The 55,812-nt window shown below is 66.4% G+C and carries 55 protein-coding genes, 8 pseudogenes and 1 other annotated feature; of the genes and pseudogenes, 28 read left to right on the top strand and 35 right to left on the bottom strand.

Going from position 1 to position 55,812, the window contains the following annotated elements:
• Positions 1 to 780 precede the first annotated feature (780 nt).
• From ROP_RS38185 to gvpJ, 4 genes and pseudogenes are all read right to left on the bottom strand, one after another.
• A complete protein-coding gene (locus tag ROP_RS38185) occupies positions 781 to 1,062 on the bottom strand; it encodes a helix-turn-helix domain-containing protein (protein ID WP_007297086.1) in 282 nt (93 codons plus the stop codon).
• Positions 1,062 to 1,406, bottom strand: coding sequence for a type II toxin-antitoxin system RelE/ParE family toxin (locus tag ROP_RS44660; protein WP_231869116.1), 345 nt, complete (start codon positions 1,404 to 1,406; stop codon positions 1,062 to 1,064). Before ROP_RS44660 ends, ROP_RS38185 begins: the two co-directional genes overlap by 1 nt.
• Before the next feature lie 482 nt (positions 1,407 to 1,888).
• A pseudogene (locus ROP_RS44655) lies at positions 1,889 to 2,428 on the bottom strand (GvpL/GvpF family gas vesicle protein); the annotation flags it as partial.
• Positions 2,425 to 2,790, bottom strand: a complete 366-nt coding sequence (gene gvpJ / locus ROP_RS38175; protein ID WP_005241554.1) for a gas vesicle protein GvpJ — start codon at positions 2,788 to 2,790, stop codon at positions 2,425 to 2,427. The gene gvpJ and the pseudogene ROP_RS44655, both read right to left, overlap by 4 nt.
• Positions 2,791 to 3,088: 298 nt before the next feature.
• Here gvpJ and ROP_RS38170 point away from each other — a divergent pair.
• Together ROP_RS38170 and ROP_RS38160 are read left to right on the top strand one after the other, a co-directional pair.
• Positions 3,089 to 3,898, top strand: a pseudogene (locus ROP_RS38170) (ferritin-like domain-containing protein); the annotation flags it as partial.
• 241 nt (positions 3,899 to 4,139) lie between these two features.
• Positions 4,140 to 4,574: a hypothetical protein gene (locus ROP_RS38160; protein ID WP_007297091.1), complete on the top strand. Its 435-nt coding sequence runs from the start codon at positions 4,140 to 4,142 to the stop codon at positions 4,572 to 4,574.
• A 550-nt stretch (positions 4,575 to 5,124) separates the two neighbouring features.
• On the opposite strand, the gene ROP_RS38155 is transcribed toward ROP_RS38160, so the two are convergent.
• Positions 5,125 to 5,343, bottom strand: coding sequence for a hypothetical protein (locus ROP_RS38155; RefSeq protein ID WP_148222655.1), 219 nt, complete (start codon positions 5,341 to 5,343; stop codon positions 5,125 to 5,127).
• A 409-nt stretch (positions 5,344 to 5,752) separates the two neighbouring features.
• Entirely contained in the window at positions 5,753 to 6,448 is a 696-nt protein-coding gene (locus ROP_RS38150; RefSeq protein WP_007297093.1) for a winged helix-turn-helix domain-containing protein, read from the bottom strand.
• 746 nt (positions 6,449 to 7,194) lie between these two features.
• Here ROP_RS38150 and ROP_RS44645 point away from each other — a divergent pair.
• The 3 genes from ROP_RS44645 to ROP_RS42085 are packed head-to-tail and all read left to right on the top strand — an operon-like array spanning position 7,195 to position 10,390.
• Complete coding sequence (locus ROP_RS44645) at positions 7,195 to 7,617, top strand: site-specific integrase (RefSeq protein ID WP_007297094.1); 423 nt, start codon at positions 7,195 to 7,197, stop codon at positions 7,615 to 7,617.
• The gene (locus ROP_RS44640) at positions 7,532 to 8,284 is read left to right on the top strand and encodes a tyrosine-type recombinase/integrase (protein ID WP_039951104.1); all 753 of its coding nucleotides are present in this window, start codon (positions 7,532 to 7,534) and stop codon (positions 8,282 to 8,284) included. Before ROP_RS44645 ends, ROP_RS44640 begins: the two co-directional genes overlap by 86 nt.
• A gap of 30 nt (positions 8,285 to 8,314) precedes the next feature.
• A complete protein-coding gene (locus ROP_RS42085; protein ID WP_148222654.1) occupies positions 8,315 to 10,390 on the top strand; it encodes a tyrosine-type recombinase/integrase in 2,076 nt (691 codons plus the stop codon).
• A 3-nt stretch (positions 10,391 to 10,393) separates the two neighbouring features.
• Here ROP_RS42085 and ROP_RS38130 read toward each other — a convergent pair whose 3' ends face one another.
• Positions 10,394 to 11,356: a recombinase family protein gene (locus ROP_RS38130; protein WP_012686958.1), complete on the bottom strand. Its 963-nt coding sequence runs from the start codon at positions 11,354 to 11,356 to the stop codon at positions 10,394 to 10,396.
• 233 nt (positions 11,357 to 11,589) lie between these two features.
• Here ROP_RS38130 and ROP_RS38125 point away from each other — a divergent pair, with 233 nt between their 5' ends.
• Positions 11,590 to 11,850: a ribbon-helix-helix domain-containing protein gene (locus tag ROP_RS38125; protein WP_007297099.1), complete on the top strand. Its 261-nt coding sequence runs from the start codon at positions 11,590 to 11,592 to the stop codon at positions 11,848 to 11,850.
• Complete coding sequence (locus ROP_RS38120; protein WP_007297100.1) at positions 11,847 to 12,083, top strand: hypothetical protein; 237 nt, start codon at positions 11,847 to 11,849, stop codon at positions 12,081 to 12,083. Before ROP_RS38125 ends, ROP_RS38120 begins: the two co-directional genes overlap by 4 nt.
• Here ROP_RS38120 and ROP_RS42080 read toward each other — a convergent pair.
• From ROP_RS42080 to ROP_RS38110, 3 genes are all read right to left on the bottom strand, one after another.
• On the bottom strand, positions 12,037 to 12,330 hold the full coding sequence (locus ROP_RS42080; protein WP_007297101.1) for a recombinase family protein: 294 nt from the start codon (positions 12,328 to 12,330) through the stop codon (positions 12,037 to 12,039). The genes ROP_RS38120 and ROP_RS42080 overlap by 47 nt on opposite strands.
• A gap of 231 nt (positions 12,331 to 12,561) precedes the next feature.
• Positions 12,562 to 12,969 (bottom strand): hypothetical protein, encoded by a 408-nt coding sequence (locus ROP_RS38115; RefSeq protein ID WP_007297102.1) that lies wholly within the window; start codon positions 12,967 to 12,969, stop codon positions 12,562 to 12,564.
• 15 nt (positions 12,970 to 12,984) lie between these two features.
• Entirely contained in the window at positions 12,985 to 14,727 is a 1,743-nt protein-coding gene (locus tag ROP_RS38110; protein WP_012686956.1) for a tyrosine-type recombinase/integrase, read from the bottom strand.
• Positions 14,728 to 14,747: 20 nt separating this feature from the next.
• On the opposite strand from ROP_RS38110, the gene ROP_RS38100 reads away from it, so the two are divergent.
• Positions 14,748 to 16,030 (top strand): IS3 family transposase gene (locus ROP_RS38100; protein ID WP_148222641.1). Its coding sequence is split into 2 segments (ribosomal slippage): positions 14,748 to 15,036 and positions 15,036 to 16,030, totalling 1,284 coding nucleotides; the frame shifts between segments, so codons are not numbered across the junction.
• Positions 15,026 to 15,154, top strand: a sequence feature (AL1L pseudoknot). It overlaps the preceding gene by 129 nt.
• Here ROP_RS38100 and ROP_RS38095 read toward each other — a convergent pair.
• From ROP_RS38095 to ROP_RS38075, 6 genes and pseudogenes are all read right to left on the bottom strand, one after another.
• Positions 15,988 to 16,674, bottom strand: a complete 687-nt coding sequence (locus tag ROP_RS38095; RefSeq protein WP_231869115.1) for an integrase/recombinase — start codon at positions 16,672 to 16,674, stop codon at positions 15,988 to 15,990. The two genes, ROP_RS38100 and ROP_RS38095, sit on opposite strands and share 43 nt — an antisense overlap.
• Positions 16,675 to 16,814: 140 nt before the next feature.
• Positions 16,815 to 18,044 carry a tyrosine-type recombinase/integrase gene (locus ROP_RS38090; RefSeq protein ID WP_012686954.1) on the bottom strand — a complete coding sequence of 410 codons (1,230 nt, stop codon included), beginning with the start codon at positions 18,042 to 18,044 and terminating at the stop codon, positions 16,815 to 16,817.
• Between the two features lie 204 nt (positions 18,045 to 18,248).
• The gene (locus ROP_RS42075) at positions 18,249 to 18,536 is read right to left on the bottom strand and encodes a hypothetical protein (protein ID WP_012686953.1); all 288 of its coding nucleotides are present in this window, start codon (positions 18,534 to 18,536) and stop codon (positions 18,249 to 18,251) included.
• Positions 18,533 to 19,435, bottom strand: coding sequence for a hypothetical protein (locus ROP_RS43445; RefSeq protein ID WP_012686952.1), 903 nt, complete (start codon positions 19,433 to 19,435; stop codon positions 18,533 to 18,535). The genes ROP_RS42075 and ROP_RS43445 overlap by 4 nt, the downstream gene beginning before the upstream one ends.
• Positions 19,432 to 20,604 (bottom strand): tyrosine-type recombinase/integrase, encoded by a 1,173-nt coding sequence (locus tag ROP_RS38080; protein ID WP_012686951.1) that lies wholly within the window; start codon positions 20,602 to 20,604, stop codon positions 19,432 to 19,434. The genes ROP_RS43445 and ROP_RS38080 overlap by 4 nt, the downstream gene beginning before the upstream one ends.
• Before the next feature lie 177 nt (positions 20,605 to 20,781).
• Positions 20,782 to 21,850: pseudogene (locus tag ROP_RS38075) on the bottom strand (potassium channel family protein).
• A 319-nt stretch (positions 21,851 to 22,169) separates the two neighbouring features.
• On the opposite strand from ROP_RS38075, the gene ROP_RS38070 reads away from it, so the two are divergent.
• The 7 genes from ROP_RS38070 to ROP_RS38040 all read left to right on the top strand — a co-directional run bounded on the left by ROP_RS38070 (position 22,170) and on the right by ROP_RS38040 (position 28,647).
• A complete protein-coding gene (locus tag ROP_RS38070; protein ID WP_012686949.1) occupies positions 22,170 to 22,418 on the top strand; it encodes a hypothetical protein in 249 nt (82 codons plus the stop codon).
• A gap of 421 nt (positions 22,419 to 22,839) precedes the next feature.
• Complete coding sequence (locus ROP_RS38065; RefSeq protein ID WP_007297994.1) at positions 22,840 to 23,808, top strand: PstS family phosphate ABC transporter substrate-binding protein; 969 nt, start codon at positions 22,840 to 22,842, stop codon at positions 23,806 to 23,808.
• Positions 23,789 to 24,790, top strand: coding sequence for a phosphate ABC transporter permease subunit PstC (gene pstC / locus ROP_RS38060; RefSeq protein WP_419789318.1), 1,002 nt, complete (start codon positions 23,789 to 23,791; stop codon positions 24,788 to 24,790). The genes ROP_RS38065 and pstC overlap by 20 nt, the downstream gene beginning before the upstream one ends.
• Entirely contained in the window at positions 24,790 to 25,701 is a 912-nt protein-coding gene (gene pstA / locus ROP_RS38055) for a phosphate ABC transporter permease PstA (RefSeq protein ID WP_007297992.1), read from the top strand. Before pstC ends, pstA begins: the two co-directional genes overlap by 1 nt.
• Before the next feature lie 46 nt (positions 25,702 to 25,747).
• Entirely contained in the window at positions 25,748 to 26,632 is an 885-nt protein-coding gene (pstB, locus tag ROP_RS38050) for a phosphate ABC transporter ATP-binding protein PstB (protein ID WP_007297991.1), read from the top strand.
• 120 nt (positions 26,633 to 26,752) lie between these two features.
• A complete protein-coding gene (locus tag ROP_RS38045) occupies positions 26,753 to 27,493 on the top strand; it encodes a winged helix-turn-helix transcriptional regulator (RefSeq protein ID WP_007297990.1) in 741 nt (246 codons plus the stop codon).
• Complete coding sequence (locus ROP_RS38040; RefSeq protein ID WP_007297989.1) at positions 27,490 to 28,647, top strand: helicase associated domain-containing protein; 1,158 nt, start codon at positions 27,490 to 27,492, stop codon at positions 28,645 to 28,647. Before ROP_RS38045 ends, ROP_RS38040 begins: the two co-directional genes overlap by 4 nt.
• Positions 28,648 to 28,957: 310 nt before the next feature.
• On the opposite strand, the gene ROP_RS38035 is transcribed toward ROP_RS38040, so the two are convergent.
• The gene (locus ROP_RS38035; protein WP_007297988.1) at positions 28,958 to 29,278 is read right to left on the bottom strand and encodes a DUF3349 domain-containing protein; all 321 of its coding nucleotides are present in this window, start codon (positions 29,276 to 29,278) and stop codon (positions 28,958 to 28,960) included.
• 92 nt (positions 29,279 to 29,370) lie between these two features.
• Positions 29,371 to 30,018, bottom strand: a complete 648-nt coding sequence (phoU, locus tag ROP_RS38030) for a phosphate signaling complex protein PhoU (protein ID WP_007297987.1) — start codon at positions 30,016 to 30,018, stop codon at positions 29,371 to 29,373.
• Positions 30,019 to 30,152: 134 nt separating this feature from the next.
• On the opposite strand from phoU, the gene ROP_RS38025 reads away from it, so the two are divergent.
• Positions 30,153 to 30,356 carry a hypothetical protein gene (locus ROP_RS38025; RefSeq protein ID WP_012686946.1) on the top strand — a complete coding sequence of 68 codons (204 nt, stop codon included), beginning with the start codon at positions 30,153 to 30,155 and terminating at the stop codon, positions 30,354 to 30,356.
• Positions 30,357 to 30,378: 22 nt separating this feature from the next.
• On the opposite strand, the gene ROP_RS38020 is transcribed toward ROP_RS38025, so the two are convergent.
• The gene (locus tag ROP_RS38020; RefSeq protein ID WP_007297985.1) at positions 30,379 to 30,846 is read right to left on the bottom strand and encodes a SixA phosphatase family protein; all 468 of its coding nucleotides are present in this window, start codon (positions 30,844 to 30,846) and stop codon (positions 30,379 to 30,381) included.
• A gap of 232 nt (positions 30,847 to 31,078) precedes the next feature.
• On the opposite strand from ROP_RS38020, the gene ROP_RS38015 reads away from it, so the two are divergent.
• Positions 31,079 to 31,282 carry a three-helix bundle dimerization domain-containing protein gene (locus tag ROP_RS38015; protein WP_007297984.1) on the top strand — a complete coding sequence of 68 codons (204 nt, stop codon included), beginning with the start codon at positions 31,079 to 31,081 and terminating at the stop codon, positions 31,280 to 31,282.
• Positions 31,283 to 31,306: 24 nt separating this feature from the next.
• Here the strand turns inward: ROP_RS38015 and ROP_RS44635 are convergent, their stop codons facing one another.
• The 4 genes from ROP_RS44635 to ROP_RS37995 form a co-directional block, all read right to left on the bottom strand.
• Entirely contained in the window at positions 31,307 to 31,471 is a 165-nt protein-coding gene (locus ROP_RS44635) for a hypothetical protein (RefSeq protein ID WP_007297983.1), read from the bottom strand.
• Positions 31,472 to 31,748: 277 nt separating this feature from the next.
• Positions 31,749 to 35,627 (bottom strand): Pls/PosA family non-ribosomal peptide synthetase, encoded by a 3,879-nt coding sequence (locus ROP_RS38005; protein ID WP_007297982.1) that lies wholly within the window; start codon positions 35,625 to 35,627, stop codon positions 31,749 to 31,751.
• A 103-nt stretch (positions 35,628 to 35,730) separates the two neighbouring features.
• The gene (locus tag ROP_RS38000) at positions 35,731 to 36,195 is read right to left on the bottom strand and encodes a MarR family winged helix-turn-helix transcriptional regulator (RefSeq protein ID WP_012686944.1); all 465 of its coding nucleotides are present in this window, start codon (positions 36,193 to 36,195) and stop codon (positions 35,731 to 35,733) included.
• A gap of 73 nt (positions 36,196 to 36,268) precedes the next feature.
• A complete protein-coding gene (locus tag ROP_RS37995) occupies positions 36,269 to 36,964 on the bottom strand; it encodes a response regulator transcription factor (RefSeq protein ID WP_007297980.1) in 696 nt (231 codons plus the stop codon).
• Between the two features lie 462 nt (positions 36,965 to 37,426).
• Here ROP_RS37995 and ROP_RS43305 point away from each other — a divergent pair, with 462 nt between their 5' ends.
• A complete protein-coding gene (locus tag ROP_RS43305; RefSeq protein ID WP_157234259.1) occupies positions 37,427 to 37,573 on the top strand; it encodes a hypothetical protein in 147 nt (48 codons plus the stop codon).
• A 95-nt stretch (positions 37,574 to 37,668) separates the two neighbouring features.
• Here ROP_RS43305 and ROP_RS37990 read toward each other — a convergent pair whose 3' ends face one another.
• Both ROP_RS37990 and ROP_RS37985 read right to left on the bottom strand, forming a co-directional pair.
• Positions 37,669 to 39,132, bottom strand: a complete 1,464-nt coding sequence (locus ROP_RS37990; protein WP_007297979.1) for a CYTH and CHAD domain-containing protein — start codon at positions 39,130 to 39,132, stop codon at positions 37,669 to 37,671.
• Positions 39,133 to 39,262: 130 nt separating this feature from the next.
• Positions 39,263 to 39,787: a DUF6328 family protein gene (locus ROP_RS37985; protein ID WP_007297978.1), complete on the bottom strand. Its 525-nt coding sequence runs from the start codon at positions 39,785 to 39,787 to the stop codon at positions 39,263 to 39,265.
• A 376-nt stretch (positions 39,788 to 40,163) separates the two neighbouring features.
• Between ROP_RS37985 and ROP_RS37980 the strand changes: the two genes are divergently transcribed.
• Both ROP_RS37980 and ROP_RS37975 read left to right on the top strand, forming a co-directional pair.
• The gene (locus ROP_RS37980; RefSeq protein ID WP_007297977.1) at positions 40,164 to 40,367 is read left to right on the top strand and encodes a three-helix bundle dimerization domain-containing protein; all 204 of its coding nucleotides are present in this window, start codon (positions 40,164 to 40,166) and stop codon (positions 40,365 to 40,367) included.
• Entirely contained in the window at positions 40,364 to 40,642 is a 279-nt protein-coding gene (locus ROP_RS37975) for a hypothetical protein (RefSeq protein WP_007297976.1), read from the top strand. The genes ROP_RS37980 and ROP_RS37975 overlap by 4 nt, the downstream gene beginning before the upstream one ends.
• Before the next feature lie 255 nt (positions 40,643 to 40,897).
• Here ROP_RS37975 and ROP_RS42070 read toward each other — a convergent pair.
• The 6 genes and pseudogenes from ROP_RS42070 to ROP_RS37955 all read right to left on the bottom strand — a co-directional run.
• A pseudogene (locus tag ROP_RS42070) lies at positions 40,898 to 41,037 on the bottom strand (IS6 family transposase); the annotation flags it as partial.
• A gap of 143 nt (positions 41,038 to 41,180) precedes the next feature.
• On the bottom strand, positions 41,181 to 41,834 hold the full coding sequence (locus ROP_RS37970) for a TetR/AcrR family transcriptional regulator (RefSeq protein WP_050785266.1): 654 nt from the start codon (positions 41,832 to 41,834) through the stop codon (positions 41,181 to 41,183).
• Entirely contained in the window at positions 41,827 to 43,080 is a 1,254-nt protein-coding gene (locus ROP_RS37965; RefSeq protein WP_050785278.1) for an NAD(P)/FAD-dependent oxidoreductase, read from the bottom strand. Before ROP_RS37965 ends, ROP_RS37970 begins: the two co-directional genes overlap by 8 nt.
• A gap of 5 nt (positions 43,081 to 43,085) precedes the next feature.
• Complete coding sequence (locus ROP_RS37960) at positions 43,086 to 43,271, bottom strand: rubredoxin (RefSeq protein WP_007297973.1); 186 nt, start codon at positions 43,269 to 43,271, stop codon at positions 43,086 to 43,088.
• 1 nt (position 43,272) lies between these two features.
• Positions 43,273 to 43,458 (bottom strand): rubredoxin, encoded by a 186-nt coding sequence (locus ROP_RS42065; protein ID WP_007297972.1) that lies wholly within the window; start codon positions 43,456 to 43,458, stop codon positions 43,273 to 43,275.
• Positions 43,458 to 44,678 (bottom strand): alkane 1-monooxygenase, encoded by a 1,221-nt coding sequence (locus ROP_RS37955; protein WP_007297971.1) that lies wholly within the window; start codon positions 44,676 to 44,678, stop codon positions 43,458 to 43,460. Before ROP_RS37955 ends, ROP_RS42065 begins: the two co-directional genes overlap by 1 nt.
• Before the next feature lie 531 nt (positions 44,679 to 45,209).
• Here ROP_RS37955 and ROP_RS44630 point away from each other — a divergent pair.
• The 5 genes and pseudogenes from ROP_RS44630 to ROP_RS42050 form a co-directional block, all read left to right on the top strand.
• A pseudogene (locus ROP_RS44630) lies at positions 45,210 to 45,428 on the top strand (alcohol dehydrogenase catalytic domain-containing protein); the annotation flags it as partial.
• A gap of 303 nt (positions 45,429 to 45,731) precedes the next feature.
• On the top strand, positions 45,732 to 45,965 hold the full coding sequence (locus ROP_RS37950) for a hypothetical protein (RefSeq protein WP_007297969.1): 234 nt from the start codon (positions 45,732 to 45,734) through the stop codon (positions 45,963 to 45,965).
• Positions 45,966 to 46,257: 292 nt separating this feature from the next.
• A protein-coding gene (locus ROP_RS37940) for an IS3 family transposase (RefSeq protein WP_085990379.1) occupies positions 46,258 to 47,489 on the top strand; the annotation gives its coding sequence in 2 pieces (ribosomal slippage) (positions 46,258 to 46,579 and positions 46,579 to 47,489; 1,233 coding nt in all).
• Between the two features lie 1,889 nt (positions 47,490 to 49,378).
• A complete protein-coding gene (locus tag ROP_RS37935) occupies positions 49,379 to 49,642 on the top strand; it encodes an ANTAR domain-containing protein (protein WP_007297966.1) in 264 nt (87 codons plus the stop codon).
• 370 nt (positions 49,643 to 50,012) lie between these two features.
• Positions 50,013 to 50,283, top strand: a pseudogene (locus ROP_RS42050) (transposase); the annotation flags it as partial.
• 82 nt (positions 50,284 to 50,365) lie between these two features.
• Here the strand turns inward: ROP_RS42050 and ROP_RS44625 are convergent.
• The 3 genes and pseudogenes from ROP_RS44625 to ROP_RS37920 form a co-directional block, all read right to left on the bottom strand.
• Positions 50,366 to 50,629: an adenylate/guanylate cyclase domain-containing protein gene (locus tag ROP_RS44625; protein WP_231869137.1), complete on the bottom strand. Its 264-nt coding sequence runs from the start codon at positions 50,627 to 50,629 to the stop codon at positions 50,366 to 50,368.
• Positions 50,630 to 51,002: 373 nt separating this feature from the next.
• Positions 51,003 to 51,298: pseudogene (locus tag ROP_RS37925) on the bottom strand (PaaI family thioesterase); the annotation flags it as partial.
• A 25-nt stretch (positions 51,299 to 51,323) separates the two neighbouring features.
• Positions 51,324 to 52,922, bottom strand: coding sequence for an MFS transporter (locus ROP_RS37920; RefSeq protein ID WP_007297962.1), 1,599 nt, complete (start codon positions 52,920 to 52,922; stop codon positions 51,324 to 51,326).
• Positions 52,923 to 53,043: 121 nt separating this feature from the next.
• Between ROP_RS37920 and ROP_RS37915 the strand changes: the two genes are divergently transcribed.
• A complete protein-coding gene (locus tag ROP_RS37915) occupies positions 53,044 to 53,709 on the top strand; it encodes a helix-turn-helix domain-containing protein (protein WP_039951559.1) in 666 nt (221 codons plus the stop codon).
• A 192-nt stretch (positions 53,710 to 53,901) separates the two neighbouring features.
• Here ROP_RS37915 and ROP_RS44620 read toward each other — a convergent pair.
• Positions 53,902 to 54,851, bottom strand: a pseudogene (locus ROP_RS44620) (flavin-containing monooxygenase); the annotation flags it as partial.
• A 144-nt stretch (positions 54,852 to 54,995) separates the two neighbouring features.
• Here ROP_RS44620 and ROP_RS37905 point away from each other — a divergent pair.
• Together ROP_RS37905 and ROP_RS37900 are read left to right on the top strand one after the other, a co-directional pair.
• A complete protein-coding gene (locus tag ROP_RS37905) occupies positions 54,996 to 55,388 on the top strand; it encodes a hypothetical protein (protein ID WP_050785265.1) in 393 nt (130 codons plus the stop codon).
• A 178-nt stretch (positions 55,389 to 55,566) separates the two neighbouring features.
• Positions 55,567 to 55,773: a hypothetical protein gene (locus ROP_RS37900; RefSeq protein ID WP_007297957.1), complete on the top strand. Its 207-nt coding sequence runs from the start codon at positions 55,567 to 55,569 to the stop codon at positions 55,771 to 55,773.
• The last annotated feature ends 39 nt before the right edge of the window (positions 55,774 to 55,812 follow it).

Genomic DNA, 55,812 nt, shown 5'->3' with positions numbered 1-55,812 from the left:
GGCATCCTCCGACCCGCAACCGACTCTTCGCGAGTCCGGGATCCCGGGCCCTGCCGAAGCTACGCGAGGCTGCACCCGGCACCACAGCGGACGGACACGGCCGCCCCCGATCACGTTATCGCGGCGTCGCCTGGCATAGGTCCCGTCGCCCTCATCGCGCTACGACGAACACACAGCCACAATAGATTCGCAGATCGACGCTCCTTTCGTCGAACTATCCCCGATACCTGAGTTCTGTTCATCGCAAACAGCTGAAAGCCGGAGCCAGATACAACAAACCGGAAACCTCACCACCCGATGTCGAATCTACTCAAACAGTCAACTCTTCCCCGCCCACTCACCGAATTATGGGAACGGCAGTGCCGCGCAGGCTGTCGCAATCAAGATCCCGACATCTTCTTTGCTTCAGATGACGAAACCAGAGCCACGCGGCGGCATCGTGAAGAGACGGCAAAGCGGAATATGGGAGTGAACCACCAATCCGTGGCACTGTCTGCCGGACGTTCAGGGCGGGACAGGCCAACAATGCCCCAGCCTCTTCCTGGGTATCAAATGTGAAACAGCGATGTGTCGAGGGGTCATGTCGCACAACACTTCCCGGACTGAAACGCAAAGGTGCGCGCCCGGTCCGACTCCGTACCCTCCAAGGAGACCATGCCAACCCACGCCCCCATCGATTCCGATCATGAACCACGCCGCCATCGGCACGCGCCCAGCCGGTGTCACCTCGTCCACACTGCCCGACCCGAAGAAATCTCCATACAGCCTCGGACGAGGGCCCTACGCGGCAGCGCTCACCGTCATATCGACATGAAGTCCGGCGGCCGAAACCATGTTGACCAAAGCATCAAGGCTGAACAGGTCGATCTTTCCTCGAATCAGATCCGACACCCGCGGCTGAGTCACACCAAGCCGGGCGGCCGCATCCTTCTGGGTCCATCCCTCGGTCTCGATGCGCCGAGACAGCGCAATCAACAGAGTCGACCGCAGCCGCATGTTCTCCGCCTCCTGCGGAGTGTCCTCGATCGCATCCCACACGCTGCCATAGATTTCATCGCTCATCACTGCTCACCCTTCCCGTCATCCGCTATCACCTGCTGGTACCGCTTCTTCGCGGTAGCCACGTCCGCCGCCGACGTTTTCTGAGACTTCTTCTGGAAGCAATGCAGCACAACTACCCGGTCCGCGAACTTCGCCACGTAGATGACACGGAACGCTCCCGACCCATCACGTACCCGGATCTCCCGCACACCAGAACCCACACCCACCATCGGCTTCCAGTCCGTCGGCTCGACCCCCTGCTGAACACGGTCCAGCTGATAACCACACCGACGACGAACCGCATCGGGGAAACCCCGAAGATCCTCCAGCGCGGTCCCATGAACTGGATCTTCTTCACACCACAAGTATACAAAATTTTGTATGGCTTGGTACTCGCCCCCCACGCAGCAGAGGACGACGCCAAGATCCGGCGCGCGGTCGGCATCACCCGGGGCGGGAAAGCACACCGAACGACGCCAACACACGGGCACGGGCTGCTCAGGATCGGTGCCGTCGTCGCGACCCGGCGAACGTGTTGGGTGAGGGCGGCCCGCAGCGAGCGCACCGATTTGTTGCGGGTGATCTCGGCGCGGTCGACGGCAATCGAGGTCACCTGTCGCCAGCGCAGTCCGTCGCACAGCACCCGCAGTTGCGCATCGGTGATCTTCGCCCCGCCTGCGCATCGAGTCGCCGGGGCCGGCTCGTCGGGCAGCTCCATCGCAGTCGCGATGTCCTCAGGGCTCATCCCCAGCCGGGACAGGCGCGTGAAACACCGATGGCATACCGCAATGCCCGAGTGAACGGTGTTGTGGCACCGCTGGACTCGGCATACCGTTCTGCCCAACAACCGATGCTGGGCCTCGGGCTGGTCGCGGATCGTTTCGAGCAGGGCGGTGGCCTTCGGGCTCTCGTCGACGATCTCCCGAACGATGGTCTCCTCGACGTAACGGCCCTTCACCATGTACTGGGCGAAGCCCTCGAGCTCATTGAGGGCGGCAGCGAACTCGTCCTCGTGTTCGGCGAGCAACTCGTTGATCACCGCGTCACGGTCGGACACGACGGCACCGAACCGCAGCGGCAGCACCGGAGCGACGTGCGAGGTGCCGTCGAGGATGTGGGCGTGGGCCTGCAGGTCCGCGGGGGTGCCCAGTCGTTGGTCCGGGTCGATCTCGCTGACCAACGCCGCGATGTCGCCGTGTTCGACGATCTCGATCGGGGCGTCGTGGACGCCGGTGGCGTCGTCCTCGGGTTGCACGTCCGCGGGCACGATGCCATACACATAGATCACGGCCGCCGAAGCACCCTCGTCGTTGTCGTTGTCGTTGTCGTTGTCGTAGTCGTAGTCGTAGTCGTTGTCGTTGTCGTCGGCGTCGTCGGCGGAGGTCATTTCCGCCTCCGCCGGGGTGCCGGTTCGCGTTCGCTTCCGGATCCGCTGAGCAGCTCACCGAGCGTCTCCCCCACGCCCTCGAGGACACCCTTGGTCTTGGACTTCGTGCTGCCACTGCCCTTGACATCGGACACGAGGTCGGACAGGCCCTTCGGTTCACTGCCGATCGCGAGCCGGTTCGCCGCCTCGGCGAAGCGCAGGTAGGTGTCGACGCTAGCGACCACGATGCGGGCGTCGATGGTGAGCAGTTCGATACCGACCAGTGACACCCGCACGTAGGCGTCGATGACCAGGCCCTTGTCCAAGATGGTGTCGATGACGTCCGCCAGGCTGCTCGAGCTCGGACCACCCGCTGTGGTCATTGCTTCGCTCCTCGCTCCCCGGCCCCCAGGTGTTTTCGCCTGGGCGCGCCGATCCCGACCGACCGCGAGTACCCCACCGGCCGTCCGCCTGAACAGGGCCCCGACCACGGGCTTTCGCGGGGGCGTTTGCCGATGCCGCCGACGAGTGCGCACCGAGAACCCAGGCAAACGCCCCCGGTCATTGAGGTAAACAGCGGCTGAACACTGTCAGGACCGCGGTGAGCTCGGCGTACACGGGGTACGTGGACAGGGGTGCAACCGCCAGTCCATGCCGTCAACGCAGAAGGGGCGAACCCGCATGAGCACCACTGACACCACCACCCTGCTCGCGCAGTTGCGCGCAGTTCTCGATCTCACCCACACCGAAATGCAGGTCGCCGAAACCCGCATCGTTCAGGCCCGCACCGACGCGGTGCGCCGCGAATTGTCGGAGAACGCCGCCAACGGCCGCTCCCGCGCCGAGGCCATCGACGCCGCGATCCGCCAACTCGGCGGTGTCCCCGAGCTGATCGGCCCGTTCCTCGGCCGCGCCGTCGCCGCGGTCAAGGCCCTGACCGAGCAGGCCCAACCGTTCGACGAGGCGCTGTTCGGCGATCTGGCGCTCGAACACCAGCTTCTCGACCACGCCCGCTATATCAAGGCCCTCGCCGTCGCCGCCGGGGAACGCGACATCGAAAACCTCGCGTTCCGGTTGATCGCCGCACACTCGGCCACGGTGGATTGGCTGACCACCGTCCTCGCCGAAGACGCTCTTGGGGGCCCGGCGGCGCTCCGCCGCACCCCGTTGCAGGCCGCCGCCGGCGCCGCGGTGAGACTGGTCAACGTGCCCGTCACCTGGTCCGCGCGCAGCCTGGACCGCGCCCTCGACACCGTCCGCACCACCCCACCCGCCTTGAACGAGCTCCTCAGCCGCGGGGCCCGGGCCGGGGACGTCGCGGTCAAGACCCTGACCGCATCCGCGACGCGGCGCTCGAGACCGCCGAACAGGTCACCCGTCAGCAAGGCGCCGACGGCGTCGCCAACGTGATCGATTCCGCGCGCACCGCCACCGGTGTCCTCGAACCCGGGGAGCTGCCCATCGACGACTACGACGAGCTCAACGTTGGAATCCCGCTGAGCGGGCGGCGGACGTCGTCGACACCGCCCGCCACCCCCACCGGTCGGGCCGCCGATCTGCTGCGCCGGAACGACAGTCCGCACTCGCAGTGCCGTCGAACAACCCACCCGCCCGATCGCCGCCCGCAGGCACCGCTCGAGAGGTTTGCGGGTACGTGACCCGCGTGTCGTCGAATACGGCAGGATGAGAAACCGGGGTCGGAGTTGTCCGCGGTTGAACGGCGTGGTGGGTTATGAAGCGGATCGCTACAGCACTGCTCGTGATCCTGGCCGTGGGCGCAGCGGTGTACTTCCTGACACGTAACCCGCCGCAACAGCCGTCGCCTCGCCCGCTCGAGGACAGATCCTTCATCATCAACGGCCGTCCGACGACGTGCGGCGAACTGATCCGCCAGCCCTGCGGGTTCGGTCTCCAAACTGAATACAACCGGTTCGGTGACCGCCTGGAGAACTTCGTGAACTCCAGCGATCTGGGCCCCTTCGCGACGGACATCGGATTCGCCGCAACGGCGAAGCTGAGCCTTCAGGCCTGCCGACTCTCGCACACAGTAGGAAAGACGATTCTGGAATTCGTCGAGCTCGGTCGACTCGATCACTCGGATGCCGGTAGCCCGCAACTCTTTCCGTTCTGGAACAGGGCGCGCGAGAGTTTGTGTCCCGGAGGGTGATCGACCGACGATCATCGCAGGAGATCATCGAGGGGCCGAAGCGCTCCGGGACGGATGTCCGTTGGCGGCAGATCTCACCTACTCGGGGACGAAGGTAGCGGCCCGTCGTGGTGATCTGCCGATGTCGGAGTACCTGCTGGACGTCGACGAGGGTGACGTCGGGATCGGCGATCAGGCGCAATCCGAGCGTGTGACGCAGATCGTGCAGGCTGACGTTGGCCCCGAGCTGGTCGTTGATCGATCCGTGTCAGGACCGCCGCACTCCCCCCGACACGTCGCCGGCACCCCCACATCACAACCGGGGACATGTCATCACACCAGGTCACAGCCCTGTCGCACCCGAAACGTCCCGCACCCCGGGGTCGGGTACGGGCCGTGCACAGCGATCTACACCGGCTGTGCCTCCGCCGGAGCGAGGTCCAACCAGGGCCGATCGGCGCGGCCCCCGACACAGATCCCGCCGAGAACCGCGCCGCGTTTCCTGCTCACGCGTGCAGATCCGGCGCCGCGACCGCCTCGGGGACCCGAGTGGCCCATAGCTGTGCGTGACCTATTCGGTTTCCTTCGGGTGGCCGGGTTCGCAGCGTTCGAGCAGAACCCGGCCCGCGATCTTGGCGCCATTCTGTGCAGGATCGACAAAGAACCAGATCCGCCCACCATCGGTCACCTTGTACTGGTATCGGGCGTAGTTCTGCCCGTTGTACGTCCCGTTTGAAGTCCTGTTGCAGCTCGAGTGCCTGTATTGCGGCGTGCCGGGCGCGGTCGACATCGCCTGAACGCGGCCGCCCACAGGTGGAGTCCGGATCGGTGGCCCGGTCCTTCTCGCTGCCCGGCTCCGATCGGACCCTGACACTGCCGGAAATCCTCTCCTTCCCGGCGGAATCCAGCTGCGAATGGTGCCGACCGCCGAAGGCCTTCCGGCCGAACTGGCGCGGCACGAAACCTGCCCCCTCACCGACCCGACCGACATCTCCGCCCACTGGTCGTAGCTGATCGGTCACGATGCGCGTCACCGGCATCGAGGGCGTCACGGACCCGACCATCACCCGACGGACCCGACTGCGCCGGACGCCTGAACGGCTCTCAATACCCCGGGACCCGGGATCATGACGAGTCAGCGCCCACGGACAAGGGCGCTCGCCGGGTCCTTCCACCCGGAGGCGTCGACGTACGGCCGCTCAGGATTGCGGGTCCGTCGTGCCGGTGTGGTGCTGCGCCGCCGCCTTGTACCCCACGTTGCGGACCGTCTGAATCAGCGAATGGTGCTCGACGCCGAGCTTCGCCCGCACCCGGCGGACGTGCACGTCCACGGTGCGGGTGCCGCCGAAGAAGTCGTAGCCCCACACCGTCTGCAGTAACTGCGCCCGGGTGAAGACCTGACCAGCATGCTGGACAAGGTGTTTGAGCAACTCGAACTCCTTGTAGGTGAGATCGAGCGGACGGCCACGCACCCGGGCGGTGTAGGTGAGGTCGTCGATCACCAGATCGCCGAGGGCGATCTTCACGGTGCCATCCGGACCGGCTCCACCGCTGCGGCCGGCCAGCAGGCGCAGCCGGGCATTCAGCTCGGCCGGGCCCGCGCCGGTCAGCAGGATGTCGTCGAGCCCCCACTCCGGGGTGACAGCGACCAACCCGCCCTCGGTCAGGACCGCAACCACCGGAACCACGGCGGAATCTGAAGTCTTGCGCGACCGGCACAGATCACGAGCGGCCGCGAGGTCGGCCCGCGCGTCGACGAGGACGACATCGACCCGATCCGTGTCGAGGAAAGACGACGCCTCCAGCGGCGCCGACCGTGCCGTGTGCGCGAGCAGCCCGAGCGCGGGCAACACGGACTCGGGGTCGAGGTCACCGGTCAGCACCAGCAGTTCCACAGCACCACCCATCGCAGCGAGGACGCAACGCACGAAGTCGGACGTGGCCCTACGACCCCCTCGGGAACCGACCGGCCTCGACGCCAGACCTTCCCGGGCCACCCTTTCCGACTGGACCGGTATGCACCACCGTGGAAGTGATAATCGGTTCAGGGGATCAGCATAAATGACGGCCGCACCACCGACACCGGGGCGGTCGCCCGGCCCGCCGGTTTACCACAGACCGGAGGCTGGCGGGGTCAGAGCACGGACCCCCCATCCACCGCTTCACAGGCTGTAACCATTGCGCTGCGCTCGGGGTCGCGCTCGGCGCCGCCGATACTTGACCGATTTCGGGCCCTGTCCCTGCGGCGGGCCCGGACACATCTCCAAACGGTTCGCCCTCGACGAACGGCAGGCCAGGGGATCATCGCAAACACCGTTGCGGCCAGGACGCTTAAACAAGGTCGGGGAACTCCTCGAGCGCCCAGCAGACTGCCGACTACCGGCAGCAGAATCCAGAGCGGACCGTCCACCGAATCCAGGTCGGGCTGAGGGGAGTGGGAGAACTCGAGGCGGTCGTCGATCTGCTCGAGGACGCGCTGCGGTCCACGGTGTTCAGACCCCCGGCGAAGTCAGGTACGCAGTGGTCCACGACCGAAGAGACCAGGCCGAGGGCGCACCACTGCCGGATAGTTTCGTACTTATGTGGACATCTCACGGCGAGTTGGCACGCGGATCGGATCACCCGGTGGTGGGCTGGGGTCATGCACGTGCAGGCCGTGAAGACGGGCGGGATCGTGCCCTCGGTGGTCCTGGTGGGACCCGATGGCGAGCCGGTGCCGTCGGTGACCCGGTTCCTGCGGTACGTGCTGGATTCCGGCCGGAGCCCGAACACGGCGCTGGCGTACGGCTACGATCTGCGCTTGGTGTTCGAGTTCTTCGCCGAACGCGGAATCGATTGGCGCGAATTCCGGCCGTCACTGGCCCTGGAGCTGCTCGGATGGCTGCGGCGACGACCGGTGCGTGGGCCGGCGCAGCCGGCTGGGCCTCTCGTCCGTCGGGTCCGGCGGGCGGCTGTTGGTGCCCTCGAGTGTGGCGCGAGTGCTGGCCGCAGTATCGAGTTTCTACGACTGGGCGATCGTCGCCGAACTCGTCACCGGCGAGAACCCGATGCGGCGCCGTCGTGATGTCGCGCTGGCGATGGTCGCCGAACGGCACCGCCCCTTCATGGGGAATGCGAGTAGGCAGCAGCCGGTCAGCCGGGAGGTGCGGGTCCGGTTGCCGCACCGGTTGCCACGTCCGATGAGCGGGTCTGAGGTGACTGCGCTGCTGGAGAGCATGACCTGTTTGCGGGATCTGACGATGGTGCTGTTGATGCTCGACGGTGCCCTGCGGCCGGGAGAGGTGCTCGGGCTCCAGCTCGGCCATATCGCCTACGGCCGACGGCGGGTCACGATTCGTAAACGAGACGACCATCCGCGGGGCGTGCGGGCGAAGTCCCGGCACGAACGGGTCGTCGACCTGCTCGAGCCTCGCACGTTGGATGCGGTCAATCGGTATGTGCTCCATGAACGTCCGGTCGACGCACCGAGTCCGTTCGTGTTTCTGGTCGGGGGCTGGGGCGCTCGTCGCTGCGAGCCGCTCTCGTATGCCGCGCTCGTGCGGATGTTCGCCCGGCGGCTGGACACGCTCGGGATACGCACGGTGGACAAAACCCCAAACGCCCTGCGGCACCCACGCGACAGCGATGTGGGAGGCGGGGATGCGGGAGTTGGCGTTGCAACGACGCCTCGGACACGCCTCACCGGAGTCGACTCGGATCGACACCCGGGTCTCCGACCAGCAGGTTCGTGACGAGTACGCGGCCGCGCTGCGGGATCGCCGATGACCGGGCCGGCAGCCGCTGGACCGGTACCGGTCCAGCGCCGCCACGTCGATGAAAGCGAATACCGGGTGTGGGTGGACGCGCACGTTCCCCACCTGCCGGCCCGGTGGGAGCGAATGGGTGCCTATCGGCGGTTCGTCGAGCGGTGGCCGAACCTCGAGGCGTGGTTCGAGCAGCCACTGCTGGTGCGCTTGGGATTTGTCGGCGAGGGCATGCGATCGAACGGGCGCACCGACTCGCATCGCGCCAGCGGATACCTGGTGTATCTGTCCATGGTGCAAGGGGTTGGCCTGGACTTCGACTTCCTTCTCGGCCGAAAGTACGCACGTCTGCTGGACCGGCGCAGCGGCAGCACCGGCCTCGGCGTCGATCTCCTATTGTTCGAGCAGTGGGTCGCGCGACTGACCGAACTGGGCCACGCCCCGGCCAAGGCACGGAACAGTCTGACGTGGTGCCTGGGCCGGGTCATGCTCCACCGCGGCGACCCCGACATGACCGCGATCACCGCCGCCGATCTGTTCGCATTCGGGTCGGCCATCCGCGACTTCGCCGCACGCGACGATTTCAATGTTCTGCGCCGGACCCTGTTCGCGAACGGCCAGTTTCACGATGATCCGGACGCCAACCGCGGGTTCCTCCGCAATCACCTCGCGAACCTGCACGCCACCCATGTGCTGCTGTACAACGTCGGCCAGGTCACGGCAGCACCACGCATCGGCACGCGAACGATCGAAAACTGGACCGACCGACTGCTCCCCGAACCGTGCCCGCCCAAGATCCGGGCGGTCATCGAGCGATACCTACAACTGCGGCTCGACGCCAAGCTCGATCGGCCGCAGACAGTTCACAACGCCCGGCAGGCTTTGCGCCGGTTCGTCAACTGGCTCGGCGAGAATCACCCGCAGGTCAGCAGTTTCGCGCAGGTCGATCGCGCGACCATCGAAGAGTACATGCGGTGGCTGCCGACCTGTCCGAGCCAACACACCGGTCTGCCGCTGGCGACGACCACGGTCAAGCACGAACTCAACGCGATCGCCGGGTTCTGCCGCGACACCGCGGTCTGGGGATGGGCGGAGGTGCCCGGACGACCGTTGCTGACCCCCCGTGACACACCGCGGCGTCCTGAGTCGATTCCCCGGTATCTTCCGCAACACGAACTCGATGCGATCATGACCGCGGTCGACGACCTGGCCGACCCGCTGCAAAGGGCCGCGCTGTTGTTGCTGCGGTGGTCCGGGGCCCGACGCGACGAAATCCGCCGACTGACCTGGGATTGCCTCGACACCTATCCGGGCGGGCATCCACGGCTGCGGATCCCGGTCGGCAAAGGCCGCACCGAACTGATCGTCCCGCTGCACCCGGACGCCGCCACGGCGCTCGAGCATGCCACCAGCCTGGCCCGGGCACAACGCTCGATCGCCCGGATCGACGAGGTCACCGGCCGCCGGGTCGATTACGTGTTCGTTCGGCGCGGCAAGCTACTCTCGGGCAAAACCCTCTTCGACGAGGCATTCCGCACCGTCTGCGCGGCAACGGGTCTGGTCGACGACCGAGGATCCCCGACCGTCAGTGCGCACAGGTTTCGGCACACCCTCGGCACCCAGCTCGCCGAGGGCGGTGCCCGCATCCAGACGATCATGGCAATACTCGGCCATCGCAGTGCCACAATGTCCATGATTTACAGCCGCATCTCCGATCCCGAGATCCGGCGCCAATACGAGACCGCCCTCGCCGACGGGCACCGGATCGCCGGCCCGGCCGCCGACGCCCTCCTGCACGACGCTCTCGACGACGACACCGTGGACTGGCTGAAGACGAACTTCCTCAAGACCGAACTCGAACTGGGTCACTGCCTGCGGCTGCCCGCCGAGGGCCCGTGCGAGTGCGACCTGATCCTCACCTGTCCGAAGTTCCTCACCACCACCGAGTACGCGCCGCGGATCAGGGCGCGCCTGGCGACCGAGCAGGTCCTGATCGATGACGCCCGCACTCGCGGCTGGGACCGGGAAGCCGAACGGCACGAAGCGACCTGCCGGCGGCTGCAGCACCTGCTCGACGACCGCGAAACCCGCTGAGGTTCAGAAATGCTTGGGGCACAACAAGTCCGACTCCACTACCCAGTCCTGTTGCGCGAGCCAGCCCCGCACCGCCGCCGGGATTTCGTCGGTGCCGGAATCGGTGCCGGTGACCAGCGGACCGTCCCCACACCGGGAGCAGCTGACCACCAGGACGTGGCCGTGGGGCTGACAGCGGGCGCAGTGCCGGGCCTCGCGCAGGTCGCCGAGATCGCCGAGGTGCAACCAGACGATGGCGAGATCGGCGCGGTGCGGGACGAGATCCCGGCGGGTGGCGGGCTCGTATCCGCAGGTCGGACAGGCCGACGGTCCGGTCGCCGGTGACGAAGACGCAGCAACAGGCGGCGGGGACGTCCTGTTCTCGGGTTGCGGGGTGTCCGGGGTGCGCGTCTCCGGCGGACGAGACGGGAGATGGCGGTAGAGGGTCGAGCGGGTCAGCCCGGTCTTGTCGGTGATCTCGGCGATGGTGGCGCCGCCGGCCCGGAGTTGGGTGGCGTAGGCGAGTTGGGCGTCGGTGACCACGCTGGGCCGACCGGTGCGTCGTCCCTTCTCGGTGGCCACGGTGCGGGCATGGGCGGCCCGCTCGAGCGCGTAGGTGCGTTCCATCTGCCCGAACAGCGCCAGCAGCACCACCGCCAACTGCCCCATTGGGTCGTCCGGGTTCGTCGAGTCGATTTTGATCGGATCGGCCAGGTTTCGGAATCCGATGCCGCGCTGGTGCAGGTCGTGGATCAGGTTGAGGGTGTCGCGGACGGTGCGGCCGAGCCGGTCGAGGGTGTGCACCACGATCGCATCGCCCTTGCGGGCGTAGCCCAGCAGCGCCTGCAATCCAGGACGTTCGGTGGTGGCCCCGGACTTCTTGTCCACGTAGATGCTCGCCTGGTCGACCCCGGCCTTGCGGATCGCGTCGATCTGCCGCGTCAGGTCCTGCTTGCTCGTCGACACCCGGGCGTACCCCAACTCCATGTGACGAGAGTGCCGAAAGTTAGGTCTGTGCGATGTTGTGACACGGAACGTAGAACCAATTTTCGAGCTGCTAGCTGGGCTTTTGTTTGTATCCGGGACGGGCTCGATGGACCGCAAGGACGGGCTCGATGGACCGCAAGAACGGGAGCGGCAGGTATCACTCGGATCGACCGCCCCTGGGGCCTGGTTGGCGATCGTGGCCTAGAATCTATTTTCGTATTACGATAATGGGCATGGCTGAGGAGACGATCAACGGAGCGCCCGTCACGGACGGGATGATCGAGAAGTGGGCAGACGAGGCCGAGGCCGGTTACGACGTCGAAAAGTTGCGCAAACGCGGCCGGCCGACCGTGGGGGACGGCCCCGGCGCGGTGGTGCCGGTACGGATGGACGAGGCATTGCTGAAGGCATTGAACGCCCGTGCCGAGCAGGAGCATGTTTCCCGCTCCGAGGCGATTCGAGAAGCGGTGCGTGCCTGGACCCAGGTCGCGTGAAGGCGCATAAATCCGCGCTCAAACACGGGATCAGCGAAAACGATGGCATCTACGCGGCAGTGCATCATGTATATACCGCTGGTCTGGACGACGACAACCCCGCGCGCGAGTTCCGGCTGGGTTTCGACCCGAACGGTCGGCTCCTGGAACTGGTTGTCCTGCGCTTCGACAGCGGGAACGAGCTGCTCATTCATGCCGTGAAGGCTCGCTCGCAGTACTTCGACCTCTTGTAGCGATCGCCGCGAGGCCGGTGCGAGAGCCTCCCCTGGAGGCGGACGGTGCGGCCGCCGGTCGAGGGTGTGCACCACGATCGCATCGCCCGTTCGAACGTAGCTGCAGTTCGGGACGTTCGGTGGTGGCCCCGGATTTCTTGTCCGCGTAGACGTTCGCCGGGGGGTTGATCCCGGCTTTGGTGAGCGCGTCGATCTGCCGCGCGAGTTCCTGTTTGGGCGTCGTTATCCGTGCGTACCCCAAATCCATCTCCAGGGGCGTACTGAAAGTCAGGTCTGCACGAAGGTTGTGACACGGGATTGTGGAATTAACTTGTGAGACGCCTCGACCTGGGTTTTTATTGGATCCGGATATGGTCCGGGCGGCGTCTCATTTCCAAGGTTCTCTCGGGGTCCGACGCGACTGCGGCCGGGAGCCGACCTCGTATGTGCATGCCAAGCGTCGTCGGGCGAGACTCTAGTGTGGGCCACAGGTGTGGGTCTAGTGGTTACGCCCGTCGGGGTGTGGCCGGTTGAGGCGGGTCATCAGCTCGCGGTTGGTGGCTCGTGTGGCGTCGAGTTCGTCGTCGCGTTCTGCGAGTTGACGGCGTTGTTCTGCGGTGTGTTGTTCGAGCTCGGTGATGCGGCGGTGGAGCCGGTCGATGTCGTCTGGGGGACCGAGGCCGGACTCTCGCCACGCCTGCTCGCCGAGTTGCTCGGACAGGCGTTGGCGGAGTTGGGTGTTTTCGTGAGACAGACGGGTGATGCGGTCGTGGGCGTTGGCCAGGTCGGCGATGAGTGACGGCCGGCTGGCACTCGGGCCGCCGGTCCTGGTGGTGGTTGGTTCGGCGGCTTTGACGAGCACCGCGGCGTGCAGGTCGCGGTGACGGTAGAGGAAGCTGCGGTTCACCCCGGCTTCTCTGAACTAAGGATTATGGTGCGTTTGTGAGGTTTTCGGACGTTGCGTGTTCGGCACGCCGAGGTTGACGGAGTCGTTGTCCGAGCGCCGGTCGATTTGGGCGAGCTTGTCGTTGGCTCCGGCGAGGCTGATCCGGAGTCCTGCGACTTCGCCGAGCCAGCCTTCGTGTTCGGCTTCGGCGATGCGGGCGATCAGATTGTCTCGGATCTCGACAATGCGTTGCCGTTGGCCGGGTTCCGGCCAGTGCATGCTGCAACGTAGGCAACTGTGCTCGTGGACACATGGTGTTCCGACCGCGCGCCCACAGATTCCTGTGGAGACCTTGCGGCGCTCGAAGTGGCCAAGGAATTCCTGCCATTCGGCATCGGTGGGGACGCGGTATTCTTCGGTGGGCCGCATGGCCCGCCGTCGGGCAAGGAACGCCAGATGAGACTGGATGGCTTCGTCCGGATAGACAGCTTTGTAGCCCATGGTGATGTTGATGTCGCGGTGGCCGGCGATCACCTGGGCGATATGCGGTGGCAGCCCGCTCATGATCGCGTCAGTGATGAACAGCCTTCGGAAATCATGGGGCGTGAATCGCAATGGCTCATCAGTTGACGGGTCGGTAAGTCTGGTGCGGACCAATGCGGCGGCGAGAATGTCGCGAACGACGTCGGGGCTGATCCTGCGGCGCTCGGCGCCGAATCGGCGCTGGAACAACAACGGCGACGGTGGCAGCCATACGCATTCCTGCCAGTCGTAGGAGGCGATCAGTGGGATCTTGCCGGTGTGGTCGCGGACCCGGTGGATGACTGCGCTGAGCACGTCCGCCAATTCCGGCGAGACCAACAGGAGTCTCTCCTCGTCGGTCTTGGATGGGACGATCTGTAGCAGCGGCACCATTTCGTCGGTGGTGGGAAGGCGGTATTGCACAAAGCTGTGGTGCGAGAGTTCCAGCAGCTCCTCGACCCGGATGCCGGTGGCCCGCAGAACTTCAACGATCGCCCAGGCCCAGAAGGCGTGATCTTCTTCGAGTTCGAGGTCGCGTCGCTTGCCGGTGACGGGGTCCTCCGCCCAGACCTTGCCGCGGATGGCTTTGTGGCCGGTGACGGAGCGGATCAGTGTCTGCCCGGCTGCGGTGAACGGCTCCCCAGGCTGGGTATGGCGGGCTGCCTGCAGGAGCATCTCGGTTGCTTTGCGGTGCTCATTGACGGTGCGCACCAGGGTCGGCAGAACGGGTAGCCGTTCCCGGGTGCGGGCATCCATACGGGATTTGCGGTGCCGCTGGAGCTTTCGCCTGTTCGCCTCTTCTTCCTTGATGGGGCAGGGAACCGCCCACTGGGCCCAGCGGCCCGGGTCGTCGACGGCCCACTGGGCCAAGTCCAGGTAGAACGCCCGGATCGGGATCAGGCACTCCCGATAGTTCAGCCGTGGGACGTCGACGGTGACCTTCTCCCCGGTCTTCGCCGTAATCGTCTTCTGTTTGGTGCGCAGTCGTTGTTTCCAGGCGGCGGCGACCTCGTCGGGCAGGCGGAGGCTGTCGATGCCGGGATGGTGGATCTCCAAGTCCTTCCAGAATCGCGCCCCCAACGCGCACGCGAGGCCTTCCATGCTGGAGTAGTCCAGCGACGGCTGACGCTCCCGCAGATAGTCCACCAGCACATCACGGATCGGACGGCAGACGAGGCCGTATCGGTCGATCAGTTCCTCGGGTGTGCGCGGTCCAGCGGTGCCCTGAATCGCCCCGGGTCTGTCGGAGGCTCTCAAACCTGTGAAGGATGGAGAGCATGGCAGCACCACGGAAGTACAGCGTTGAGCTGAAGGAACGAGCAACGAGGATGGCGGTCGAGGCCCGCCAGGATCCGGCGACGCGGCCGGGAGCGCTCAAGCGGATCGCCGATCAGCTCGGTGTGCATCCCGAGGCGCTCAGGACCTGGGTCAAGCAGGCCGAGGTCGACGGCGGCGTGCGCCCGGGCACCACTACCAGTGATGCCGAACGGATTGCCCAGTTGGAACGGGAGAATCGCGAGCTGCGGCGGGCGAACACGATCCTCAAGCAGGCCTCGGCTTTCTTTGCGGCGGAGATCGACCGCCCACAGCGCTGATCGTGGAGTTCGTCGCTGCTCACCGCGACGAACACGGAGTCGATCCGATCTGCGCGGTCTTGCGCGGTACGGCCGCCCAGATCGCTCCGTCCACGGTCCGAGCTCACCTGAGCCCCCAGCGAACCGAATCGGCACGTGCGGTGCGTGACCGCGAGGTTCTGTCCCGGATCCGGGGTGTTCATGCCGACAATCTCGGGGTGTACGGGGCCCGCAAAGTGCACGCCAGTCTGAAACGAGAAGGGATGTCAGTGGCCCGGTGCACCGTGGAACGATTGATGAAAGCCGATGGGTTACGGGGAATATTACGGTTGAAAGGGCGGAAGACCACGCACGCTGACGGGGCCGAGACTCCGCGGCCGGCGGATCGGGTCCAGCGGCAGTTCGTCGCCGACGCGCCCAACACGTTGTGGGTGGCGGACCTGACCTACATTCGCACTCATTCGGGGTGGGTGTACGCCGCGTTCATCCTCGACGTGTTCTCCCGGATGATCGTCGGTTGGCAGGTTTCGACGTCGATGCGTACCGACCTGGCCCTCGACGCCTTGGATATGGGGTTGTGGGCTCGCCGACGGGTCGGCCAGGACGTCGCCGGATTGATTCACCATAGCGACCGCGGCGTGCAGTATCGAGCGGTGCGATACACCGAGCGCCTCGACGAGTGTGACGCAGTGTCTTCTGTTGGTTCCAAGGGAGATTCGTATGACAACGCGATGGCGGAGGCGTTCAACTCGTTGTTCAAGGCCGAGTGCATTCGCAATCCCGTGATGCGCCCGCACGGGGGCTGGCGAGGCCTTGGAGACGTCGAGTGGGCGGTCGCCGAGTACATCGACTGGTTCAATCACCGCCGCTTGCACGGCGAGATCGACCACGTCCCACCCGCAGAGTACGAGACCGCCTACTGGTCGAATCACACGGCGGCCGACTACCGTGAGACACCGGTCCTCGCTGAGGCCGGAACCAGATAGCCGAGCCTCCGTAGAACCCGGGGCGATTCACCCCGTACCTCCCGCAGCGTCGACGGCGAGTCTGGGCCGACGACACCTGCCGTGCGCAGCAGCCGGTAGAACACGGCGGCGTCCCCGGACACCGATGCCAGCGTGTCGAGTTCGACGTCCAGCAACTCCAGGACGTCCCCGACGGTGACGTCGGCCAGCAGGCCACCCTTGGCCGCGATGATCTCGGCGGCGCGATACAAGGTGTGGCTGTTGGCGATCGAGGAGACGTGGGGATCCGCGTCGCACAGGATCCGCAGCCTGGCGAACCCGTCGGGGTCACGCGTCTGTGCCAGGTGACGCACCAGGCTTCCCGGGCCTGTCGCTTTGGCCACCAGCCAACCCAGCGCGGGGCGCACGAGATCTGCGCTGATCGCCACCAACAACGCCGAGGTCAGCGCTTCCAACCGCCATTCGGCGACCAGGCCGTGCTCCTGCAGCCATCGGGCCGGGATCTTGCGCCATCCCGCGCCTGCGGAGTCGGCTCCGCTGGCAAGCCAGCGCTCCTGCCAGGTCCCGCCCGGCTGGGCCTCCAACCAGTCCAGCAGAAACGTCAACCCTCGGAGGCGGATCTTCTGGGTGTGGGCGTTGTCCACCACAAAAGGTGCGCGGGTCAATCGATCCCACACCGCGTCGCGGCTTTGACCGGTGGCCGGCCAGGTCCCCGGAGAAGGCCGGGCCGGGAAACGAATGCGGGCCGCGTCCCGCCCTGTCGGCGGTCTCCCGGCCAGTAGGCGCGCTTCATCAACTGTGGCGGTCACGACACGCCATTGCCGAACAGGGCGTCCAGCGTCTCCGGCCGGTAGCCGGGCGCCGGGGCCGGGCGGGCCCGCTCAACCGCCCGCCGAGTCTGCTCGGCGTGGTGGGCCAGCACCCGCCGGATCACATCCTCCTTGCGGGGCGTCAGGTAAATCTGAGTCGTGGTCAACTGAGCATGACCAAGGACGAATTGGACATCGGTCAGCGGCAAGGCCGGGTCCTCGGCCATCCGATAGGTCGCCGTGTGCCGCAAGGCATGCAACGTCACCGAGGTGCCTGCCTGCTGGTTGACTCGCTCGAACATGCGGTGCACGGCGTGATAGGTCAGCGGCCGGGCAGGACGTCGCAGCGTCCACCACAGCGGCTGCCTGCGTCCCTTGGGGATCAGATCGGCCATCTCCACCTGGTAGAGCCGCAACCACACGAACGCGTCCGTGGACGCCGGCAGTTCCTGCAACTCGCGGGTTCCCTTGCGCACCACCGTGATCAACTGCCGCCCTGGATCCACTCCCGCCAGCGTGGTCGACAGCAACTCCGACGCCCGCGCCCCCGTTGACACGTAGAAGGCGATCAGTGCCCGGTCACGATGCGACGGCAGCCGGGCGAAGATCTCGTTGAACTCGCTGTCCGGGACGCTGCGCGGGACCCGGCGGGGCACTTTGGGCCGATACCGCCCGCTGCGCTCGTTGCCGTGCTGCTCCATGGGATTGTGGTGCGCGTGCGCCCGACCGGCGCGGCGGGACCGGTCCAGCGGGAACGGGTTGATGATCGGCCCGGTGCCCGCATCTCGGTGAAAGTCATAGAACGAGCGCAGCACCGTTTCGGAATGCGCACGCACCGACGGCGCGAAGGCTTGACCACGAGCCGGTTTCGATGACAGGGCCGCTCCAGACGCGCGCCAATGCGGGCGAGGCTGCTTCCCTGCGACCTGCATCCATCTGCAGAAATCACGGGCTTCGACCCGAGTCGCCCGGTCCCACGCGACGCCGGTGTCGGACCACAGGAACCGGAACCATCGCAGCAGATCCATCCCATACGAACGGAGCGTGGACTCCGCTCGCCCCGAGGCCAGCAGATCCCGGAAGTAGGCGGTGACCGCCACCACGGGCACCCCATCAGGATCAAGCAGCTGATAGGGCTCGTACCGATTGCCCGTCGCCTCCAGCCGACCCGACCGAGGAACCAGCAATTGGGCCAAATCCCGCTCGGGCTCACCGTCTCCGATCATGAGCGGAGACAGTAATGCAAGAAGCCGTTACATGCCCGTTGAACTGGGAAGACTTTCGTATTAGTTCAGTCAATAGGGCGAGGCGGGCGATCGCGGAGACGGTGATCTCGTCACCCAAATGCGCAGCCTGCTCGAGCGCGGCGAGGACGCGTTGTCGGCATCTGGTGCTGTGGGCCTGCCGGGCGGCGGCGATGGCGTTGGTGTTCACGGTCTCTCCAGTGGCTTGCCGAGATCGGGCTGGCGGTTGATGCTGGGCATGCCCAGGCCGGTCACCTGGCGGGTGCGTCGCACTGCCGAGATGGCCGTGGCGATGTCGGCTTGTTCGGCGGGGGTGAGCTGTTCGAGATGTTCTTCGACTCGGTGCACGAGGTCTTTGACCCGTCGGATTTCCTCTTCTGAGGGCAAAGCTTCTGTCCTGGCCCAGTTTTCGAGATCGGCGGTGGCCAGTACGCGTTCGCGGTCTCGGAGTAGGTCATGCAGGTATGCCTTCAACTCGGGCAGATGGGAGGGATCGGTGTGGAAGTGGTCGCAGCCGACGCAGCGGAACCGGAATGGGCAGGCGCCACCCCCAGCTTGGACGTTCGAGGGTTCGCGGCAGGTGCCGTAGGGCACCGAGACTTGGCGGCACCGAGGACGTGACGCTGATGACCCGCCTCAACCGGCCGCTTCGTACCTTCGCGCAGCCAGGGTTGGCTGATCGCGGTGAAGTCCAACCGTCCGCGATGGCCAAACACGGACATCGCCCAGATGTCCTTGGCCTGTTCGGCTTCCAGTTCGTCCTCGTGTGTCGAGGCGGCCAGCGCACCAGCCGGCAACGCGCGGGCATCGCAGAGCTGGGCGAGGATCTCGGGCGGCAACGCCCGGTGTGGGGCCGGCCGGTCCGGGCGCCGGGGAACGTCCTCGCGGCGGAGCGCGAAGTCGTCGGGCAGCCCGCCGAGTGGCTCGCCGGCCCGGGTCAGGCCGAGTAGTCGCATTTGGCGTAGCGCGTGATGGACCTTCCGGCAGCCCAGGGATCGGGACAAGGCGCTGATCTTGTCGCAGTGCTCCAGGTGGGCGAGTCGCTGCAGGAACATCTCGATGTCGTGGCGGCCGAGCGCGCCGATGATCAGGCCGTGGTCGCTGCGATGGATGCGCAGGCTCTCCGAGAGCCCGGTCAAGGCCGCGACGTGAGCTCTCAGCACTGTGGTGACTCCGTCGCCTCGACGGCGTATCAGGTCTTGTATCGCCCACCGCTTCGTACCTTCGCGCAGCCAGGGTTGGCTGATCGCGGTGAAGTCCAACCGTCCGCGATGGCCAAACACGGACATCGCCCAGATGTCCTTGGCCTGTTCGGCTTCCAGTTCGTCCTCGTGTGTCGAGGCGGCCAGCGCACCAGCCGGCAACGCGCTCACCTTGTCACGTCCTCGGTGCCGCCGCGGCCGACGGCTCGGCCTACCCGCTCGACCGCCGCCCGCAACCGCTCCGGTGCGGGGTGGACATACACCTGGCTCGAACTGATCGAGGCATGCCCGAGGAGCTCTTGGACCTCGTCGATGCTCCCGCCGGCATCGAGGACGTTGCTGGCGAACCCATGCCGCAGCGCATGGGGGTGCACCGCCCGATCCAGACCCGCGCGGCGGGAGGCCGCGGCCAGCAGTGCATTGACCGCACCGGGAGTCATCGGCGCGCCGATTGGCGCACGGAACAGGTTCACGAACACGAAGTCGCTCTCCCACGCCCCGGCCTTCGTGGCCCGCTCGGCGACATACTGGTCGTGGGCCTGCACCACAAGGGAATCCACCGGGACGATCCGCGAGTGCCGCGACTTCGCCCACGCGCCATTGATGTTCTGTCGCCGCACCACGTGCAGGTGCGATCCGGGGAAGCTGCAGCCCAAAGCCGATGAGTCGAGCAGGAAGTGGACGTCCTCGCGCCGCAGTCCAACCACCTCGCCGCGACGCAGACCTGCCAGCGCGAGCAGCAGCATCAGCAGCCGGTCACGCGCCGATCGACACGCCCGCAACAGCAGGAGGACGTCGTCATCGCTGGCCCGGCCGGGCCGTTGCCTGACAATCGGAACCCGGTGCCGGGCCCTCATCCGCAGCCTCCAGGCGCCGTCCTCGCCGCGCGCCTCCGCCGGCAGGTCCTGGCTATCGGCAAGCTCGTACAGTTGACCAAGCACTCCTCTCGGAGCGTCGCCGTGATCCACCGCGAAGGCCAGGAACCCCCGCACCCCCGCGAGCACGCAGTTGATCCGCCTCGGTCCACGCACCACGATCGTGCCCACCCCGCCGGCCGTTGCCCCTCCTGGCTGCGACGGGGAGTGGCGAAGCCACAGCACGAACGACGGCATCTTCCCCGCCGCGGCCTGCCAGTCCTGCCCCGTGGCCGCGCACCACGACAGATACAACGCGACAGCGCCCGCATACGACTTGGTCGTGGACTCGGCCCCATCACGCCCGAACCTCACATACCGCAGATATGCATCCGCCACCGACATGACCAGCAGGTCCTCGTCGATCACCGTCCAGTACCGCGTTCCAGAGGGCATCTGCACCGGAAAAGCTCGCATCGTCGTCATCTCCCTTGTCAATCATGGCCGCCACAACGACGACCACCTGACCGACACGCGGAGAGAACCCGTTGTCCACCAAGCAAGTGATCAGCTAGTGCCACAGTGCGCGACAAGTGATCGGACCCCGAGGGAACCAAGGAAATGGGACGGCGAGCGAAGGCTGGTTGCGGTATCTCCGCTCGATCAATCCGTTATCTGCCGGATGTAGAGCAGCCTGTCATCGGCTTCGATTGAGTCCACCTCGGGTGTTCCGCTGCGCAGCAACTGTCCGTCGCGCACCACACCGAGGACGATGTCGGGCAGCTGCCGCGGTGAATCGCCGACCTCGCCGGGTTCGACGGCGCGTTCGGCGATCGCGAATCCGGTCTCCGGGGTGAGCAGGTCCTCGATGATGTCCACCACGTTCGGGGTGGTGGTGGCGGCGCCGAGGAGCCGGCCGGCGGTCTCGGAGGAGACGACCACGGTGTCGGCGCCGGACCGGCGCAGCAGGTGCACGTTCCCGGCCTCCCGGACCGAGGCGACGATCTTCACCTCCGGTGCGAGTTCGCGCGCGGTGAGCGTCACCAGCACCGCGGTGTCGTCGCGGCTGGTGGCCACGACAATCGACGACGCATGCTGCGCCCCGGCCAGTCGCAGGACGTCCGATCGGGTCGCCGACCCGTGCACGGTCACCAACCCCTGCCCGGTTGCCGTCTCGAGCACCGCCGGATCGGTATCGACGACCACGATGTTCGAGGGGTCGGCCCCGTCACCGAGCATCGCGGCGACGGCGGCGCGGCCCTTGGTGCCATAGCCGACGACGACGGCGTGATGGCGGGTGCGGCGACGCCACCGCTGAATCTTGTAGCTCTGGCGGGAGTTCTCGGTCAGCGCCGCGAGGGTGGTGCCGACCAGCACGATGAGGAAGAAGATCCGCAACGGGGTGACGATCAGGATGTTGACCAGCCGCGCCTGCGCGGTGATCGGGGTGATGTCCCCGTACCCGGTGGTCGAGAGCGACACCGTCGCGTAATACACGCAATCCAGCAGCGAGAGCGGATTCTCCTGCACGTCGCGGTAGCCGACGCGGCCGAGATACACGATCAGCACCACCACCGCCAACGCGGCGAGCGCGTACCCGATCCGCCGGGTGATGGCCCGCCCGGGACTGCCGTGCAGCTGCGGCACCCGCAGGATACCGACCAGCGCGAAGTCGGGGCGTTCGGTGAGCACGTCGGACCCGGCTGAACCGGGCGCGCAACCTACCGGGCATCGCCTCGCCACCTCGTTCTCGTCGCCGGTCTCGGGGCGGAGCCTACGCGCAGACAGCCAGTGGGGCGGGTACCACCCGATACCACTGTGCCGACGCCAAACGTCCGATCCGTTCAGGTGAGCCGGTCGACAGCCCCGCAGTCGAGCGAAGTTGCCCGCGGCGTCGAACCCGGCCTGTGGGAGGCGGCGCCGACGAGCAGGCCCGCCAGCAGCTTGTAGTCGTCTAACGCGACCGCGGGATCGTCAAACAGGTCACTTCAGCGGACGCGGAGGGGTCATGCTTACGCTCCGGTCGGCCGCCGAACGGAAGGTTGAGACGAATGTCCGAGAAGAGCGTGAGGAAAGCGGCACCCCCTGCTGTGTTGACTGTGGGCGCCCGGCTGCTGGTACGCAGGCAGTCCGAGGCGACCACGACTGGGGAGATTGTCGAGGACTACGCCGAACTGACCGACTCCGCGGAACGCGGCCACCACTGGGCGCCGGTGCACCGGTGGGCGGTTGCCCTCGACGACGGGCGACTGGTCTTCGCCGACACCGAAGACCTCACCGCCGATCCCGGCACACGGTGATCCGCGCCGGAGGCCAGGCCTGACCGGCTGAGTAGTCACCTGCAGGTGAAACGGTCAAGCCAGGGAGAGGGCCCCGCCAGCCTCCGTGTCTTCACATGCGGTCCCAAGCCTTCGGCGCGTGGTGGCGCGACCCCTGTTGCGAGAACGCCGCAGCGCCTGAGGTTTCGGTTGCCCGGGTCGGCCGGTCCCTGCGCCGACCCTTGGTGCGGACCCCGATTTCTTCTCGCGTGGTCGCTTCCCGATGTGCGGGATTCGTTGGTTCGGCGGTCGGCTCGTCATCCACGGGCCACGCCCGATCCTTTGGCCGCTGCCATGTCTTGTTCATCTGCCGTTCAGATTGGGGGGCTTCGATAGAGGGGTCCCACGATCGTGGGCACACCGATTCCGACGCTGCGTCGGAACGTATGCAGGAGGCACCTCTGTGACCATCCTCCACTTCCAGCGGACCCGCGTCGCGGCTGTGGCGGTGGCGGCCGGGTTGACCCTGGCCGCGTGCGGTGGCAACGACAGCACGGGCGGCGGCGAGGGAGAATCCATCTCCGGGCCGGTCGTGATCGACGGATCCAGCACCGTCGAACCACTGTCCTCCGCCGCCGCCGAGCTGTTCATGGGCGAGCACCCCGATGCCAACGTCACCGTCGGCACCTCCGGCACCGGCGGTGGGTTCGAAAAGTTCTGTGCCGGTGAGACCGACATCTCGGATGCGTCCCGGCCGATCAAGGACAGCGAGATCGCCGTCTGCCAGTCGAACAACATCCAGTACAGCCCGCTCGTCGTCGCCAACGACGCGCTGAGCGTCGTGGTCAACAACGACAACACCTGGACCGACTGCCTCACCGTGGCGCAGCTCAACAAGATCTGGGCGCCGGGGTCGACCGTCAACAACTGGAACCAGGTCGATCCGTCGTTCCCGGACGAGCCGCTGCAGCTGTTCGGCGCCGGCTCGGACTCGGGCACCTTCGACTACTTCACCCAGGCCGTCAACGGGACGGAGGGCGAAAGCCGCACCGATTACAACCCGACCGAGGACGACAACATCACCGTCCAGGGGGTGTCCGCCACCAAGGGTGCGCTCGGCTACTTCGGCTACTCCTACCTGGAGGCCAACGCGGACAAGGTCAAGGGCGTCAAGATCGACAGCGGCGGCGGTTGCATTGCGCCCTCGACCCAAACCGCGCAGGACGGCACCTACAAGCCGCTCTCGCGTGAGCTGTTCATCTACGTCTCCGACGCCGCCCTGAAGAAGCCGCAGGTCGTCGCCTTCGCCGACTTCTACCTCGGGTCCAACCAGGAGATCGTGGAGGCGGCGAAGTTCATTCCGCTCACCCCCGCGCAGCTGCAGGTTGCGCAGGCCGAGCTCGACGCGCTGAATGCGAAGGCCGGCAACTAAAGTGAGTTCCGGCCCGATCACGGCGGGCTCCCCGGGCGCACGCTCGGGGGGGCTGCCGCCGGTCGGATTACCGGTCGACCTCAGCGCGCAGAGCAACCGCATCGGCGAGCGGATCATCAAGGTCCTTCTCGCCGGTTCGGCGTTTCTGTCGGTGGTCATCACCGCGGCGATCGTGGTGGCCCTGATCGCCCCGCTGTTCACGTTCTTCCAGAACGTGACCATCTGGGAGTTCCTGACCGGCACCACCTGGACGGCCGGGTTCGGCAGCAAGACGAGTTGGACCGACAAGGAATGGGGTGTGCTGCCGCTGGTCGCCGGCACCCTGAGCACCACGATCATCGCCCTGCTCGTCGCGGTGCCGCTCGGCCTCGGTGCCGCCACCTACCTGGCGGAGTACGCCGACGAGCGGATCCGCCGGGTCGTCAAACCGATCCTGGAGATCCTGGCCGGGGTGCCGACCGTGGTCTACGGCGTCTTCGCGCTGACCATGGTCACCCCGCTGCTGCAGGACTGGGTGGGCGCGCAGATCTTCAACAACCTCTCGCCCGGCATCGTGATGGGCTTCATGATCGTCCCGACGGTGGCGTCCCTGTCGGAGGATGCCATGTCGGCGGTGCCGCACGCGATGCGTGAGGGCTCCTACGCGCTGGGCGCGAACCGGATGCAGACCACGGTGCGGGTGGTGTTCCCCGCCGCGCTGTCCGGGATCGTGGCCGCGATCGTGCTGGGCCTGTCCCGGGCGGTCGGTGAGACGATGATCGTCGCCATCGCCGCCGGTAGCCAACCGCAGTTCACCCTCAACCCGCTGGTGGGTGCGCAGACCATGACCGGGTTCATCGCGCAGGTCGCCAGCGGTGACGCCCCGCAGGGCAGCCCGGTGTACTACTCGCTGTTCGCGGTCGGTGCGCTGCTGTTCTTCCTCACGCTGCTGATCAACATGGTCAGCATCACCCTGGTGCGCAGATACCGGCAGGCCTACTGATGACCACGACGTCGGTGAAGAAGACTCCCGTCGATCTCGGGAAGGTTCTCGTCACGGGCAAGCGGCGCAACCGCACCCGTTCGGCGGTATTCGCCGGGATCCTGTGGGTGTGCCTGGCGCTCTCGTGCCTGTTCCTGTTCGCGGTGCTGGCGGTCATCATCGTCGAGGGACTGGCCCGCTTCGACTGGAACCTGATCTCCCAGCAGCCGTCCCGGCTGCACCCGGAAACCTCCGGTGTGCAGTCGGCGATCTTCGGCACCCTGTGGGTGATGCTCGGCACCATCATCTTGGCCATCCCGATCGGTATCGCCGGCGCGGTCTATCTCGAGGAGTACGCGGACAGCACCAAGTGGTGGAATCGGCTGATCGAACTCAACATTCAGAACCTGGTCGCGGTGCCGACGATCATCTACGGCATCCTGACGTTGGCGTTCGTGGTGCGCGGTCCGATCTCGCTGGGCCCGGTGGTGCTGGCCGGCTCGGTGGCCCTGGCCCTGCTCATCCTGCCGGTGATCATCATCACCACCCGCGAGGCGCTGCGCTCGGTGCCGCGGGACATCCGGGACGCCTCCCTGGCGTTGGGCGCCACCCTGTGGCAGACCACCTGGAAGCAGGTCTTGCCGTCCGCGATCTCCGGTATCGCCACCGGCACGATCCTGGCCCTGTCCCGGGCGATCGGGGAGGCCGCCCCGCTGCTGCTGGTCGGGGCGACGGTGTTCGTCACCGTCAATCCCGAGGGCTTCCTGGATCGGTACACGGTGCTGCCGGTGCAGATCTTCAACCTGGTGAAGTTGCCCGAGGAGGCGAATCAGCAGCTGGCGTGGGCCACAATTTTACTGTTGATGGTCATCCTGCTCGCGATGAACGGCCTCGCGATCTGGATGCGCAACCGTTTCCAGCGGCGCTGGTGACCCCGGGGAGGACCCGAGTTTCATGACACGAACGAGGCATGCAGCCATGAGTACCGAAGAAGAGTCGACGCCCGTCCTCGATGCGCAGGACGAGCAGCTGCTCAAGCGAATCGCCCACCACCACGCCCCCCGGGCACCGAAGGGCGGCAGGTCCTACGCCATGATGGCCACCGATGGCCTCGGGGTCAGCTACAGCGGCCTCCGCGCGATCGGTGAGGTGAACCTATCGTTCGCCGCCAACGAGGTCACCGCGCTGATCGGCCCCTCCGGGTGCGGGAAGTCGACCGTGTTGCGGTGCCTGAACCGGATGAACGACCTCATTCCCGGCGCGAAGGTGCACGGCACGGTCACCTACCGCGACATCGACATCAACGACGCCGCGGTCGATGTGATCGAGTTGCGCCGCCGGGTCGGCATGGTGTTCCAGAAGCCGAACCCGTTCCCGAAGTCGATCTACGACAACGTCGCCTACGGGCCGCGCGTGACCGGCATGAAGACCCACAGCATGGACGAGGTCGTCGAGAGGGCGCTGCGTGCCGCCGCCGTGTGGGACGAGGTCAAGGACAAGCTCAAGCAGGACGCGACCGGCCTGTCCGGCGGTCAGCAGCAGCGCCTGTGCATCGCCCGCGCGATCGCCACCGAACCCGAGGTCATCTTGATGGACGAACCGTGCTCGGCCCTCGATCCCATCGCCACGGCGAAGATCGAAGACCTGATCGACGAGCTGTCCGAAAAGTTCACCATCATCATCGTCACGCACAACATGCAGCAGGCCGCCCGGGTGTCGCATCGCACCGCGTTCTTCACCGCCGAGGCCGACGAGCACGGCAATCGGGAGGGCAAGCTGGTCGAGTTCGACATCACCGAGAAGATCTTCTCCGCGCCGGCCGACCCGCGGACCGAGGCCTACATCAGCGGCCGGTTCGGCTGAGACGACCGTGTCCAGACCTGGTGCGTTGACCGCCGCCTGGAGGTCACCGCGTCATGGAGAGGCGGACGAGGAGGCCGGCATCGCCTGCGTGCCGGCCGAAATGTGGGAGGGGGCTTCTCGGTGAGCATCGACGCACGGCGGGTGGACGAGGTCGTGACACTCACCGACCGGCGGGCCTCCACCTCGCGGGACGGCCGGGTCCTGCTCGCCGAACCCGACCCGGTCATCGCCGCCGCACTGATCGACTCGGCCGACGGCGCCGGCGTCCGGACTCAGTGGTGCACCGACGGCGCCGCCGCGCTACTGGCGGTCGGCGCGAATCTTCCCGCCGTCCTCGTGGTCGCACCCGAGATGGTGGGCGGTGTCAGCGCCGTCCAGGTGATCGCGACGGTACGCGGGCACTCGGATGTGCCCATCCTGGTCGGTGCACAGCCCGGGAACGAGACCCTCACCCGGCAGGCGATCGCGGCCGGGGCCACCGCCACGACGGTGCGACCGTACGATTTCACCGATATCCGGCAGTTCATGCAGCACCCACCCGCGCCACCGCCTCGAACGGCACTGGTCGCCGGCCCCATCCGCGTCGACGCCTCCGGTTTCGAGGTGCATGTCCGCGACGTGGAAGTCCTGCTGACGCGCCGCGAATTCGAGCTGCTGAGCTATCTGATCGAACAACGCGGCCGGGTTGCCAGCGCCGACCAGATCAGCAGGGCGGTGTGGGGTCGCGCCACCGACACCAACACCGTCGCCGTCCACATCCGGAGACTGCGCACCAAGCTCGGAGCAGATCCCGATCACGGGCACATCATCAGAACAATCCGTGGAGTGGGGTACCGGTTGGCGCCCTCTCTGTGCGAATGACGGCAGACCACGACGGTAGGAAGAATGGCCGAGACAACCCCTCCGCCACCGGCGTCCGCAGTGAACAACCACCGACCGGTCGTGCGGGCGGCGCCGGTGACGAATCCTGGAACGCCGGGTTCGCGGCCCTTCGCCGCTACGTCGAACGGTGTGGGAACGCCGCCCCGCCGGCCCCCACCCGCGCCACCGGAATCGACCTCGGCCGGTGGGTGCGGCGGATCCGGGACGTGTACTGGCACGGCACCCTCAGCCCGGACCGCATCCGCATCCTCGAGGCACTGCCCGGGTGGACCTGGGGACCGGCTCGGCCGAAGAGCTGGCGGTCCGGTTTCCTGGCCTTGCGCCGTTTCCTCGAGGCCCACCGCACCGCGGTGGTGCCCGAAACCGCCCTGGTCGACGGCGTCGCGCTCGCCGAATGGGCGCGCACCCAACGCGAGGAGCATGCCGCCGGCACGCTGGCCCCACCGCGGGTCGCGGCCCTCGACACGCTGCCCCACTGGCAATGGGACCCCGAGATGTATCGCTGGACGCAGGGCCTGCACACGCTCCGCGACCATGTCCGGGTGCACGGGTCGGCGGACGTTCCACGCTCCGCGCAGAGTGAGGGGTTTCCCCTCGGCACCTGGATTGGGCGCTGCCGGCAGGACTTCCACGCCGGCGCCCTCGCCCCGGAGCGGATCGCCGCGCTCGAGCAGCTACCCGGGTGGCGCTGGAGCCGCGTCGACGAAAGCTGGCTCGCCGGGCTGTCCGAGCTGCGCCGGTTCATCGACACGCACGGGCACGCCGCGCCCAGCCAGCGGTACACGGTGGGCCAGTTCCGGCTGGGTATGTGGGTGGCCCGGCGGCGGCGCGAGTACCGCGCCGGAAAGCTCGCGCCCGACCGCGTCACCGAGCTCGAGGCGCTGCCCGGGTGGCAGTGGAACCCCGCCGACGAGCGGTGGCGGCAAGGTTTCACCGCACTGACCGCCTACGCCGCCGCGCACGGGCACGCCAGTCCGGCGCATCGAGAAACCGTCAACGGTGATGCGGTCGGCAAATGGGTCGCCAATCAGCGTCGCCGGCATGCCCGCGGCCACCTGGGCGCCGACCGCGTCGCCTCGCTCGAGGCACTGCCGGGCTGGGTGTGGGCAGGGCGCAGACACCCGCAGCACTGAGCACCGCGCGGTGTTTGTCGACGGCTCCGCGAACCCGCAGCGGTGTTCGGCACCGTGTGAAAGCGGTCGTCGGCGCACGTGCAGGTGATCGACCGGCGCGACGCCGGCCGTCGTGTTGGGACGAACCGCGAGAGCCGCTTTCAAACCACCGACAATCCTCCTCGGGAGAGTGATCGGATAACCGGAAGAGCCGAAGGCGAGGAGAAGGCGGGTTTCGGGTGAACGAACCACCAACGAGGGAACCCAGGGGAACACGTTGGACCAGGTCAAGAGCCATAGCCCGGCGGGGCAGGCCCCGCCGACCGTCCCGTCACCGCAGACTCGGGGGTGGCAAGTCCTCACCCGTGGCCGGTCGTACTCGGCGAGCGGTCAGCCGATCGCGCACCCGCCGCAGTTCGCTGTCCGTAGGCATCTCATGGGAGAGGTTGGTGATCGCGACTCTGATGTCGACGTCCTCGACCGGGCCGGCACCGATCTTGTCGACCATCACCGCGACCTGCTCGACCTGCTCGTCGGTCAACGCGGCCCCGCAGAGGGCCACCAACGGGATGTAGCCGTGTGGGTCGCCCGTCTGCGGGTAGCCGGCACGCAGCCACCCCACGAACGACCTGAGCCAGACCACCACCCGCATGAGCGGATCATCCCCTGCTCGAGCTGCCGCGCACAACGGTCGACGAGATGGCCGGCCGCAGCGGCGAGCATGAGGTGTGACGGCACACCCGATCACGCCACGGGAAAGTCTCCCGTCACCACGAAAATGACGTTACGACCGATCTCCACGGTGTGATCACAGAAGCGTTCGTAAAAGCGCCCCAGCAGCGTGATGTTCACCGCCGATGCCGCCCCGTACGGCCAGTCGTCACTCTTGGTGACCGCGAACAACTCGCGAAGCAGAGCATCGGTCCGATCATCTGCCCTGATCAGTTCCAACGCCCGCTCGCAGTCGCGGTCACGCAGTACCTCGGTGGCCGCCGCAGCCTGCGCCTTCGCTGCCACACCCATCTCCGAGATGACACCCCGAAGCTCACCGGGGACGACCGGGGCGGGGAAGTGCAACCTCGCCACCTCGGCGACATGCGCCGCTAGGCTGCCCATCCGCCGCAGATCGGCGATGTTGTGGATGCCGCTGATCAGAGCGCGCAGATCCTGCGCGACCGGCGCCTGAAGGGCTATCAGTGTCAGGGCCCGGTGATCGATCTCCTGGGCCCGGTAACCGATCTCGGTATCGACGTCGGCGCATGCTTCCGACGCACCCAGGTCGGTATCGAGCAGTGCCCGTGTTGCGTGATCGATCGCGGTTTCGGTCAACGAACACAGATCGGTGAGATCCGTTCTCATGTTCTCGAGCTGCCCAGAGAAATGTTGCCGCATGTTCCCGTAGCTCCTCCTGCCGCTCGTACTGCTCGTCCGTATCAATCATCGTCCTCGATGATGAATACCCAATTCCGGGAGAATCTCCCCGCATTGACCGGCTGAGCGGGGGTTGGCCGGTCGGTGACCGGGCGATGACGGATTCAAGCGCGTGGCGGTGCATGGGCGGACATCGCGGCGAGCACCGGGACAGCGTCGTCGCCGACATCCCGCGGGACTCGGTGCCCGCGCCGGGACGGACACCCGGGGAGAACGGTTTCACCTTCGGTCTGCGGTACGGCTTGGAGCTGCAGGCGGCCCGGCAGGCCCGCGTGGACGCCGCCCCACTGGCCGACTAGACACAGCGGTGCACTAACTCGGTCAGCAGGTGGGGGTAGGCGCGAGGTAGCGCAGTGTCGGGGCCGGACCGGCGCCGCGGTCGACGATCCAGGCCCCGCCCTTCGCGGTCGCCGCCGCCGGGGGCACACCCGTCGATCCTTGCGCCCGCCCGAACTCGGCCAGGGCATCGAGGACCTCACCATGGGTACAGAAGACCGCCCCGTCGGCCTCCGGCGCCTCCAGCACCGCGAGCAGTTCGTCGGGCGGTGCGCCCACGGTCAGCAGCGGGTGATCGTCGATGCGCAGCCCGCGCGCCGCGGCGAGCGGCAGCAGGGTCTGATGGCAGCGGGTGGCGGGACTGGCGAACAGGGCCCGGATGTCGATGCCGTTCAGCGCGGCGACGAGGCCGCGGGCCTGCCAATACCCGAGGGTGCTCAGCGGGCGGTCGGCATCACGGCCGGGCCACCCTGTCTTGTCGCCCGCGTGGGCGTGACGGACCAGGACGAACATTCCCGCACCTTCCCACCGGCAGCGACACGGCTTCGGTCGTCGGCCGGTACCGGTGATCGTCGTTGAAGAGTCGCATCTGTGGTGGTCGTTCGCCGCAGATTCGCCGGCAGTAGCGCTTGTGTGTCTCGCCCTCGGACCCGATCGAGCGCGGCAGGCGCTCGCCCGGACCAGAGAACGGGTGTCGTCGATCCGGGCATTGCCGCCACCGCTGACCCGGGCGGAGGATTGCCCAATGACGAACGATGAAGAGCTGCTCCACATCGAACGAGTCATCGATCGCCTCGATACGCGTTACCCGGACATCGCCCGGGAGAGCATCGAGGAGGTCGTGCGCTCCGCGCATGCGCATTTCGTGAACGGGAAGGTGCGCGACTTCGTTCCCCTGCTCGTCGAACGGGCTGCCCGCGAGAGGATCCAGGGGCTGGTGTCGTCGTAGGCGTATTGGCGCAGCCCCCGCAGGTCAGGTGGCTTCGGTGTCGGGGTCTTCATCGTCGAGGTCTTCGCTGTCGCGGAAGATCAGATTGCCGTCGTCGAGGGCGATGGCCCACCGCCGGGAGAAGGCCCAATCCCGCGCGTAGGCCTTCGGGCTGAGGCCACCCGAGCCGGTAAAGTCCTCGATGATCACTCCCGCTGCGAGGGGCCACTGTTCTTCAGGGATCTGCGGATCGAGTGAGTGAGGGGTTCGCACCCGTGTTCCGACCGAAAACCGTCGCCGTCGCCCACTCTTGGGATCAGGGTTCATCGACATGCGTCTTCCCGTTCCGCTCGGTGATGTCGCAGGGTGTCATCGGTTCCGCAGCCTTTCAGGCCATCGCCGCAGCCCCGCGACGTGGCCGAGCATACGGGCCGATGCGTGGTTACGCGCGAGTAGTGAATTGGCGCAGCCCGGTCGACGCCGATGCTTATCGGCCGTGTTCGGGCCGGGGTGCGATGGGGTTGCCCTGCCAGCGGGTCGAGTCGGGCACGCGGTCCCCACGCATCACCAGAGACGCCGGCCCGACGGTGGCGCCGGGGCCGATGGCCGAGGCGGGCAGTGCCACGCTGTGCGGGCCGAGGGTGGCGCCGGCGCCGAGGGTGACGGTGTCCATGCTCATGATTCGGTCGTGGAACAGGTGGGTCTGCACGACGCAGCCGCGGCTCACGGTCGCACCGTCACCGAGGGTGACCAGGTCCGCCTCGGGCAGCCAGTACGTCTCGCACCAGACGCCGCGCCCGATTGACGCGCCCATCGCCCGCAGCCACAGGTTCAGCACGGCGGTACCGGTGGCGGCGCGGGCGAACCAGGGTGCGGCGACCGTTTCGACGAAGGCGTCGGACACCTCGTTGCGCCAGACGAACGAGCTCCACAACGGGTGCTCGACGACGCCGATGCGGCCCACGACGATCCACTTGGCGGCCGCCGCGACGGCGCCGGCAACGGCACCCGCAACGAGGAGAACGAGCCCGGACAGCAGTGCTGCCCACACGAAACCAAGGCTGCCGGCGAACGCCTCGAGAGCGACCAGAACACCGAGCCCGATCCCGAACGTGACGATCATCGGGATCAGCCGGCAGGTTTCGATGATCGCCCGGGCGACCCGCAGGCGGGTCGGGGGATCGAAGGTGCGCGAGGCCGCGGCCTCGGTGGCCGAACGGCGCAACCGGACCGGTGGGCTACCCAGCCAGGACGAACCGGATTTGCCCTTCTTGTCCGGGGTGGCCGAGAGCACCGCGACCAGACCGTTCTTCGGCACGGTGCGCCCGGGGCCGGTCATGCCGGAGTTGCCGAGAAATGCGCGTTTGCCGATCTTGGCGGGCTCGATGCGCAGCCAGCCGCCGCCGAGTTCGTAGCTGCCGACCATGGTGTCGTCGGCGAGGAACGCACCGTCCGCGACGGTGGTGTACTTCGGGAGGACCAGTGCCGTGGAGATTTCGGTGTTCTTGCCGACCTTGGCGCCGAGCAGCCGCAACCAGAGCGGGGTCAGCAGGCTGGCGTACAGCGGGAACAGGAAGGTGCGGGCTGAGTCCATCAGCCGTTCGGTGGACCATGCCTGCCAGCCGATCCGGCTGCGCACCGGGTGATAGCCGCCGCGCAGACCGAGCCCGAGCAGGCGGACCGCGACGACGGTCATGCCCGCGAACACGACCAGGGTGAGGACGGTCGCGGCCGGCAGCATCGGCAGCGCCTTGAGGGCGGCCGCGCCGAGGTCGTCGGCGTCACGGATCCACCACCCGAGCAGCACCAGACCCGCGGCCAGCGCGAGCAGTGGCATCGCCGCGACCGCGAGGGAGGTCAGGCCGTAGATGGGCACCCACCGGGAGGACCGGGGCGGCCGGTCCTCCGGCCACGGGTGCACCGCCTTGCCGACCTTGACCGCCGGCGAGCCCGCCCACCGCTGACCTGCCGTGACTTTCCCGGTGACCGCGGACCCCGGTGCCACCTCCGCGTGCGCCCCGATGCGGGCGCCGGGAAACAGGGTCGAGCGGGCACCGACCGAAGCCCCCGCCCCGATGTGGATCGATCCGACGTGGATGACGTCGCCGTCGATCCAGTACCCGGACAGATCCGTCTCGGGTTCGATCGAGCAGCCCTCACCGAGTTCGATCATCCCGGTGACCGGAGGCAGGGTGTGCAGGTCCACCCGCCGCCCGATGTTCGCGCCGAGCGCCCGCGCGAAGTACACCATCCACGTGGCGCCGGACAGGTTCGCCGCCCCACTCGCCTCGATCAGCCGCTCGGCAACCCAGATACGGAGGTGTTCGGACCCGCCGCGCGGGTAAGTGCCCGGTCGCAGCGTGCGCAGCAGCACCCTGGCACCAGTCGCGGCGATCACCATCCGACCGACCGGGGTGATGAACAGGGCGAACATCACCAGCACCGGCCACCACGACAATGTCGGCGCCCAGCTGACCGACACGAACCAGGCCAGGATGTTGTTCGCGACCGCCAGCCAGGTGACCCACTGCAGCCCGGTCAGGGTGGTCAGCGGCACGGTCGCGGCGATCTGCGCCCACTGGATGCGCCGCGGCGTCGGGGCGACGACACGCGGTGTGGCGGCAACGGTGGGTGCGAGTTCGTCGAGGAATTCTGCGAGCGAACCGAGACGCGGGTGATCGTAGAGCTGCGCGACGGTCACCTCGGGGAAGCGTTCGCGAAGGGCACTGACCAGCTGCGCCGCGCTCAACGAGCCCCCACCGATCGCGAAGAAGTCATCATCGGCGCCGCCGACCGCGGCGCCGAGGATCCGGGTCCAGAGCCCGGCGATCCATCCCGCGGTTCCGCCCAGACCCAGCTCCTGCGCGTCCGGTGTCTCCGTTCCGGGCAGCGGCCACGGCAGTGCATTCCGGTCGACCTTGCCGGAGGTGCGGGTGGGTAACTCGTCGACCCGGGTAAGCCGGGGCACGAGCGCGGCCGGGAGCCGTTCCGCGAGGTGTGTCCGGGCCTGATTCAGGTCGAACTCTGGTGGTGCGGCGAGATAGCCGATCAGCAGCGCGGTGCCGGATTCGGTGCTGCGCACCGCGGCCGCCGCCCCGGCAACTCCGGGGAGTGCCTGCAGTGCGGCATCGACCTCGCCGAGTTCGATGCGCCGCCCACCCAGCTTGACCTGATCATCGGCGCGCCCCTGAAACACCAGTCCCGCGCGGTCCAGTCGCACCAGATCCCCGCTGCGGTAGGCGCGGTCCCAGCCGAGCGAGGGCATCGGCGCGTACTTCTCGGCGTCCTTGGCCGGGTCCAGGTAGCGGGCCAGACCGACCCCGCCGATCACGAGCTCCCCAATTTCTCCCTCGGCGACGGGACGGCCGCCCGCGCCGACGACGGCGAGGTCCCACCCGTCGAGAGGCAGCCCGATGCGCACCGGGCCGGTCCCGGTCATCCGTGCGGCGCAGGCGACCACGGTGGCTTCGGTGGGCCCGTAGGTGTTCCACACCTCCCGTCCGTCGACGGCCAGCCGCTGTGCCAGCTCGGGCGGGCAGGCCTCGCCCCCGAATATCAGTAACCGGACGGAGTCGAGCGCCTCCGGCGGCCACAGCGCGGCCAGCGTCGGGACCGTGGAGACGACGGTGATCGCCCGCGAGACCAGCCACGGGCCGAGATCCATGCCGGTGCGCACCAGCGAGCGGGGCGCCGGGACCAGGCAGGCGCCGTGCCGCCACGCCAGCCACATCTCTTCACACGATGCGTCGAACGCCACCGACAGTCCTGCCAGCACCCGGTCGCCGGGCCCGAGCGGGGCGTCGCGCACGAACAGCCTCGCCTCGGCGTCCACGAAGGCCGCGGCATTTCGGTGCGTGACGGCCACCCCTTTCGGGGTGCCGGTGGACCCGGAGGTGAAGATGATCCACGCGTCGTCCGACGGCTCCGGCGCCTGGAACTCCACCGCACCGAGGTCAGAAAGCTGAATACCGGTCGCGGTGTCGATGCCGTCGGCGGTGACGACCGCCGTCACGGCGGACTCGCCGAACACCAGCTCGGCCCGCTCCGGTGGGTCGTCCGCGTCGACCGGGACGTACGCGGCGCCGGCGGCGAGAACGGACAGGATCGCCAGGTACAGCTCCCGCGAGCCCGATGGCATCCGGATGCCGACCCGGTCACCCGGCTGGACACCGCGGGCGGCCAGGTCGCGGGCGCCCGCGGTGATCCGTTCGATCAGTTCGCCGTAGCTCAGCGCGACTTCACCGTCGTCGATCGCGGGCGCGTCCGGGTGGTGTCCTGCGGTGTCGGTGAGGATGTCGATGAGGGTCCGCTGCGCGGGTGCGAGGTCACCGGCGGTGAACGGGTCGAGACGCGTGGGGGCAGACAATGTGCGGGCTCCTTTTGGAACGGCCCCGGCCTGCGCGAAGGAATTCGCGGGGCCGGCATGAGAACGGTGCAATAGACACCGTGGAAACCGGGGGCTGTGCCGGCTAAGTGGGTGGGTCGGCGTACTTCTTCGGTAGGCCCAGCGCCTTCAGGACCAGACGCTGCAAGCTCTGGCGTTCCTTCGCCGAGAGATTGCCGTAGAGCTGATCGAACGCCTTCCGGGTCAACTCCTCGCTCCGCTCCCGCACCTGCCGGCCGGACTTCGTCAACGACAGCACATGCTTGCGCCGATCCTTGGCGTTCTTGGCACGTGCCACGAACCCGCGTTCCTCGAGGTCGTCGAGCAGTCGCACCATGTCGCTGCGATCGACGCCCAGAACCTCGGCGACCTGCTTCTGGGACAGCTCACCCGGCTCTTCCAGACAGCAGAGGATCCAATGGGTCCGAAGGCTCAGCCCCTCGGCCGCCAGCACGCCCTCGAGGTCCTCACGCCCCACCCGATGCAGCTCCGCGATCACGAAGGTGGGGTTCCGCAGCAGGCTCTCCGGCGGCGTCGTGGATGCAGGCATGAACCCCACCCTAACAGTCATGGGGATTCACGATCGTAGAGAATCCCCACTAATGGTGACCTCGCCGACCTGGTCAGGAAGAAGAGGGGGTTTCGGCGGGACTACGTTCGGTCGTTGAGGCCGCACCGTGCAGGGAGAAACCCACGCCGCGGATCGTCTGGACTGCGTGGGGCGCCCCGATCGACGCCAACTTCCGGCGGAGCGAGAAAATATAGGTGTTGAGGACCTTCTTCGCCCTCGAGTCACTCGCGACGCCCCACACGATCAGGAGGAGATGCCGGCGCAGAACAATGCGGCCGGCATTGATGGTCAGCACGACCATGAGGTTGAATTCCGTCTGGGTGAGGGTCCTGCGCAGCCCGTGGTGTTCGACGGTTTTACACCCCCAGTTCAAGGACAGGACCTGCGCATTCGGCGTCGGTTGCGGTCTGGATTGTGCGCGGCGCAGTACCGCGCGAATCCGTGCAACGAGTTCCTCCTCGCCCATCTGCACGTCCAGGACGTCATCGGCGCCCGCCTCGAGAGCGGCGATCCGCTCCTGGCTGGACCGACGCTGATCGATCACGACGACCGCCCCCTCGAATCGGGTAGCCCGCAGAGTTCGGACGGCGTCAGGTGCTTGACGTCGTTGCGGTCGTAGGTCGAGGACGGCCACATCGAGAGCGCGGACACCGGCGGTTCGAATGCGGTCGACGAGGCGTTGTTTCACATCAGCATGGACGAGCACCACGCACGCAGGGGCTGCGGCCGGGATGCTGAATGGGTTCACACGGATCCTTGGGTTGCCTCGAGTCGCCTGTTTTCCGTCCAGGACGTGCAGGCTTCCCAGGACGTGCAGGCTTCGGCGGATACATCAGCGCCGCCACCTCGTTTCGCCGATACGATCGCATGGATCCTGGGCATTCGCTCCCCACCCGTGTGTTGCGCATCAGCCCCGGGCGCCGACAGGGCAGCTCGCAGCGTCGTGTCGGCGCCCGGCCGCAGCCTTTACGGCGGGTCGGGCCGCTCCGACCCAGGCAGTTGGGGTCATCGTGGAATCGGCACCCGACGCGTGGCCGGAGACCGACCCCGGTCCGGCCAGGCTCGGTCCGCATGCCGGCGCCGTTTGCCGGATCAACGGGTGAAAACCAGAGCCGACCACGGTGTTCACCGCGTGTTCAATCCGTGCGGGCACGCTCTCTTCCATGGGTATATCGCCATCAGACGTTCCCGGCACCTCAGGGGAACGCCCATGACCGACGGACCGGCCGAATACACGCCCCCGCGTTCCGCGCGGCCCCACACCACCGAGTGGATCAAGGCCCATCTCGAGCGGATGGACCGTACCGACCCGCAGGCGGCAACCATGACCGGCGGGAGGGCCACCGAGCCGACCTGACCGGCGCCCCGTCACACGCTCCTCTGCGTTGCTCTGTCAACGGAAATGCGGCCTATCCACGATCTGCGCGATCAGGAAGGCCACCGACCGGAGGATCAGCTCACGAGGCGCGTGGCGTCCGCTCGCGCCCGCTGGGCTGCCTGCAGTTCGAGCCCGTACAGCAGCCCGAACGCGAACCCGTTCTCGCCCGGTGTGGATCCGGCGCGGGCGCCGAGCGTGCGGAGGGTCTCGGCGGCCACGACGGAGTCCTGGTGCTCGCCCAGTACCGTCTGGATCTTCTTGTACTTTGCGGCCTTCTTTTTGGACTTCTTCTTACCGAGGACCGGTCTGGCGAGTTCGGCGGCGTAGCGGGCCCGCTTGGCGGCCTTGCGCGCCCGATGCAGCGCCGCGTCGTCGGTGTCGGCGACCGCGGTGGTCAGTCTCTTGTTTGCCTTGCGCCCGGCCTTGCGTGTCGCCTTGCGGACGGAACGCGAATCGGCCGGCGTGGTGAACGGTGGGTCGGTTCGCCACTGCGCCAAGGTGGCCATCAGCGCCCGGTAGCGGTCGCTGTCGATGGCCTCCATCGCGTGGCCGCGGTGGCGGTGTTGCTCGGCGAGCAGATCGCCCTCGATGCGGGCGGCGACCGGTCCCATCACCAGCTCGCCCGGCAGGTCGGCCACCTTCTCCGCGAACCGCTGCCGTTGCACCTGCCGGTCCCGCACCTCACCGAGCACACCGGCGTACCAGGACAACTCGGCGTCGAGCTTCGCTCCAGCCGTGGGGTCCAGGAGTTTGCCGAACACGCGCAGGGTGCTGCGGAACCGTCGAATACCGACCCGGGTGGAATGGATCGGGTCCAGCCCGCGGCGAAGCCACACGTCGCCGGCCACGATCGCCTGGACCTGGGCGTCGAGGTACTCGGTGAGCACCCGTTCCGCCGTGGCCCTTGCGTCGGCGGCGCGTGCGTGCTGGTTGGCGGCGAGCGCGCGATCGAGCTTCGACGCGTGCGGTGACGGCCTGGCACCGGCCTTGGTGAGGCATTTGCCGACCTTGGTCGCCACCTTGGCGCGCCGGGACTTCCCGCCGCCATCGCCGAGTTCGACGTCCACTTCCCGCCATTCGCTGACCACGGCGACGTCCCCGGCGACGGTGGCGTGCACCAGGTCGTCGGCCACCTCCGCGAGAAGCTGCTCGCCCCGGTCGAGCAGGCGTTGGGTGCGCCGCACGGTGGACAGCGCCGCCACCTCGTGCAGGGGTTTACCCAGAGCGACCCCGGTGACCAGGGTGGCCAGCTCGTCGGGAACCGCCTCCCTATCGGCGGGCGGTAGTGTCAGCTCGGTGCGGGCCTTGTCGGCGGGGACCTTCAATTGCCACCCGCCGTCCGTGTCACCGGTGCGCCGACGCAGCGTGACGTGCTGGCGGAGCAGGTCCCGGTCGTCGGTGTCGTAGTAGACACTGCTCAGGTTCGCCGCGCCGGCCTCGATCCGCCCACCGGCGGGAACCAGCCCTCCCAGATCCGGCAGCATGAAATGCAGGCCCACGTCGTACTTGTCTTCCCGCTCGCGCTGCGTCGACACCATGAGTCCAGTCTGCACCCCACCAAGGGTCCGCGGCGATTGACTTTCCGGTGGTGAGGGGCTCGGTCGGGTGGCGAACCCGGTGGGGCAGGGCGTGCCCACCAGGGCGCTCAACGAGGCGACGCAACCCGGCTCACACCGTCTCAGGTGCCTGGTCATCGTCGGTGGAGCAACGGCTGCGCAGGGCCGGCAGGATCCAGAGGCCGAAGAACATCAGCATCGCCGCTGCGGCCGCGATGATCCCGGTGGTCATGTCGACCACGAAGCTGAAGATCAGCAGGACCACGCCGACGAGGGCGAACCCCAGGACGGCGATGCCGCCGATCGCCAGTCGCTGTCCGGTTGCGACGAGGGTGGGAAGGGCATGCTGGCGGAACAGCAGCCGGTGGATGCCGACCGGCGCGACCAGCATCATCGTCGCGGTCACCGACAGGGCGACGGTCACGAGGTAGATCACTTCCTGAGCGCCCGACAGCTCCTCGAAACGCTGATGGAAGGGCAGGGTCAGCAAGAATCCGGTCAGAAGTTGAACACCGGTCTGCGCGACACGGAGTTCCTGCAGCAGGTTGTTCCAGTTGCGGTCGAGTCGCTGGGTGTCGGTTTCGTTGCGGACTCGGCGGTTCCATGCGGCGTCGTCCCGGTCCTCTGCGCTGTCCATGCCCAGGCAGTACCCGATTTTATGGTTGATGGAACCCGCGCAACTGCCGCCGGTGGGCGTCTCCGCCCGTCAGCTGTGGACGGCTGGTGCCGTCGGAGGCGCCCGATTTGCGGGTCAGCCCGGCAGGGCTGCGACGTCTCCCTCAGGTGCCTGGCGGTGCGCGATGTCGCGAAAGTTAAGACTGACTCGCCGGTGTGCACAAGCGAGCTGACACCGACGGAAAGGCTGGCGAGCAGCGGGTGAAGCTTCTTGCCAGGAGATGCGTTGGTCACAGACCTCCGGTGCTGGATTGACGCGGAAGGACCGGTGCTGGATTGACGCGGAAGGACCGGTGCTGGATTGACGCGGAAGGACTTGGGCCAGCACGATTCGTAGTATGAATTCCGCGGAAGAAGCACGCCAGATCTCGCAGGTCACCACGCGGCTGCTTACGAAGTTCCCGACCGCATCGCGGGAGGCAGTCGGAACCGCCGTGGAAGAAGCGGCCGCCCACTTCACGAGCGGGCGCATTCGAGATTTCGTTCCGTTGCTCATCGAGCGGGCGGCGACCGCCAAGCTCGCCGCGTTGATCGAGACATGACTGTCGGGGCAGTGGCGGATGCTTCCGACGCGGCGCAGGCGCGTATTTTCCTCGACCAATTGGACACGGAGATCGACGTTCTTTCCCAGCGTATCGAGTCCACAGAAGCCCTCGCCGACCGCGCCCGCACTGACCACCAACGCCGCCTAACCGACCAGTTGGGTGCCGAGGTCGCGGGCCTGCGTGGTGAGCTGTTCGAAGTGCACCGACTCGTCGATGCGCTCGTGTTCCGGTTTCCCGAGGTGATCCGGCGCGACCCACCAGCACTCGCCTGACCCCGCCCGGGGACAGCTCACAGTTTCCGAGTGCGGTATCACCGGCCGCGCGGGGAGCCCTCCACCCGCTCGTCGAGAGTGGCGGATCCGTGTGCTTGCTAACGGCGCGGGTTCCCAACCGATTCGAGGGTCATGGTCGCGGTTGTGGGGGCCAGTCCGATCTGGGGCCACCAGGCGGTGATGGTCACTGATCGCAGAGGATCCAGTTGCCCCGGCCTGCCCGGAAGATTGACAGACGCAATTTGTCCACATAATCGATACGACGACGCCGCGTTCGAGCATCGGCTCCTCGACCTCACGGAAACTGAGCGGGAACCGGTGATACAGCCACAACGCAATGGGCGAGATCTCTCGCGCGGATACCGGAATCCCTTGTACGACGCTGCAGTGACCACGACCGCCAATCCTCCCAGCGACTGGGCTGTTCACCAACCTGACAATGCCGTCTAGGTGATCGTCAACGTTGTGCACCTCGCCCGGCGGTGAAGGTATGACCCTGTCCTGTTCTCTCTCACATCCGTCGACGATGCGCCGTGCCTCATTCCACCACTGGCGTGGATGCAAGGACATAAGGCGTCAAGAGCTTGGCCATGTCTTCGGCCACATCGCCGTAGGAGTCCGGAGGCATCGAAATATAGCTAATCGCAAGCCGTGCGATGGCCTTGGCGAGGACCATGGCACGCTCCGTGGACGCCTGCACCCAACTGTGTCCGAATGTGGTGCTCAGACGCCCGCTTGCGCGTTCGATGAGGGGGGCGCTCTCGACGGTGATCAGACGCAGCAAGTCTGGTTTCGGATCACCAGTGAGCAAAGATTGCACCAAGGGATCGGAACCGCTCTCAGCAAAGAATCTCGAGAATCCCCCGAGCAATGCTCCGTGCATGTCACCCGTGTTCGTATAGACGGCTTCGTCGAGTGCCTCCACGAAACTGTCGGTCAGCCGCAGTGCGTAGCCTTGAGCGAGACCATGGCGCGACTGAAACTCGTTGTACAGGGTTTGACGACTCACTCCTGCCGACGCGGCGACGTGAGTCATGGTGATTTCGGACCAATCCTTGGTTCGCAGCAAGTCCCCCATCGCATCGAGTATCGACTGATGCAACAACGACCGGGTTGCCTCCGCGTAGGGAATACGAGCGCGTGCGCGGGGACGTCCGATCACCGGCACACCCGGAGCAATGTTGTCAGCCATGGACGGAATCGATGGGGGCCACCGATCGCGGGGCAGTTTCTCGCCGTATGGCGGCGAGGTCCGCCAGTGAGGTGTCTTCGTCCCTGAGAGCCTGCTGATCGAGGGGGCTGCGATGTTGGATCAATTCCCGCGCGGCGCGGATGTCCTTGGGGCGTCCCACCGACACAGCCCCGACGAGCATCCGATTCCTACTGAACAGCGCCGTAAAGTTGCGGTCGTCGAGGGAGCCACGGACGATCAAATCATCGTCGGCCCGGGGCCAGCCAGCGAACTGGAGATTGTGGCCGTACTGCGTGGACCACGCCCACGGCACCTCGGTGAAGAGCGCGGGCCTGCCTAGCATGGCTTTCGCCGCAGCCGCCCCCTGAGACATGGCGCTGTTCCAATGCTCGGTTCTGTGTCTGCCTCCGATAATCGGGTTCGGGCAGTTCGCGACATCGCCTGCCGCGTAAATCCCCGACGCCGAGGTGCGGAAATGCTCATCGACGACAATGCCGTTGTCGATTGAAAGCCGAGCCGATGCAGCCAGTTCGGTGTTCGGCGCCATCCCGATCGCCACCAGCGCCATTCCGGCGGACCATGTGCGCCCCTCGGTGTCCGTGGCCACGACACCGTGATCATCCAAGGTCAGGCTGGTGAGACTGACACCGGTTTCCATGGTGACTCCATGCTCGGCATGGAGTTGGCGGTACATCTTCGAGATCGCCGGCGGAAGAATCCTGATCAACGGCGCTTCCGCCGCTTCGAGAATCGTGACCTCGGTTCCGAGCGAGCGCGCGGTTGCCGCCACCTCGGACCCAATCAACCCACCGCCGACGATCAGGACAGACCCTGCGCCGATGATCGCATCCCGCAGCGACGTGGTATCCGCGAGGCCTCGCAACGTGTGGATTCGCTCGCCTGAGCGGGTGGCGAACTCACGTGCTCGTCCGCCTGTTGCCAGTAGCAACGCCTCGAATGTGAGTGTCTCGCCGTCCGACAGCGCCACGGTTCGCCGTTCTGGATCGATCGTTTCGGCGCTGATGCCCGAACGAATGTCGATGTCCTTCTCGGTCCACGCGGTGTCGGATTTGAGGAGCGCCCGCTCGGCTGTCATTGTGCCTGCAAGCAAGTCCTTGGAGAGCGCCGGCCGCCGATAAGGGAGGCTCGGTTCGTCTCCGACCATCACTATTCTTCCCGAGAAGCCCTCTGCCCGTAGAGTCTCCGCTGCAGTTGCGCCGGCGATGCCGGTACCGACGATCACCATCGTCGTCACGAGCGGGCCACTTCAATCATTTCGAAGTCCGCTTTCGCGGCACCGCAGTCCGGGCAACTCCAGTCTTCAGGGATATCGTCCCATCGAGTACCCTGCGCGATGCCGTCCTCGGGCCAGCCTTCGGCTTCGTCGTATTCGAATCCGCATTGAATGCATCGGTACAGCTTGAAATCAGAGTTCATGTCAACTCCTTGTCGTCGTGTCGGTGTCCACGGGTGCAAAATCGACTTTCTCCCGCACTCCGCAGTCCGGGCAGCACCAGCTTTCGGGGATAGCACTCCATCGGGTTGCCGCCGGGAATCCCTCTCGTGGTGCGCCAGTACGTTCGTCATACACGTAGTCGCAGACGGGGCATCGATAACGTGCCATTACTTCGCTCCGTACTTGGATAGGACCTTCTCACGCTTGCTCGGCTGAACGTTCACCCGTGTGATATCGCCGTCGTAGTGGGTGAGAACCCGCTTGTCCATTACCGTGCGCCAGATCGGCGGAACATAGGCGAGGACGATCATGCTCGCGTAGCCACTCGGGAGGTTCGGCGCACCGTCCATACTGCGAAGCGTCTGATAGCGGCGGGTCGGATTGGCATGGTGGTCACTGTGCCGCTGCAAGTGGTACAGAAAGATGTTGGTGCAGATGTGGTCCGAGTTCCAACTGTGCACTGGTGCGCATCGCTCGTACCGACCACTCGCGGTCTTTTGCCGCAACAGCCCATAGTGTTCGAGGTAGTTCACGGTTTCGAGTAGAGAAAAGCCATAGATGGCTTGGATAACCAGAAATGGAACGATTTCGACACCGAAACCGATGGTCAGTGCGCCGAACACCACGACCGACATTGCCCAGGCATTGAGTACATCATTGTGGATGCTCCACGTGCTCTTGCCGAGTCGCTGCATGCGGGTCTTTTCGAGTTCCCAGGAGGACTTGAGACTGCCCCACACACTGCGTGGAAGAAACGCCCAGAACGTCTCGCCGAACCGTGCACTGGCAGGATCTTCCGGCGTAGACACACGCACGTGGTGCCCTCGGTTGTGTTCGATATAGAAGTGCCCGTAGAACGTTTGCGCCAGAGTCACTTTCGACAGCCAGCGCTCGAGTTCGTCCTTCTTGTGACCCATCTCATGTGCAGTGTTGATACCGACTCCGCCCATCACCCCAATGCTCAACGCGAGTCCGATCTTCGAGATCCAGCTCAATCCCCCGTCAATCCCCAGCCAGGCGAGATTGTCCGCCGACCACAGGTAACACGCGAAGACGAGACTCGCCAGCTGGAACGGGATATACACATACGTGCAGTAGCGGTAGTACTTGTCGTTCTCGAGTCGCTCCATCACCTCCTCCGGCGGATTCTGGCCGTCGGGCCCGAAGAAGATGTCGAGAACAGGAAGCAGCCCGAACAGGAGCATCACACCGATCCACCACCAGATCGGTGACACCGCGTTCCAGCCGAGCTCATTAAATCCCCAGACCAACGCCGCGCCCAGGAAGACGGCCGTCGGTGGAATCAACCCCAGCAGCCACAAGTGTCGCTTCTTGTCACGCCATTCCTCGACAGGAATGTGCGACTCGGTATTCACGTTCGTCGTCACCTCTACTCCTCACCTTCGGGACCAGTTCGGGACTATGCCCTGGATCACTCAGGTATTGACACTACAGACGATCTGTAATTTGTCTATACACCGATGCTCTTTTGTATACCCCCGGCTGATCGCGCCAGATGGCCACCGCAAGTCCGCACCCCGGCGTCCAGGGCGCTTCTCGCTCGATGCCAACGCCAGGAAGGAAGCTCGCAGCCACACGGAACCAGCCGCATGCTCAACCACGAACGGCCTCTCGAGACAGCGATGATCCGAGGTGAGGGTCGCGGCTTCATCCCTTGCAGTGGTGGCCCGTCCGACAGCGCCTACCGGAACCGACTGCCGGTCGACCGCGCACCGGGTGGTCACAGGAGAGATTGTTCGGCGAAAAACTCACCTGCGGAGTACCACGACTCCCACCCCCCGGGGCTCCCGGTTGGCGCGTACGGGCCAAGCCTGGCACGTGCGGACCGCGCGGTGACGTAGACCACACGCGCATAGTGAGGAGAGTCCGTGATCGGCTCGTGGAATGGAGAGAGTGGGATGAAGACAAAGGCTGCAGTTTGTGGGGGCTCGGAGAGAAGTTGGCAGGTCGAAGAACTCGACCTAGACGACCCCAAGCCCGGCGAGGCGATGGTCAGGCTCACCGCCAGCGGACTGTGCCACTCGGACGAGCACTTGGTCACAGGCGACATCCCGATGCACTTCCCTGTAGTCGGGGGCCACGAGGGTGCCGGGGTCATCCCCAAGATCGGATCGGGCTCAGCCATCTCGGAACCAGCTTGTCACTACCCTCCAACCAGGGAGATCAGACGGTCGTCGCCAGCTGGACCGCGAGCACCCGCAGCGCAATCTCGATCCGGGCTCTCCCCCTTCCCCGACGGCCCGGCACACCGGTTCTTCATGGACGGCTTCTACGCCGCGTACCGCGCAGAGTTCGGCCGCCCTCCTTCGGACGTGATCGCCCGGACCACACCCTTCCCACACACGGCACGGGAGGCCCCTTGAGGTCGACTGGATCGCCGAGGCGCATCGAATACTTCCGACCAACAAAGAGGTACCGCAATGATCGAGTTCATCTACTGGTTCGTCCCGCTGGTGATCTTCATGCTTTCTCCAGCATTGATCCCCATCATCATCCACGTGTGCGGTCACATCTACGACAAAGTCGGGCGGACGGCGGAGTCACCCCGCAATAGGCGCAGGCTTGAATCAGGCGTCGTGCGCAGCAAAAGTACCGGGACTTTCCGACTTGCGGTGGATCCGCCTCTGACACAGCGGTTTAGTTCTTCGCGTTGATCCGGCCCTCGAACGTGATCGTGATCCAAAATCTGATTATGCCGGGCGATCGCAGTCGGTGTGGGCTGGTAGGTGGTGTTGTCACGGAGCGTTGACTCCGCTCTTCCGTGTACCGCCCATTCGAAATTGTTTGTCGGCCATTTCATGCACGACGCTTCTTTGTCGTTGCTGCAGTCCGAAGCGACCGGTCAATGTCGTGCTCTGCTCGCTCGGAGGTTGGTGGGGGTTCCCCCTCAAGTGTGGACATCGTGAACACTGGGTCGTGAAGGTCCCAGAGGAAGAGATGTCACTGATGGCGATGAAGGCGTACTCGGCGGAGTTCAAGGCCGATGCCGTCGCGCTGTACCTGTCCGATCCGAGCCACACCTTCGATGGCATCGGCAACGACCTGGGAGTCAGCCGCGAGACCCTACGGAATTGGGTGCGGGCGGAGCGCAAACGCACCGGTACCTCCACGGACGAGCTCCGGGCCAGTGGGGTGGCGCGGCCGACATCGCGGGCAGGCGCGGTATCGTCCGAGTCCGTGTTAGAGGAAGAGAATAGGCAGCTCAAGGCCCAGATCCGGAAGCTCGAAACCGAGCGGGAGATCTTGCGGAGGGCGGCGAAGTATTTCGCGGGCGAGACGAATTGGTGAGCCGCTTCCGATTCGTTGATGACCACTGCGACACCGTTCCGGTGAAGTGGCTGTGCCAAATCCTGGAGGTATCCCGCTCGGGTTTCTACCGGTGGCGGTCCTCGGCGCCGGCCCGGGCGGAACGCGTCCGCGCCGATCAGGAGCTGGCCGAGCGGATCCGTGCCATCCACTCCGACTCCGACGGCACCTACGGTGCCCCGCGGGTGACCGCGGAGCTGCGCGAGGCCGGGATCGAGGTCAATCACAAGCGGGTCGAGCGTGTGATGCGCGAGCACGGGATCGTCGGTGTGCATCTGCGCAAACCGGTCCGCACCACGATTCCCGCCCCGGACGCGGCCCCGGTGCCGGATCTGATCCGGCGGGATTTCACCGCGAGCGCACCGAACACCCGATACGTCGGCGACATCACCTATTTGCCGGTCGGTGATGGTGAGTTTTTGTATCTGGCGACGGTGTTGGACCTGGGTTCGCGACGGTTGGCGGGGTGGTCGATCGCCGACCACATGCGTACCGAGTTGGTCACCGATGCACTGCGGGCGGCGGCGGCCTGTCGCGGCGCCGCCGGTCTCGATGGGTCAATTTTCCACTCCGACAACGGGGCTCAGTATGCGTCGGCCGAGTTCGCCGACCTGTGTCGCGAGCTGGGCGTGACGACATCGCGGGGTGCGGTCGGGACGTCGGCGGACAACGCGGCGGCCGAGTCGCTGAACGCGACGCTGAAGCGGGAGACGTTACAGAGTCGGAAGCGCTGGAACAGCGCGGGCGAGGCACGTGCTGCTGTCTTCCGCTGGATCACGCGCTACAACACCAGAAGGAGGCACTCCACTCTCGGCCAGATCTGTCCGGTCGAGTTCGAGCGGCGATCGGCTACGCTGGCCACCGCCGCATAGGAACTGGTGTCCACACCTCGGGGGGAACGCCCGGTATCCACCTTCCGGGGATGATCCACGATGCTGTCGGCGTGTATACCCTGCCTTCGGACGGCACGAGAGTTGATGCTTGCCCATCGGATTGTCGCTGAGCGGTGGGTGAGGCGTAGACAATGTGGAGTAGATGTGCGGGTCCGGATCGGACCCGAGGTCTGAGATCGCCGTTTCGGCGATCAACAGCTCCGCGAGCGGGACGTTCCGAGAACGCTGGTCCTCAGGGCGGTCACTGTGCGATGCTCCGCAGGTACGCCGCGCTTGCCATCACATCCGAGACTGGATCCTCGGCTTCTGATTCACCCGTCACGATGGTGCCCCATTCTAGCATGAACCACCCGGCCGAAAACCCTGGTCCCCTGGTGCTCGACGTCAGCGTCGCCGAGCGGGGGTACGCGCCCTGGGCGGCGGCGTAGGCCGCGCGGGTGTCGGTGATGTCGGGTACGGGTCGTGGTCAGCGCGTCGTGCAGCAGCACGCGGGTGAACCCGCCGACCGCCTTCAGGTCGTAGGAGGTGAGGGTGCCCGCCAACCGTCGGGGGTCTGCCGGAAGGTACCCGCCCGGGCTGATCTCGGTCGATTCGAGCCCGGGGTTTCGCATCTCGGACGGAACGTGCTCGGTCGGCGGCGGGTGGCCTGAGCCCGGACCGCACCCACGCCCCCGAAACCGGCTCTGCTTCAATATGAATCATCGCCATCGCCAACCCTCGTCCATTCTGACTGGTCAGTGCTGTTGTAGGTGGCCCGGACTCACGACAGGCGGGGGTGCGCCGTCGACCATGGTCGACAGCGCAGTCGTGGAAATCTCTGGACATCAATGGCATTCGCGCGCATCGCCCCATTTCCGGCAAGGAAAGGGACCCTTCGGTCAGGATGTGCCGTCCGGTGACCCGTCGCGGCGACAGCGCCAACCGACACATTCTTGCCCAGAACCTCTTCCACTCTCCTCCGCGACAACACGCACGTTCAATCGGCGACCGTCGATGACGTGACAGCTCAGCCGCTTCTCTCGGAACGCCTGGATGCAGAACAATATGCACCGTACTCAGACGGTAACTGAACGGTATTGGGGTTAAACGAGGGTTAAACGGTTCTGCTGGTGGCCGCGGGTGACCGTGGTTTCGCCCCTCGGCGGTTCCACACCCCTCTGCTCGTTCTTGGCCGCGTGGTGCCAGACCGCGCGGCCGGTCGGTATTATGCCTTGAACTGCAGTTTCGACATCGAGTGGATACATCGGAGTGTTCGACAGTTCACATGCACGCAACTCAGTCTCAAGACGATTTCGTTACCGTAAGTGGTGCCAACGTGAGGGATCGGCTCAGCTAGAACTCAGCCACCGCTACGGAGCGCGCGATGGAACACCTTGTGGTCCTGTCCTTGATCGGCCTTCCGGTCGCCCTCTTCGGCCCGTATCTCACCTGGGGGGTGGTCCTGGCCTATGAAACGCGCTGGCTCGAGCGCCAGCGGCTACCCGCCCCGACCCACCACCAGCGACGACTACCGGCCCCGACCAAGGGCCACCCAGATCACTCGCCGATGCTCCCAGAGTTCGGTGTCGGCACCTCGGCGCCGGACCTGAGACCGGGGCACACCGAAACCGGTCGTCGACGCCCCGGTGTCGGCACCCCCGGCCGCGGCACCGGCGTCCCGGTGCAGGTGTCCGGCGCTGGTACACGGAGCTTGCCCGCCTCGGCATACCGAAGACGCGGGCGCGGGCCCTGCGGGTCGCTCCCTCGCTCCTCACAAGCGGAGCACTCAGGGCGCCGCGGAAGCCACGCAGCGACTCCCCACACCGCGCACTCGTGTCCCTCTACCGGCGTGGCCGCAGCAAACCACAGCATCAACAGAGGCGTGGGAGATGACCGAAGTACCCGATACCGGTGACACCCCGGCGCTGGAGCCCGCAGATGCCACGGACAAGCGTCGGATGGATGGCCGGCAACTATTGTCGACCGCGAAAGGCATTGTGATCGCGTTACGCGGCTGCAGCGACACCGCCGCATTCGACGAGTTGCTGCGCATGGCCCACCGTCACCACCTCAGCGTGCTCAACGCACGCGCACTCGTAGACCTCGCCGTCGGCGACAAGGGTCACACCAAACACACTCGTTGCGCGCAGTGACGCTCCCGGCAGTGGTCCTCTCTGCGCCCGAAACGCCCAATCGCCTCCCGGGGGGGACAATCAAGGACATGAAATGCAGCTCACCCCGCGACGCGGATAACGACAAACTCGCGATCTCACCGACACCGCCTTGTGCGCTCAACCATCGCGATGTTGTTGACGCAGATCGAATTTGCGGATCTTGCCGGTGGCGGTCACTTGGCCAGCGCGGTGACTATCTCGATCCGTTTGGGTACTCAACGCCGCTACATACACGGAGGGATGGCTCGTGGGTACACCACGGTGTCCCGGTCGTCGACAACCATCTCCACCCGGGTGGGATCGGTGGCGAGGTCATCCCATGCCACAACGTTGCGCTCCGCCACCCCTGGTGCCGCGGGATTCGGGCCGCATCAGCGGCAACCACCGACGACCACGGCGCTACGATCGCCGACTGTTGCGGGTGTTCTACCTGTCCGCCCAGCTCAGCGTGAGATCCAGTGCCCGAGTCCAAGACCTATTACGACCGCAAACGCGCGGAAGGGAAACGGCACACCCAAGCAGTACTTGCTCTGGCCAGGCGGAGATCGAACGTTCTGTGGGCGATGTTGCGAGACGGGGCCGCCTATCGATCTGTGTCCACCGTCGAGACGGCTGCCTGACGCGGAATCTCCACGGGCCCCGTAGGTCAGAGGTGCCGTTAGCGTGTCGGCGTTCCCGGTTTAACCGAATCACGGTTAGTGCTCACAGGGGGTGCTGCTTTCCCAGGTTTGTGTCGGCAGGGTTCGTCCTTTGAGGGAGAGTTCGCCGTGTGGTGTCCATTATTCGCGTTCGTGTTCGCTGGCAGCTCTGATGACGGTGTCGGCGGCGAGGATCCATCCCGGCGTGTGTTTGGCGAGGGTCTGTGAGGCGTGATGCCTCGTTGACCGCGTCGCCGATGACGGTGTATTCCAGGCGCTGGTCGGTGCCGAGGTTTCCGGCGACGACGGCGCCGGTAGCGAGTCCGATCCCGATGTCGAGTTCCCCACGTCGGCGAGGACGCGGTCGCGGATCTGCCGTGCGGCGTCTCCCTCGAATTTGTTGACCAGCCCGTGGTGGCTCTCGGTTGCCGCGATCACTGCCGCGAGGAGACGGTTGAGCTTGTCGACGAATACTTGCGGCGAGAGCTGGTGGGCGAGTTCCGTCGAGTTGGTTACGTGCAACAGCACCGGAACTGGCCGGCCGGCATCGGCGGCTTCTGCGGGATCAGGGCGGGAGGGCAGCACACTCGTCGGCCCGCTCCGTGCTGCTGCCCGCGGTGCGGACGGGCACTGGTGTGACACATTGCCATGCATCTTCTTTCAGTCGTGTCAGCGGTCCAGCGCGTGCTGGACCGCGCCGGGGCGGTGATGCGAAAAGGCCGGTGCAGCGGGACGGGGCGAGGTAGTCGACGGTGAGGCTGCGGGTCACCGCCGGGGTGAGGGCGATCCAGAGGGTGAAGCCGAACAGGTCGTCGCAGGCGGCGGCCACCGCCCCACCGTGCGCGAGGCCGGGCGCACCGATGTGGCGTTCGTCGAACGTCACATCGGTGTAGACCTCGTCGCCGGAGCGGAACACCTCCAGTTGCAGGCCGGCGGGATTGTCCGGCCCGCACCCCATGCAGGTCGGCGAGTGCGGCGGTAGCGGTAGCTGGGTCACGGGCGTCCCTTCTCGGCGGTGCTGGCTAACGGCGGGCGGCGCGGGATCGACTGCGCTGGGCCGGTTCGGCCGGGTTCCCCGATGCGGCCGGGTTCCCCGATGCGCCCGTGTCCGGGGTGCGGGGAGCGCGGCCGGGCGCCCAGAACAGCAGGATCGCGGCACCCGCCGACGCGATGACTGCGAGGACGATCGCGGACTGCTCGGTGCCGTGCAGAAACGCGGACTTGGCGAAGTCGGCGAGTTGGTCGCCGACCGGTCCGGCCCGGTCGGCGACCTCGAGGGCACCGGCGAGTGAGTCGGTGACCGGGCCCCGCGCCTCCGGAGGGAGCCGCTCGATCGCCGGGGCGATGTTGTGGCTGTACCCGGCGGCCAGGACACTGCCGGCGACCGCGATGCCGATCGCCGCACCGATCTCGCGGGTGGCGTCGTTGACCGCCGCGGCGACCCCGTGTTTTTCGACCGGGGTGTCCGCAACGATGGCCGCCGTCGCCGGTGCCGCGGTCAGGCCCAGACCCGCGCTCATCAGCAGCGTCGGCCACAGCACGTCGACGTAGGTGGAGTGCAGATCCAGCCGGCTGATGACGTAGAACCCCCCAGCGATGGCGAGCAGACCGGTCACCGTCATCAACCGCAACCCCAGCCGGGCCGCCATCCACGGTGCGATCGCCGACAGGAGCACCAACGGCACCATCATCGGCGCCAACGCCAGCGCCGAACCCAGCGGGCTGTATCCGAAGATCAACTGCAGGTATTGGACGAGGACCAGGAAGACGCCGAACGTCACCAGGAACTGGATCGTGATGGAGAACGATCCGCTCCCGAAGCCCCGACGGGCGAAGAACCGCACATCGAGCAGCGGATGATCCGCCCGCAACTCCCACACCACGAACACCGCCGTGGCCACCACACCCAGCCCGAATCCGGCGACCACCGCGGGATCCGACCAGCCAAGTGCCGGCACCTCGATGATGGCCAGCACCACCAGTCCGATCGCGAACACCACCGCGACCGATCCGATCACATCCATCAGCGGCGGATTCTCCTGGCGGGATTCGGGAATGGTGAAGGCACACAACAGCAGAAACACCCCCACCCCGGTCAGGCCGACGAAGATCGACTGCCACGACCAGAAGTCGAGCAGCAGCCCCGACCCCAGAATCCCCAGCAGACCCCCGGACCCGGCGACCCCCGCCCAGATCCCGACCGCCCGCCCCCGCTGCTGCTCGGGGAAGCCCGCGGTCAGGATCGACAGCGTGGACGGCATCACGAACGCCGCCCCCACCCCGGCCGCGGCCCGCGCCGCGATCAACCACCACGGGGTCGATACCAGCAGTGGCACCGCCGAGGCCAGCGAAAACAGCGCCAACCCCACGATCAGCACCGCCCGCCGGCCGTAACGGTCACCCAGCGCCCCGGCCGGCAACACCAGACACGCCAACGCCAACGTGTACCCATCGACCACCCAGGTGAGCTGGGTTTGCGTCGCCCCGGTGGCCACCGCAATGTCCGGCAGCGCGGTGTACAGGGCCGCCATCGACGCGACCACCAGGGCCACCGACAGGCACGAGACCACCAACGTCCACTTCTGCGCCCGCGACAGCAGCACCCGATCACCGGCAGCCATACACCCACCTCCACATAACGATACGGTTGGTATCGGTTCGCTACTATGCGTAGCACAATGTGGGGTGAGGGGATAGTGCCCGCGACTGATCCGAGGGCACAATGACGAGGTGGGCGAGAAGATGATCATCGAAAACCTGGTCGACGACGAGGACCGGCTCGTGGATCCCCGGCGGGCCCGTTCACGCGCACGACTGCTCGACGCGGCGACGTCCCTGCTCTCGACCGGCGGCATCGAGGCCGTCACGATCGACGCGGTCACCAAGGTGTCCAAGGTCGCGCGGACCACCCTCTACCGGCACTTCACCGACAGCACCCAGCTCCTGGCCGCGGCGTTCGAGCGACTGCTGCCCCCGGTCACCGCACCGCCGGCGTCCGGAACGATCCGTGAACAGTTGATCGAGCTGCTGGACCGTCAGGCCAAGCTCATCGAGGAAGCCCCCGCCCAACTGACAATGCTCGGCTGGCTCGCCCTCGGGTCCACCCAACCCGACACCGTCGGGACGACATCGCATCCCGAAGATGACAGGAACCCGGTCAGTTCCCTCCGCACGCGGGTGGTCAACCAATACCGCGAACCGTTCGACGAGATCCTGGGCAGCCCCGAAGCCCAGCAAGAGCTCGGCCACTTCGACACCACCCTGGCCCTGACCCAACTCGTCGGACCCATCATCTTCACCCGACTCGCAGCACTCCCGCCCACCGGCCCGGCTGAACGTCAGCAACTCGTCGACGACTTCCTCGCCGCCCGCGCCACCGCACAGACGCAAACCTCGATCACACACTGATTTGTTGTTGCCCGACATGTTTCAGAGGTCAACGATTCTCCGCCGGTCTCGATCTACCCACCAACTACCATGCGCAATCATCGAACTGCGTTCGTCGATGATCGACGGGCAGATGGCACACATGTCCGAGCTGGGTACACCTAGGCTTAGGAAAGTTCGGGCGCGCATTCCTCGTCCCTTGGCCTCACGGCCTCACGGCCTCCCGGCGACGGCCTGGTAGTCCTGAAACCGCACGTCCGCCATTTGTTTGACGTATGGGTGGCGAACCCGGGGTACATGGTGGCGTTGAAGCCGTCCTCGGTCAGATACCAGCTTCGGCACCCTGAGTTCCCGGTCGTTTTCGCCAACCGTTTCTGCAGGGCATCGAAGCTGCGTTGCGCGTTCTCACGTACATCGAGGTACTTGAGATTCCAGCGTCCCATGGCCCGGATCGCCTGCACGGCGTAGTCGATCTGTGCCTCCATGTACACCAGCGCCGAGTTGTGCCCGGGCCCCGGAATTCGGGCCGAAAGTGAAGAAGAGGTTCGGATAGCCGGCGACATTGATGCTCTTGTACGCGTAGGCACCGGACGACCACTCCTCGTCGAGGGATCGACCGTCGATCCCGACAATCGAAAAGGGTGTGCCGGACTTCGCCACATCGAAGCCCGTGGCAAACACGATCGCGTCCACGTGATGTTCGAGCCCGTCGGCGGTGCGGATGCCCTCCGGACACAGGGTCGCGATGGGCCAGGTAATGAGGGTGCAGTTCTCCCGACTCAACGCTGGGTAGTAGTCGTTGGTGACGAGCAGTCGTTTGCATCCCGCCGTGAAGCGAGGGGTGAGTTGGCGGCGCATCCAGGGATCTTTGATCTGGCGTCGCAGCTGCAGCCGGGAAATCTGCTGGAGAAGTCGGGTCATCGCGGTGTGCCACACCAGCCCGAGCGCCATGAACTCGTGCATCCCGAACACCGCACTACGGGCTGCAGTCTGGGCGGGCGGCACCGTCCGGTAGAGGGCCTTGTTCCACTCCGGGGTGTTGCAGCCGGGGCACCACCCAGCCCGGAGTCCGCTGAAAAACCTTCACGTGCGCGGCCGTATTGACTAATTCGGGGAATGATCTGCACGGCACTCGCGCCGGTGCCGATCACGGCGACCTTCTTGCTTCGGGATCAACCGGTCGACAGTGGAAGACATCACACGGCGTTCACGGCTCGCGCGCGTCACGCTGTACCGCAGATTTCCGAGCACTCCGCCCACCAGCATGGAAGGACGCAAGGGAACAGCACCTGATCGAAGCGGTCATAATGCGCGAGCTCGGAAAGTTCCTCACCGACCTGCAGCGTGAGGCCGACCGATATCCCCGTGCGGAAGACAAGCTGACCGAGGGCTTCGTCTTCACGCTCGCCGCCCTACGCAGTCACACGCTGCTCAATCGGCTGCTCGAAAGCGAACCCGAAGCTCTTCTGCCCCATCTGACCGTGCAGGGCAGGGAATTCGTTCGAACATGCTCGGACTTTCTCGCCGCACAGTTCGCGCAGAGCCTGGACGACGACCGCACCGGCGCCGAACTACTCATTGTCGCCGAACTGACCGTGCGCTTGATTCTGTCGTTCGTGCTGACTCCCACGACCATCGTCGATCTCGACGACCCCGACACCGCACGCGACTTCTGCCGCCGATACCTGGCCCCGCACTGACCGGCCAACTCAAACCAACCGACCCGAAGGACTGAACGCACATGGCTCGCTCATCGACCACTCACACAAGCAAGCTTCTTCGTCACCGGAGCCGACAGAGGAATCGGCGAAGCCCTCGCCCCGACGTCTGCATGCCACTTGGGCGAACGGCGCGCTCGTCGGCCCGGAAGCGGACAGAATGCGCACCCTCGCAATCAAACTCGGCGATCGCACAGTAGTCTTCGAAGCTGGCGTCACCGATGACGCAGCAATAACGGCCGCCGCCGACGTGACGGCCGAACGGTTCGGCGGAATCGACGTTACCATCGGCGTCGCCTTCGTCGGCGTCGCCTTCGTCGGCCCCTGTTCGCCGCACCTGTCGAACACATCGAACGCACCCTCGTAGTCAACTTGGGCGCCTGGCCCCCGACCGTGCCGTCCTGCC

Origin of the sequence: Rhodococcus opacus B4, assembly GCF_000010805.1 — a bacterium.
GTDB lineage: Bacteria > Actinomycetota > Actinomycetes > Mycobacteriales > Mycobacteriaceae > Rhodococcus_F > Rhodococcus_F opacus_C.
This window is presented reverse-complemented; position numbering and strand designations above follow the sequence as displayed.

What these genes read in the sequence shown, in the direction of transcription:
- ROP_RS38185 (WP_007297086.1), bottom strand. Translation starts at nt 1,062, where the DNA reads ATGAGCGATGAAATCTATGGCAGCGTGTGGGATGCGATCGAGGACACT.
- gvpJ (WP_005241554.1), bottom strand. Translation starts at nt 2,790, where the DNA reads ATGACCACAGCGGGTGGTCCGAGCTCGAGCAGCCTGGCGGACGTCATC.
- ROP_RS38160 (WP_007297091.1), top strand. Translation starts at nt 4,140, where the DNA reads ATGAAGCGGATCGCTACAGCACTGCTCGTGATCCTGGCCGTGGGCGCA.
- ROP_RS38155 (WP_148222655.1), bottom strand. Translation starts at nt 5,343, where the DNA reads ATGTCGACCGCGCCCGGCACGCCGCAATACAGGCACTCGAGCTGCAAC.
- ROP_RS44645 (WP_007297094.1), top strand. Translation starts at nt 7,195, where the DNA reads ATGCACGTGCAGGCCGTGAAGACGGGCGGGATCGTGCCCTCGGTGGTC.
- ROP_RS42085 (WP_148222654.1), top strand. Translation starts at nt 8,315, where the DNA reads ATGACCGGGCCGGCAGCCGCTGGACCGGTACCGGTCCAGCGCCGCCAC.
- ROP_RS38130 (WP_012686958.1), bottom strand. Translation starts at nt 11,356, where the DNA reads ATGGAGTTGGGGTACGCCCGGGTGTCGACGAGCAAGCAGGACCTGACG.
- ROP_RS38125 (WP_007297099.1), top strand. Translation starts at nt 11,590, where the DNA reads ATGGCTGAGGAGACGATCAACGGAGCGCCCGTCACGGACGGGATGATC.
- ROP_RS42080 (WP_007297101.1), bottom strand. Translation starts at nt 12,330, where the DNA reads ATGGATTTGGGGTACGCACGGATAACGACGCCCAAACAGGAACTCGCG.
- ROP_RS38090 (WP_012686954.1), bottom strand. Translation starts at nt 18,044, where the DNA reads ATGATCGGAGACGGTGAGCCCGAGCGGGATTTGGCCCAATTGCTGGTT.
- ROP_RS38080 (WP_012686951.1), bottom strand. Translation starts at nt 20,604, where the DNA reads ATGACGACGATGCGAGCTTTTCCGGTGCAGATGCCCTCTGGAACGCGG.
- ROP_RS38070 (WP_012686949.1), top strand. Translation starts at nt 22,170, where the DNA reads ATGTCCGAGAAGAGCGTGAGGAAAGCGGCACCCCCTGCTGTGTTGACT.
- pstC (WP_419789318.1), top strand. Translation starts at nt 23,789, where the DNA reads ATGCGAAGGCCGGCAACTAAAGTGAGTTCCGGCCCGATCACGGCGGGC.
- pstA (WP_007297992.1), top strand. Translation starts at nt 24,790, where the DNA reads ATGACCACGACGTCGGTGAAGAAGACTCCCGTCGATCTCGGGAAGGTT.
- pstB (WP_007297991.1), top strand. Translation starts at nt 25,748, where the DNA reads ATGAGTACCGAAGAAGAGTCGACGCCCGTCCTCGATGCGCAGGACGAG.
- ROP_RS38040 (WP_007297989.1), top strand. Translation starts at nt 27,490, where the DNA reads ATGACGGCAGACCACGACGGTAGGAAGAATGGCCGAGACAACCCCTCC.
- ROP_RS38035 (WP_007297988.1), bottom strand. Translation starts at nt 29,278, where the DNA reads ATGCGGGTGGTGGTCTGGCTCAGGTCGTTCGTGGGGTGGCTGCGTGCC.
- phoU (WP_007297987.1), bottom strand. Translation starts at nt 30,018, where the DNA reads ATGCGGCAACATTTCTCTGGGCAGCTCGAGAACATGAGAACGGATCTC.
- ROP_RS38025 (WP_012686946.1), top strand. Translation starts at nt 30,153, where the DNA reads ATGACGGATTCAAGCGCGTGGCGGTGCATGGGCGGACATCGCGGCGAG.
- ROP_RS38020 (WP_007297985.1), bottom strand. Translation starts at nt 30,846, where the DNA reads ATGTTCGTCCTGGTCCGTCACGCCCACGCGGGCGACAAGACAGGGTGG.
- ROP_RS38015 (WP_007297984.1), top strand. Translation starts at nt 31,079, where the DNA reads ATGACGAACGATGAAGAGCTGCTCCACATCGAACGAGTCATCGATCGC.
- ROP_RS38000 (WP_012686944.1), bottom strand. Translation starts at nt 36,195, where the DNA reads ATGCCTGCATCCACGACGCCGCCGGAGAGCCTGCTGCGGAACCCCACC.
- ROP_RS43305 (WP_157234259.1), top strand. Translation starts at nt 37,427, where the DNA reads ATGACCGACGGACCGGCCGAATACACGCCCCCGCGTTCCGCGCGGCCC.
- ROP_RS37990 (WP_007297979.1), bottom strand. Translation starts at nt 39,132, where the DNA reads ATGGTGTCGACGCAGCGCGAGCGGGAAGACAAGTACGACGTGGGCCTG.
- ROP_RS37985 (WP_007297978.1), bottom strand. Translation starts at nt 39,787, where the DNA reads ATGGACAGCGCAGAGGACCGGGACGACGCCGCATGGAACCGCCGAGTC.
- ROP_RS37980 (WP_007297977.1), top strand. Translation starts at nt 40,164, where the DNA reads ATGAATTCCGCGGAAGAAGCACGCCAGATCTCGCAGGTCACCACGCGG.
- ROP_RS37975 (WP_007297976.1), top strand. Translation starts at nt 40,364, where the DNA reads ATGACTGTCGGGGCAGTGGCGGATGCTTCCGACGCGGCGCAGGCGCGT.
- ROP_RS37970 (WP_050785266.1), bottom strand. Translation starts at nt 41,834, where the DNA reads ATGGCTGACAACATTGCTCCGGGTGTGCCGGTGATCGGACGTCCCCGC.
- ROP_RS37965 (WP_050785278.1), bottom strand. Translation starts at nt 43,080, where the DNA reads ATGGTGATCGTCGGTACCGGCATCGCCGGCGCAACTGCAGCGGAGACT.
- ROP_RS37960 (WP_007297973.1), bottom strand. Translation starts at nt 43,271, where the DNA reads ATGAACTCTGATTTCAAGCTGTACCGATGCATTCAATGCGGATTCGAA.
- ROP_RS42065 (WP_007297972.1), bottom strand. Translation starts at nt 43,458, where the DNA reads ATGGCACGTTATCGATGCCCCGTCTGCGACTACGTGTATGACGAACGT.
- ROP_RS37950 (WP_007297969.1), top strand. Translation starts at nt 45,732, where the DNA reads ATGATCGAGTTCATCTACTGGTTCGTCCCGCTGGTGATCTTCATGCTT.
- ROP_RS37935 (WP_007297966.1), top strand. Translation starts at nt 49,379, where the DNA reads ATGACCGAAGTACCCGATACCGGTGACACCCCGGCGCTGGAGCCCGCA.
- ROP_RS37920 (WP_007297962.1), bottom strand. Translation starts at nt 52,922, where the DNA reads ATGGCTGCCGGTGATCGGGTGCTGCTGTCGCGGGCGCAGAAGTGGACG.
- ROP_RS37915 (WP_039951559.1), top strand. Translation starts at nt 53,044, where the DNA reads ATGATCATCGAAAACCTGGTCGACGACGAGGACCGGCTCGTGGATCCC.
- ROP_RS37905 (WP_050785265.1), top strand. Translation starts at nt 54,996, where the DNA reads ATGCGCGAGCTCGGAAAGTTCCTCACCGACCTGCAGCGTGAGGCCGAC.
- ROP_RS37900 (WP_007297957.1), top strand. Translation starts at nt 55,567, where the DNA reads ATGCGCACCCTCGCAATCAAACTCGGCGATCGCACAGTAGTCTTCGAA.